The 56,209-nt window shown below is 70.1% G+C and carries 53 protein-coding genes and 2 tRNA genes (2 of these 55 running past the window's edge); 26 read left to right on the top strand and 29 right to left on the bottom strand.

All coding sequences use genetic code 11. The features are described from left to right. On the bottom strand, window positions 1-370 hold the 5' end (the start) of the coding sequence (gene dacB / locus IPJ61_RS16605; protein ID WP_297110151.1) for a D-alanyl-D-alanine carboxypeptidase/D-alanyl-D-alanine endopeptidase. Its footprint begins 1,073 nt before the window's first position; the window shows 370 of its 1,443 coding nt (coding positions 1-370); the start codon lies at window positions 368-370; its stop codon lies off the left edge, out of view. 163 nt (window positions 371-533) lie between these two features. On the opposite strand from dacB, the gene IPJ61_RS16600 reads away from it, so the two are divergent. Next, the gene (locus tag IPJ61_RS16600) at window positions 534-1,073 is read left to right on the top strand and encodes an inorganic diphosphatase (protein WP_297110988.1); all 540 of its coding nucleotides are present in this window, start codon (window positions 534-536) and stop codon (window positions 1,071-1,073) included. A 22-nt stretch (window positions 1,074-1,095) separates the two neighbouring features. Then, the gene (locus tag IPJ61_RS16595; RefSeq protein ID WP_297110148.1) at window positions 1,096-2,100 is read left to right on the top strand and encodes a TRM11 family SAM-dependent methyltransferase; all 1,005 of its coding nucleotides are present in this window, start codon (window positions 1,096-1,098) and stop codon (window positions 2,098-2,100) included. A 134-nt stretch (window positions 2,101-2,234) separates the two neighbouring features. On the opposite strand, the gene xylA is transcribed toward IPJ61_RS16595, so the two are convergent. Beyond that, the gene (gene xylA / locus IPJ61_RS16590) at window positions 2,235-3,410 is read right to left on the bottom strand and encodes a xylose isomerase (RefSeq protein WP_297110145.1); all 1,176 of its coding nucleotides are present in this window, start codon (window positions 3,408-3,410) and stop codon (window positions 2,235-2,237) included. Window positions 3,411-3,828: 418 nt separating this feature from the next. On the opposite strand from xylA, the gene IPJ61_RS16585 reads away from it, so the two are divergent. After that, a complete protein-coding gene (locus IPJ61_RS16585; RefSeq protein WP_297110140.1) occupies window positions 3,829-5,016 on the top strand; it encodes an ROK family transcriptional regulator in 1,188 nt (395 codons plus the stop codon). A gap of 13 nt (window positions 5,017-5,029) precedes the next feature. On the opposite strand, the gene xylB is transcribed toward IPJ61_RS16585, so the two are convergent. From xylB to IPJ61_RS16570, 3 genes are all read right to left on the bottom strand, one after another. Further along, window positions 5,030-6,457, bottom strand: coding sequence for a xylulokinase (gene xylB, locus IPJ61_RS16580; RefSeq protein ID WP_297110137.1), 1,428 nt, complete (start codon window positions 6,455-6,457; stop codon window positions 5,030-5,032). A gap of 203 nt (window positions 6,458-6,660) precedes the next feature. Next, window positions 6,661-7,311, bottom strand: a complete 651-nt coding sequence (locus tag IPJ61_RS16575) for a response regulator transcription factor (protein WP_297110135.1) — start codon at window positions 7,309-7,311, stop codon at window positions 6,661-6,663. After that, a complete protein-coding gene (locus tag IPJ61_RS16570) occupies window positions 7,308-8,525 on the bottom strand; it encodes a sensor histidine kinase (protein WP_297110132.1) in 1,218 nt (405 codons plus the stop codon). Before IPJ61_RS16570 ends, IPJ61_RS16575 begins: the two co-directional genes overlap by 4 nt. Window positions 8,526-8,694: 169 nt before the next feature. Here IPJ61_RS16570 and IPJ61_RS16565 point away from each other — a divergent pair, with 169 nt between their 5' ends. From IPJ61_RS16565 to IPJ61_RS16530, 8 genes are all read left to right on the top strand, one after another. Continuing rightward, on the top strand, window positions 8,695-10,167 hold the full coding sequence (locus IPJ61_RS16565) for a nitrilase-related carbon-nitrogen hydrolase (RefSeq protein WP_297110130.1): 1,473 nt from the start codon (window positions 8,695-8,697) through the stop codon (window positions 10,165-10,167). 390 nt (window positions 10,168-10,557) lie between these two features. Beyond that, window positions 10,558-11,643 carry a 3-deoxy-7-phosphoheptulonate synthase gene (locus IPJ61_RS16560; protein ID WP_297110126.1) on the top strand — a complete coding sequence of 362 codons (1,086 nt, stop codon included), beginning with the start codon at window positions 10,558-10,560 and terminating at the stop codon, window positions 11,641-11,643. Between the two features lie 124 nt (window positions 11,644-11,767). Continuing rightward, a complete protein-coding gene (locus tag IPJ61_RS16555) occupies window positions 11,768-12,142 on the top strand; it encodes a hypothetical protein (RefSeq protein ID WP_297110123.1) in 375 nt (124 codons plus the stop codon). Between the two features lies 1 nt (window position 12,143). Then, complete coding sequence (locus IPJ61_RS16550) at window positions 12,144-13,037, top strand: phosphotransferase family protein (RefSeq protein WP_297110121.1); 894 nt, start codon at window positions 12,144-12,146, stop codon at window positions 13,035-13,037. A gap of 193 nt (window positions 13,038-13,230) precedes the next feature. After that, a complete protein-coding gene (gene srmL / locus IPJ61_RS16545; RefSeq protein ID WP_297110117.1) occupies window positions 13,231-14,445 on the top strand; it encodes a PheS-related mystery ligase SrmL in 1,215 nt (404 codons plus the stop codon). Between the two features lie 676 nt (window positions 14,446-15,121). Continuing rightward, window positions 15,122-15,904, top strand: a complete 783-nt coding sequence (locus tag IPJ61_RS16540) for an ABC transporter permease (protein WP_297110113.1) — start codon at window positions 15,122-15,124, stop codon at window positions 15,902-15,904. Further along, entirely contained in the window at window positions 15,897-16,742 is an 846-nt protein-coding gene (locus IPJ61_RS16535; protein ID WP_297110110.1) for an ABC transporter permease, read from the top strand. The genes IPJ61_RS16540 and IPJ61_RS16535 overlap by 8 nt, the downstream gene beginning before the upstream one ends. A gap of 4 nt (window positions 16,743-16,746) precedes the next feature. Continuing rightward, complete coding sequence (locus tag IPJ61_RS16530; protein WP_297110106.1) at window positions 16,747-17,730, top strand: ABC transporter ATP-binding protein; 984 nt, start codon at window positions 16,747-16,749, stop codon at window positions 17,728-17,730. A 266-nt stretch (window positions 17,731-17,996) separates the two neighbouring features. Here the strand turns inward: IPJ61_RS16530 and IPJ61_RS16525 are convergent, their stop codons facing one another. Then, window positions 17,997-18,296, bottom strand: a complete 300-nt coding sequence (locus IPJ61_RS16525; protein ID WP_297110102.1) for a class I SAM-dependent methyltransferase — start codon at window positions 18,294-18,296, stop codon at window positions 17,997-17,999. Here IPJ61_RS16525 and IPJ61_RS16520 point away from each other — a divergent pair. The 3 genes from IPJ61_RS16520 to IPJ61_RS16510 all read left to right on the top strand — a co-directional run bounded on the left by IPJ61_RS16520 (window position 18,295) and on the right by IPJ61_RS16510 (window position 20,645). Then, complete coding sequence (locus tag IPJ61_RS16520) at window positions 18,295-18,786, top strand: SixA phosphatase family protein (protein WP_297110099.1); 492 nt, start codon at window positions 18,295-18,297, stop codon at window positions 18,784-18,786. The genes IPJ61_RS16525 and IPJ61_RS16520 overlap by 2 nt on opposite strands. Window positions 18,787-18,981: 195 nt before the next feature. After that, entirely contained in the window at window positions 18,982-20,310 is a 1,329-nt protein-coding gene (locus IPJ61_RS16515; RefSeq protein ID WP_297110096.1) for an ammonium transporter, read from the top strand. Beyond that, a complete protein-coding gene (locus tag IPJ61_RS16510) occupies window positions 20,307-20,645 on the top strand; it encodes a P-II family nitrogen regulator (RefSeq protein WP_297110093.1) in 339 nt (112 codons plus the stop codon). The genes IPJ61_RS16515 and IPJ61_RS16510 overlap by 4 nt, the downstream gene beginning before the upstream one ends. 106 nt (window positions 20,646-20,751) lie before the next feature. Here IPJ61_RS16510 and IPJ61_RS16505 read toward each other — a convergent pair whose 3' ends face one another. The 20 genes from IPJ61_RS16505 to ssd form a co-directional block, all read right to left on the bottom strand. After that, window positions 20,752-21,834: a winged helix DNA-binding domain-containing protein gene (locus IPJ61_RS16505; RefSeq protein WP_297110090.1), complete on the bottom strand. Its 1,083-nt coding sequence runs from the start codon at window positions 21,832-21,834 to the stop codon at window positions 20,752-20,754. A gap of 269 nt (window positions 21,835-22,103) precedes the next feature. Further along, window positions 22,104-23,456, bottom strand: a complete 1,353-nt coding sequence (locus tag IPJ61_RS16500; RefSeq protein ID WP_297110087.1) for a flavin monoamine oxidase family protein — start codon at window positions 23,454-23,456, stop codon at window positions 22,104-22,106. Window positions 23,457-23,601: 145 nt separating this feature from the next. After that, a tRNA-Thr gene (locus tag IPJ61_RS16495) sits at window positions 23,602-23,674 on the bottom strand. 37 nt (window positions 23,675-23,711) lie between these two features. After that, window positions 23,712-25,367 (bottom strand): alpha/beta hydrolase, encoded by a 1,656-nt coding sequence (locus IPJ61_RS16490; protein WP_297110084.1) that lies wholly within the window; start codon window positions 25,365-25,367, stop codon window positions 23,712-23,714. Beyond that, window positions 25,367-26,212: a PSP1 domain-containing protein gene (locus IPJ61_RS16485; RefSeq protein WP_297110081.1), complete on the bottom strand. Its 846-nt coding sequence runs from the start codon at window positions 26,210-26,212 to the stop codon at window positions 25,367-25,369. Before IPJ61_RS16485 ends, IPJ61_RS16490 begins: the two co-directional genes overlap by 1 nt. Before the next feature lie 98 nt (window positions 26,213-26,310). Further along, on the bottom strand, window positions 26,311-27,507 hold the full coding sequence (locus tag IPJ61_RS16480) for a DoxX family protein (protein ID WP_297110078.1): 1,197 nt from the start codon (window positions 27,505-27,507) through the stop codon (window positions 26,311-26,313). A 105-nt stretch (window positions 27,508-27,612) separates the two neighbouring features. Continuing rightward, the gene (locus IPJ61_RS16475) at window positions 27,613-28,770 is read right to left on the bottom strand and encodes a DNA polymerase III subunit delta' (RefSeq protein WP_297110075.1); all 1,158 of its coding nucleotides are present in this window, start codon (window positions 28,768-28,770) and stop codon (window positions 27,613-27,615) included. A 7-nt stretch (window positions 28,771-28,777) separates the two neighbouring features. Then, entirely contained in the window at window positions 28,778-29,407 is a 630-nt protein-coding gene (tmk, locus tag IPJ61_RS16470; RefSeq protein ID WP_297110072.1) for a dTMP kinase, read from the bottom strand. Beyond that, window positions 29,404-30,780, bottom strand: coding sequence for a hypothetical protein (locus IPJ61_RS16465; RefSeq protein ID WP_297110069.1), 1,377 nt, complete (start codon window positions 30,778-30,780; stop codon window positions 29,404-29,406). Before IPJ61_RS16465 ends, tmk begins: the two co-directional genes overlap by 4 nt. A gap of 19 nt (window positions 30,781-30,799) precedes the next feature. Further along, entirely contained in the window at window positions 30,800-33,469 is a 2,670-nt protein-coding gene (gene topA, locus IPJ61_RS16460) for a type I DNA topoisomerase (RefSeq protein ID WP_459251306.1), read from the bottom strand. 245 nt (window positions 33,470-33,714) lie between these two features. After that, complete coding sequence (locus tag IPJ61_RS16455; RefSeq protein ID WP_297110066.1) at window positions 33,715-35,196, bottom strand: DUF7059 domain-containing protein; 1,482 nt, start codon at window positions 35,194-35,196, stop codon at window positions 33,715-33,717. Then, entirely contained in the window at window positions 35,193-36,242 is a 1,050-nt protein-coding gene (gene mgrA, locus IPJ61_RS16450) for an L-glyceraldehyde 3-phosphate reductase (RefSeq protein WP_297110063.1), read from the bottom strand. Before mgrA ends, IPJ61_RS16455 begins: the two co-directional genes overlap by 4 nt. Window positions 36,243-36,306: 64 nt before the next feature. Further along, on the bottom strand, window positions 36,307-36,696 hold the full coding sequence (locus IPJ61_RS16445) for an Rv3654c family TadE-like protein (RefSeq protein WP_297110060.1): 390 nt from the start codon (window positions 36,694-36,696) through the stop codon (window positions 36,307-36,309). A gap of 20 nt (window positions 36,697-36,716) precedes the next feature. Then, window positions 36,717-37,094: a TadE family type IV pilus minor pilin gene (locus IPJ61_RS16440; RefSeq protein WP_297110057.1), complete on the bottom strand. Its 378-nt coding sequence runs from the start codon at window positions 37,092-37,094 to the stop codon at window positions 36,717-36,719. Window positions 37,095-37,096: 2 nt separating this feature from the next. After that, complete coding sequence (locus IPJ61_RS16435) at window positions 37,097-37,309, bottom strand: DUF4244 domain-containing protein (protein ID WP_297110054.1); 213 nt, start codon at window positions 37,307-37,309, stop codon at window positions 37,097-37,099. A 194-nt stretch (window positions 37,310-37,503) separates the two neighbouring features. Then, a complete protein-coding gene (locus tag IPJ61_RS16430) occupies window positions 37,504-39,759 on the bottom strand; it encodes a DEAD/DEAH box helicase (protein ID WP_297110050.1) in 2,256 nt (751 codons plus the stop codon). An 81-nt stretch (window positions 39,760-39,840) separates the two neighbouring features. Then, complete coding sequence (locus IPJ61_RS16425) at window positions 39,841-40,452, bottom strand: type II secretion system F family protein (RefSeq protein WP_297110048.1); 612 nt, start codon at window positions 40,450-40,452, stop codon at window positions 39,841-39,843. Further along, window positions 40,449-41,243 carry a type II secretion system F family protein gene (locus IPJ61_RS16420; RefSeq protein WP_297110045.1) on the bottom strand — a complete coding sequence of 265 codons (795 nt, stop codon included), beginning with the start codon at window positions 41,241-41,243 and terminating at the stop codon, window positions 40,449-40,451. The genes IPJ61_RS16425 and IPJ61_RS16420 overlap by 4 nt, the downstream gene beginning before the upstream one ends. Then, a complete protein-coding gene (locus IPJ61_RS16415; RefSeq protein WP_297110042.1) occupies window positions 41,240-42,382 on the bottom strand; it encodes a TadA family conjugal transfer-associated ATPase in 1,143 nt (380 codons plus the stop codon). Before IPJ61_RS16415 ends, IPJ61_RS16420 begins: the two co-directional genes overlap by 4 nt. Continuing rightward, complete coding sequence (gene ssd / locus IPJ61_RS16410) at window positions 42,375-43,385, bottom strand: septum site-determining protein Ssd (RefSeq protein ID WP_297110040.1); 1,011 nt, start codon at window positions 43,383-43,385, stop codon at window positions 42,375-42,377. The genes IPJ61_RS16415 and ssd overlap by 8 nt, the downstream gene beginning before the upstream one ends. A gap of 119 nt (window positions 43,386-43,504) precedes the next feature. On the opposite strand from ssd, the gene IPJ61_RS16405 reads away from it, so the two are divergent. From IPJ61_RS16405 to IPJ61_RS16375, 7 genes are all read left to right on the top strand, one after another. Beyond that, on the top strand, window positions 43,505-44,248 hold the full coding sequence (locus IPJ61_RS16405; protein WP_297110037.1) for a class I SAM-dependent methyltransferase: 744 nt from the start codon (window positions 43,505-43,507) through the stop codon (window positions 44,246-44,248). A gap of 72 nt (window positions 44,249-44,320) precedes the next feature. Then, entirely contained in the window at window positions 44,321-44,803 is a 483-nt protein-coding gene (locus IPJ61_RS16400) for a phage holin family protein (RefSeq protein ID WP_297110035.1), read from the top strand. A 278-nt stretch (window positions 44,804-45,081) separates the two neighbouring features. Beyond that, window positions 45,082-45,243 (top strand): DUF4177 domain-containing protein, encoded by a 162-nt coding sequence (locus IPJ61_RS16395; protein WP_297110032.1) that lies wholly within the window; start codon window positions 45,082-45,084, stop codon window positions 45,241-45,243. After that, entirely contained in the window at window positions 45,243-45,698 is a 456-nt protein-coding gene (locus tag IPJ61_RS16390) for a RidA family protein (RefSeq protein WP_297110029.1), read from the top strand. The genes IPJ61_RS16395 and IPJ61_RS16390 overlap by 1 nt, the downstream gene beginning before the upstream one ends. Then, window positions 45,698-46,375, top strand: coding sequence for an endonuclease III (nth, locus tag IPJ61_RS16385; RefSeq protein WP_297110027.1), 678 nt, complete (start codon window positions 45,698-45,700; stop codon window positions 46,373-46,375). Before IPJ61_RS16390 ends, nth begins: the two co-directional genes overlap by 1 nt. An 11-nt stretch (window positions 46,376-46,386) precedes the next feature. Beyond that, window positions 46,387-46,974: a TlpA family protein disulfide reductase gene (locus tag IPJ61_RS16380; protein WP_297110024.1), complete on the top strand. Its 588-nt coding sequence runs from the start codon at window positions 46,387-46,389 to the stop codon at window positions 46,972-46,974. Between the two features lie 101 nt (window positions 46,975-47,075). Then, window positions 47,076-47,600, top strand: a complete 525-nt coding sequence (locus IPJ61_RS16375) for an NUDIX hydrolase (RefSeq protein ID WP_459251310.1) — start codon at window positions 47,076-47,078, stop codon at window positions 47,598-47,600. Between the two features lie 9 nt (window positions 47,601-47,609). On the opposite strand, the gene IPJ61_RS16370 is transcribed toward IPJ61_RS16375, so the two are convergent. Beyond that, complete coding sequence (locus tag IPJ61_RS16370; RefSeq protein WP_297110018.1) at window positions 47,610-47,906, bottom strand: WhiB family transcriptional regulator; 297 nt, start codon at window positions 47,904-47,906, stop codon at window positions 47,610-47,612. A 197-nt stretch (window positions 47,907-48,103) separates the two neighbouring features. Here IPJ61_RS16370 and IPJ61_RS16365 point away from each other — a divergent pair, with 197 nt between their 5' ends. The 3 genes from IPJ61_RS16365 (at window position 48,104) to IPJ61_RS16355 (ending at window position 51,575) form a co-directional block, all read left to right on the top strand. Further along, entirely contained in the window at window positions 48,104-50,515 is a 2,412-nt protein-coding gene (locus IPJ61_RS16365; RefSeq protein WP_297110015.1) for a transglycosylase domain-containing protein, read from the top strand. Continuing rightward, the gene (locus IPJ61_RS16360; RefSeq protein ID WP_297110012.1) at window positions 50,515-51,429 is read left to right on the top strand and encodes a metallophosphoesterase; all 915 of its coding nucleotides are present in this window, start codon (window positions 50,515-50,517) and stop codon (window positions 51,427-51,429) included. Before IPJ61_RS16365 ends, IPJ61_RS16360 begins: the two co-directional genes overlap by 1 nt. A gap of 69 nt (window positions 51,430-51,498) precedes the next feature. Then, a tRNA-Pro gene (locus IPJ61_RS16355) sits at window positions 51,499-51,575 on the top strand. Between the two features lie 65 nt (window positions 51,576-51,640). Here the strand turns inward: IPJ61_RS16355 and lhgO are convergent. Beyond that, entirely contained in the window at window positions 51,641-52,831 is a 1,191-nt protein-coding gene (gene lhgO, locus IPJ61_RS16350) for an L-2-hydroxyglutarate oxidase (protein ID WP_297110009.1), read from the bottom strand. A 10-nt stretch (window positions 52,832-52,841) separates the two neighbouring features. Then, window positions 52,842-53,414: a hypothetical protein gene (locus IPJ61_RS16345; protein WP_297110006.1), complete on the bottom strand. Its 573-nt coding sequence runs from the start codon at window positions 53,412-53,414 to the stop codon at window positions 52,842-52,844. A gap of 125 nt (window positions 53,415-53,539) precedes the next feature. Here IPJ61_RS16345 and IPJ61_RS16340 point away from each other — a divergent pair, with 125 nt between their 5' ends. Further along, a complete protein-coding gene (locus tag IPJ61_RS16340) occupies window positions 53,540-55,417 on the top strand; it encodes a phosphoenolpyruvate carboxykinase (GTP) (protein WP_297110003.1) in 1,878 nt (625 codons plus the stop codon). Between the two features lie 32 nt (window positions 55,418-55,449). Next, window positions 55,450-56,209 carry the 5' portion of a Gfo/Idh/MocA family protein gene (locus IPJ61_RS16335; protein WP_297109999.1) on the top strand. Its footprint extends 287 nt past the window's final position, so only the first 760 of its 1,047 coding nucleotides appear in the window; the start codon lies at window positions 55,450-55,452; its stop codon lies beyond the right edge, outside the window.

Raw genomic sequence — 56,209 nt, 5'->3', positions numbered from 1 at the left:
TGCCGGTCGCCGGATCGACGACCTCGTACGCGACCGTCACCGGGGCTCCGTCGAGGCCCTTCAGCTTCTTCCTGTCCAGCGCCTGCAGCTTTCGGCCCAGCGCCTTCGGATCGGGTTTTGGGCCTTCGGCGACCGCGGCGCCGCCGACGAGCCCCGTCCCTGGCGCGGGAGGCTCGGTTTGGTCGTCGGGGTCTGTCTGCTTCGGTGGCTCGAGGGCCCCCGCCGGGAGGCTGGTGGGCGCGCCTTCGCGGGACAGTCCGAGCGCCGCGAACGCCTGGGCGTGGAACACGACCCCCGAGAACCCGGCGGCCAGCAGCGCGCCCACGAGCAGGCCGACGACGGCCCACTCCCACACGCGACGACTCCGCATCAGGGCATGTCCCCGGAGGCGTCCGAGCATTGCGAGGGACTGTGAGACATGCCCTTTTGCTCCTTCTCGGGGTATCCTGCTGGCGATAGCGGCCCTGCGGCATGCGCGGGCGGCAACCTTCATCATAGGAGTGTCAAGAGTGAGCGAAGACGCGCCGGTCGGCCTGACCCCGATCGACCCCGGTCGCCGGATCCTGTTCGACGTGACCGTGGAGATCCCCAAGGGCACCAAGAACAAGTACGAGATGGATCACAACACGGGACGCATCCGCCTCGATCGCACTCTGTTCACGTCGACGCAGTACCCCTACGACTACGGCTTCGTCGAGGGAACACTCGGCCAGGACGGCGATCCGCTGGACGCGATGATCATCGGCAACGACCCGACGTTCCCGGGCTGCCTCGTCGAGTGCTACGCCGTCGCCATGTTCCGCATGACCGACGAGATGGGTGGCGACGACAAGGTCCTCTGCGTCGCCACGGCCGACACGCGCCGCGAGCACATCACCGACCTCAGTTCCGTGCCCGAGTACATGCTGCTCGAGATCGAGCACTTCTTCTCGGTCTACAAGGACCTCGAGCCGGGCAAGTCTGTCGAGGGCGCCACCTGGACCGGCCGCGAGGACGCCGAGACGGAAGTGGCGGCGTCGTTCGAGCGCGCGAAGGGCACGCCTTACGAGCACCACCACGTCAATCTCGCCTGATTCGAAGCGGAGTCCACGGCCGATGAGCCGCTACCTGATGCTGCGCACGCCGTCGGCCAACCGCGTCTACGCCGGGGAGGCCGGGCCGCTGACCGCCGCCGAACTCGAGTTGACCGCGCGTTTCGCGCGGGAGGTCGAGGAGGCCGACGTCGCGGGGGTCGGCTATCTGTCGTTCGAGGCGGATGAGCTGAACGAGGGCCACCTGGAGGCGATCGCGCGGCAGTCGGCGTGCTTCGCGCTGTTCCAGTCCGACGGCGACCTCCTCCGCCCCGTCGAGCTCCCCCGCACGTTCGTCCTCGACGACGATCTGGTCACCATCCCGAAGTACCAGGGCAAGACCAATGAGCAGTTCACGCAGCTTCTTGTGGGCGTGACGTTGTCGGCGGTGACCCGCGAGCCCACCGGCCCTCGCCAGGTCCTCGACCCGTTGGCGGGCCGCGGCACCACGCTGTCGACGGTGCTGCGCCTCGGCCACGACGCGTACGGCGTGGAGGGCGACGAGAAGGCGTTCGAGCAGATGGCCGCGTTCTACAAGACCTATCTCCGCAGGGCGCGGATCAAGCACAAGGCCGACACGACGGCGGTTCGGCGCAACGCCAAGACCATCGGCCAGCGCTTCGACGCGACCCTCACCCTCGACGACCAGCGCCTCCAGGTGACCGCCTTCACCGGCGACACCCGCGACTCCGCCGCCCTGTTCGGAAAGAAGAAGTTCGACGCGATCGTGACGGACGCCCCGTACGGCGTGACACACGGCTCGCACACGGATGTCCGCGGCGTCAGCGGCCGCCGCGACCGCTCCGCCGCCGGCCTGCTCCGCGAGGCCGTCCCCGTGTGGGCGGATCAGCTGATGCGCGGCGGCGCGCTCGGCCTCTCATGGAACACGCTGGGCCTCGCCCGCGAGGACCTGGCCCGGTTCCTGACCGACGCCGGCCTCGTCGTCCAGGAAGGCGGCGCCTGGGAGCGGTTCGCGCATCGCGTCGACTCCTCGATCCGCCGGGACCTGATCGTCGCCGTCCGACCATAGCGCGGCTGCCTGCGTCGCTTTCGAGAACAACTCACCCGCAGTGCGGCTGCCTGCGTCGGCATAGCGACGCACGGAGCCGCGCTGCGCCAATTCTGACGGGAGCAGCCGCAGTGATCTGACCGCAGCGCGGCGCTCTACCCGATGAGGTGACGCAGGGCGGCCTGATACAGCTCGACGAAGCGGTACTCGCGCGCGCCGGCGGCGTCGGCGTCGAAGTCGTCGTCCGCGGCGCGGAAGTCGGCGAGCGACTCCCCCGGCGCGATCGTCGGAACGGCCAGCTGATCGACCAGGTTCTCCTCCAGCAGCGCCTGGACATCCGTGTCGGCCCGGAAGGCGCGGGCCTTGTCGGCCAGCATCAGGTAGGTCTCCATGTTCGCCTTTGCGGAGTCCCAGATGCCCTGCATGCCCTCGGTACGCGATGGCTTGTAGTCGAAGTGGACAGGGCCGTCGTAGCGCGTCGCCTCGGGCGAGAACGGGAAGCCGTTGACCAGCAGATCGACGGTGAAGAACGCGCTCAACAGGTCGCCGTGTCCGAAGGCCAGGTCCTGGTCGTACTTCAGGCCCTTCTGGCCGTTGAGGTCGATGTGGAACAGCTTGCCGCTGAACAGCGCCTGGGCCAGCCCGTGGGTGTAGTTCAGGTTGGCCATCTGCTCGTGGCCGACCTCGGGGTTGAGGCCGACGATATCGCCGTGGTCGAGGTCGGCGATGAGGCCAAGCGCGTGACCGATGGTGGGCAGGAAGATGTCGCCGCGGGGCTCGTTCGGCTTCGGTTCAAGGCCGATCCTGAGGCCGTACCCCTGGTCCTTGATGTAGCCGGCGACGGTGTCGAGGCCCTCCTTGTAGCGCGCCAGCGCAGCCCACAGATCCTTCGAGGAGTCGTACTCGGCGCCCTCGCGGCCGCCCCACATGACGAAGGTCGTGGCGCCGCACTCGGCGGCGGTGTCGACGGCGTCGAGCACCTTGCGCAGCCCAAAGCGGCGGACGGAGCGATCGTTGGCGGTCAACCCACCGTCCTTGAAGACCGGGTGCGAGAACGTGTTGGTGGTGACCATCTCGATGGTCAGCCCCGCCTTGGCCGCGGCGTCGCGCAGTTGGCCGATGCGTGCCGCGCGCACCTCCTTCGGCGCGTCGAAGGCGTAGACGTCGTTGTCGTGGAACGTGATGCCCCACGCCCCGAGCTCGGCGAGCTTTTCGGCGTACTCCCACGGATCCAGAGCCGGACGCGACGGGCCGCCGAAGGGATCGGTTCCCGTCCACCCGACGGTCCACAGGCCGAAGGAGAACTTGTCTTCGGGGGTCGGCTTACGCATCTGTGATGCTCCTCTGCACTCGTACGACGAACGACACCGTCCATTTTTTGTTGTCTGAAACAACTTAAAACACCGTTGGCGAGATGTCAACTAGGGTCTGTTGCGGAAACGGTGGCCGTAGCGAGCAGCATCCTGGTGCGTCGTATGCACGGCCCAGGAGGAAGACGCTAGCCGGCCCTCCCGTCGACGAGTGCAACGAAGCAGACGGCGTGCCAGGGCGCTGCGCAGTAGGCCATCTTCCGCTTTCGCGACAGGCCCTAGTGGTCTGTCGCCCCTGAGGCCTGGGATAGGGAGCGGCGGTGTGCGGAGTACCAGGCGAGGCGGAGGAGTGAGGCGATGCGGTGTCTGGCCGCGAAGGCATACCGGGACGAGGACGTGACAGATCTCGGGCATGATGGCTGCCAGCGGAAGGAGACCCATGACATCACCGGTCGGCATGACCCAGTCCTCCGTACGATCCTCGAACCTCGCCCTCGTGCTCGGCTGCATCCTGCATCGGGACGGACAGCTCTCCCGGGCCGATATCGCCGCCCAACTCGGCATGACGCGCTCGACGGTCTCCCGCCTCGTCGACGACCTCATCACGGGCGAGGTGGTCGCGGAGCTCGAGGCGATCAGCGGAGCCCGCGGCCGACCGGCCGTTCCGCTCCAGATCCGGCCGGGAAGCACCCTTGGCCTCGGCCTGGAGATCAACGTCGAGCGCCTCATCGCGACGGTCGTCGACCTCGCCGGCACGCCGCTGTCCGTCGTCCGCGAGGACCTCGACGTCACACTGCTCGCACCCTCCGAGGCGATGGCACGGCTCTCCCGCCTGGCCGGTGCGGCTCTCTCCGAGGCGCCGTCGACGGGGCGCCTCGCCGGTGCCGCGCTGGCCTTTCCGGGCCTGGTAGACCGCGACGGACGCACGATCCTCCGCGCGCCCAACCTGGATCACTGGGAGGGAGCCGCACCCGCTGAGCTCTGGCACCTGGACGGCCGGTACGCCGACATCGCGCTGCGGACCGCCAATGACATCGACTGCTCCGCCATCACCGTGCTGCGCGAACAGCCCGGCTCGTCCTTCATCTACATCACGGGCGAGGTCGGCATCGGCGCCGCGATCTCTCTCGACGGACGACTGCTGACCGGGCGCCACGGGTGGGCAAGCGAACTCGGCCACGTCTGCGTCGACCCGCGGGGCGAGCGGTGCGGGTGCGGCGCCGTCGGATGCCTCGAGACCGTCGCCGGGTCGCGCGCGATCCTGCGGCGCGCCGGGCACCCGGACTTCGACTCTCTGCTGGCCTCGCTGACCGAGGGCGACCCGCGGTCGAGGGCCGTCGTCGAGCGCGTCGCGGAGGCGCTGGGCATCGCCTTGGGCAGCGCGCTGAACCTCCTCGACGTCACGACGGTGAACCTCGGCGGTCACCTCGGGCTCCTCGAGCCACAGCTTCGGGACCCGCTGCAGCGCACGCTGGGCGAGCGGGTGCTGTGGGCCGGCTACTCGGAGATCGAGATCGCCGTCATCGACGAGGCCCCGTTGCGGGCCGCGGTGGGCGCCGGCATGGCAGCGCTCGGCGGCGTGACGCAGGATCCGGCCGCGTGGATCGAACCGAACCTGCCCCACTGACCGTGCGGCCCGCCTACCGCCACGGACGCACCGCACGGTAGGCCTGGAGCACTTCAGGGGTGGCCGGCGCGGGCGGCAGGCTCGAGAGCCCCACGGGCCAGGCGGGCGGCGTCGACGCCGCTGACGCGGCCCAGGCCGCCTGGCGCGCCGCGCCGAGCGCGACATACTCCCCCGGCTCCGGCAGGAGCACCGGCACGGGAAACAGCCGACGGGCGGCGTCCTGCACCGCGGGCGAGGCCGCCGCGCCGCCGGTCAGCAGCACCCGCGACACGGCGGCCGTCGCGCGCGTCAGGCACTCGAGCGCATCGACCAGGGAGCAGATCACACCCTCAACGGCCACTCGCGCGAGGTTCTCGCGAGTGAGCGAGGCGAGCGTCATGCCGTGCAACTCCCCCGTGGCATCCGGAAGGTTCGGCGTCCGCTCGCCCTCGAGGAAGGGCACGTGAACGAGCCTGCCGGCGCCCGGCGTGGCGGCCAGGGCGAGCGCGGCGAACGCGTCGTGCCCTACTCCGAGCAGCCGGGCGATGGCGTCGAACACCCGCGCGCCGTTGAGCGTGCAGACAAGGGGGAGGAACCTCCCGGTGGCGTCCGCGAACCCCGACACGAGGCCCGACGGGTCCTTGGCCGGGGCGTCGGACACCGCGCACGCCACGCCCGACGTTCCGATCGAGACCACGGCGTCGCCGGGTTCGAGGCCCATGCCCAGCGCCGACCCCGCGTTGTCGCCCATGCCGGCTCCGACGGCGACCTCGCGCCCGCCGAGCACGCCGACGCCCACCTTCTCTCCGGCCGCGGCGATGCGGGGCAGCACGATCTCAGCCGCGGCCGCCTCGCTGATGCGCAGCGCCGCGGCGAGGATGTCGCGTCGGTACTCGTTCGCGGAAGGATCGAAGTAGCCCGTGCCGGAGGCGTCGGACCGATCCGTCACCAGGTCCTGGATGCGGCCGGTGCCGAGGATCTTCCAGGTCAGCCAGTCGTGCGGAAGCGCGATGGCTGCGATGCGCGCGGCCTGCTCGGGCTCGTGGTCGGCCAGCCAGCGCAGCTTGGTGACGGTGTACGAGGCCACGGGGACGGAGCCGACGGCCTCGGCCCACCGCCCCGCGCCGGCGGCGCGGTCACCGTCGCCGAACTCCGCGACGAGTTCCTCAGCGGCTCCTGCGGAGCGCGTGTCGTTCCAGAGCAGCGCATCCCGTATGACCTCGCCCCGGGCGTCGAGACACACCATTCCGTGCTGCTGGCCCGCCACCGAGACCGCGACCACCGCGCTGAGATCGACCTGCGCGGCGGCTTCCAGGAGCGCAAGCCACCACGCCTCCGGGGCCACCTCCGTTCCCGGGGGATGCGTCGCCCTGCCGGACTCCACGATCCGCCCGGACTCGGCGTCCACCACCACGACCTTGCACGACTGCGTCGATGAGTCGATACCCGCCACCAGCGTCATTGCCACTCCTCACGATTTTGTTGCACCACAAGAGTAAATGATGACGGGGTGATGCAGCCCGGAAATGCCACGCCGATACGATCGCACGGCTCTGGTTTCCCCGGGGCCCATGGAGTTTTGACACAAGAGTGCCGCTCCTGTGCCCAATTGGGCACAGGAGGACCGGTCGTGAGTCAAAACTCCAGGCAGCCGAAGATCACCGCTCAGCGCAGGAGGCCAAGCTGGTGGGCGCGGGCGATCGCCGCGGCGCGCGTGCCCACCTCGAGCTTGAGGTAGATCGACGCCAGGTGCGCCTTGATCGTGCGCTCCCCCACGTAGAGGGCGCCGGCCATGTCGCGGGTGCGCAAGCCGTCGGCAGCCAGCCGCAGCACCTCCCTCTCCCGCGCGGTCAGGCCGACGCGAGCTGCGGCCTCTGCGTCAGAGGCCTCGGCGATGTCGAGGTCGCGCGGCGCGAGCACGCGGGCGAGCAGGTCGGCGTGGAGCAGCGCGTCACCCGCCGCCGCGGCGCGGATGGTGCTCTCCAACTGCTGGTGGTTGGTGTCCTTGAGCAGGTAGCCACGGGCGCCTGCGCGTAGGCCACGCAGCAGGAGTTCGTCCTCGTTGAAGGTGGTGAGGATCACGACGGCGGTGTCCGGGTGGTGGGCGCGCAGCCGCTCCGTCGCCTCGATCCCGTCCACGCGTGGCATGCGGATGTCCATCAGCACGACGTCGGGGTCCAGGTCCGCGACGGCGGCGAGCGCCTCCGCGCCGTCGGCCGCCTCGCCCACGACCTCGATGCCGTCGCTGGTCTCGAGCAACAGCCGGAGCCCTTGGCGGACGACCTCGTGGTCGTCGACGAGCAGCACGCGGATCATCGCCGAACCTCCAGACCGACGACGGTCCGCCCTGGGCGCGAGTCGACGAGCAGCGCGCCCCCGATCAGCACGGCGCGCTCGCGCATGCCGACCAGCCCATAGTGGCCGGGGCCGACGGCGTCCTGGTCGAACCCGCAGCCGTCGTCGACGACCTGCAGGCTGAGGCCTGCGGCGCCGTCGGAGAACTGCACGAGCACGTGTTCCGCGTCCGCGTGCCGGGCGACGTTGGCGAGGGTCTCGTCGAGCACCCGCAGCAGGTGCTCGTGCGTCTCGGACGCGAGCGTGGTCTCGCCGCCGATCTCGACCGCGCTGCCGATCTCGACCGTGCTGCGGATCCCCGTCTCGCGGGTGAAGCGGGCGGCCCGCGCTCCGATCTCGGAGGCGAGGTCGTCGGGGTTGCGTCGCAGGTCGTCGATCGCCCGTCGAGAGGAGGCCAGCGTGGAGCGCGCGCCGGCGAGCGATTGGTCGACGATCGCCAGCGCGCGGGCCTCGTTGCCGCGCGCGAGATGGCCCCGCGCGGCCTCCAGCTGCAGCGCGATGCCGGTCAGCCCCTGGGCGAGCGTGTCGTGCAGCTCGCGGGCCATGCGCTGCCGCTCGGCGCGCCGGGTCAAGTCGGCGACCTGCGCGCTGGACGCGCGCAGTTGGGCGGCGAGCATCTCGGCGCGGACACGCTCGGCCTCCGCCCGGTTGTTGAGGATCACAAGCACGATCACCGTCGCGGCCTGGATCCCGAACTGGTTCAGCGGGAGCGCCCAGTCTGCGGGCGGGGTGAACAGCAGGATGCACGCGGCCGCGGCGGCCAGATAGGCGCCCGCGAGGACGAATCCCCTCCGCGTGTTGCCCCAGACACCGAGCGCCTCGCCCGCAAGGCACAGCAGCGCGGCCTCGGCCAGCCACACGTCGACGCCCGCGACCGCCCGCGTGCCGATCAGCACCGCGACGAGCAGCACCTGGACGGCGACGTAGGCCGGCCACCAGCTCCGGCGTCCCCCCGATAGGCCGTTGGCCCAGAACGCGGCGACGAGGAGCCCGACCACGACGGTGACGGCGGCGGAGACGCTCGCGTGCCCCTCCGCCGACAGCCGCCTGACGGTCTGCCAGGTCAGCAGGACAAGTACCCCGGTGACGAAGAGGTAGATGGCGTGCGCCCCCAATTCGGCCCGCGGCAGGTGGCGCCATCCGCGCTCCAGCGTCGCATCCGCTTCGCCCGCCATCTTTCCTCCTCTGCCCGGCATCGTGTGCCGACGCTCCCGATCGTATTGCCCGCAGTCGGGCGGCGACATCGGCCGAACGGGCCGCCTTTCGGGCGCCCCGTCGGCCGATGCCGGACACCCTGCCCGCTCCGTAGCGTCGAGGCATCGTCCAAATCCGAGGAGGAAGACCATGACGCTCGTCACCCGCATCGCGCTGCTGACCGGGATCACCGCTGCGACGGTGTTCACCGGTGGCCAGTGGAATCTGCCCGTCGCCGCGTGGGTCGGCGCGGTGCTCACCCTGCGCTACTACCGGGCGACGACCCGCCCGGTGCTCGACTTCTTCGTGGTCGCTGCCCTCGTCGGGGCGGCCGGCGCGGTCGCCTGGCACGGCGTTGTCCCCTCCGTGGTCACCGCACCGCTGCCCACCGCCGTCATCCCCGTGGCCGGCGCATTCGTCGGGATGCTGGTGTTCGTGCTCGACCGGTGGGTGCACCGTCGGGCCGGGGCGACGACGCTGGCGTCGCTGGTCTTCCCCGCGGCGTGGACCGCGGTGGACACCCTCACCACGGGAGGCGCGGAGGTCGGCACGTTCGGCTCGCTGGCCTACACCCAGATGGGCGCCCCGCTGATCCAGCTCGCCGCGTTCGGCGGTCTTCCCCTCGTGGTGTTCGCGCTCGGCTGGGCCGCGAGCCTCGCGGCGCTCGTGTGGGAGCGGTGGGGCGAGGTGCCGCGCTGGGCATGGGGAGCCTCCGCGCTCCTCGCCCTCGTCCTGCTCGGGGGAATCGTCCGCCCCCTGGCGGCACCCGCCGTCGAGCGCGTCGTCCACGTCGCGGGCGTGTCGCTGCCCAACGGGGCCATCACCGAGGCGCTCGCCCTCGACTCCGACTCGGGGGCCTTCGCCGATGTCGTCGCCGGCACGCACGCCCGGCTCGCGGCCGAGGCCGAACGCCTGGCGGTCGCCGATGCCGAGTTGATCGTCTTCCCGGAGGCGGCAGGGTTCGGCGCCGAGGCCGACATCGCGCGACTCCGCGCTGCGTTGGCCGACGTCGCCCGCCGGCACGGCGTCTGGATCGTGCTGCCCCTGCTCAGCGTCGACGCGCAACCCGTGAGGAACTACGTCGAGGTGCTGGACCCTCGCGGCGAGGTGGTGCTATCCCACGTCAAGTACGGCGGCAACGCGTTCGAGGGATCGCTGCGCGGCGACGGCAACCTGCAGGTCGTCGACACACCGTTCGGGCGACTGAGCGCGGTGATCTGCTGGGATGCCGACTTCCCCGGCGTCATCGGTCAGGCAAGCGACTTGGGCGTCGACCTGATGGTGATCCCTGCCAACGACTGGTATGAGGTGCGGCGGATCCACGCGGGGATGAGCGTCGTCCGCGGCATCGAGAACGGCATGGCGGTGTTCCGCCAGACCGGCTCGGGGATCAGTATCGCAGCCGACGCCTACGGCCGCGAGCTCAGCTGGGTGGACTCGTTCGCCGCCTCCGATCGGGCCCCCGGCGAGCAGCGCGCGGAGATGCCCGTCGGGGCAGTCTCGACGCTCTATCCGACGATCGGTGGCGCCTTCGGTCTTGTCGCCGGCGCCGCGACGGTGGTCCTGCTGCTCTGGCTCCTGACCGACCTCATCGGCCGCCGTCGCGCTGCCCGTCGAAGCTAGGCCCTGTCACGAAAGTGGAAATGGCCTACTGCGCGACGCCCTGGCACGCCACCTACTTCGTTGCACTCGTCGCCGTTAGGCACCGCTAGCACCAACCTCCTGCGCCTTGTATCTGACGCACCAGGACGCCGCTCGCTCCGGCCGCCACTTCCGTAACAGACCCTAGTGCCGGAGTCCGCCGAGCGGACTTGACCCCGCGGACGCGCGCAAATAGTGTCTCCGGCATGGACAAGCGCTGGTACGCGTATCGGAGTGGCTCTGGAGGAGCCGACCGCCGATAGCGCCCGCGCCTCCAGAGCCACAGGCAGATCCTCGCCCGAGGGTCTGCCTTCGTCGTTGCTACGACGGTGGCCTGGACAAATGGGTTCCCGTCGGGAAACAGGAATCCGCATGAACGCCACTCACGACCTCCATATCGCCTCCCTGACCCCGTTGCCGTCGCCGGTGCGGCTGCGCGACGACCTGCCCATGACCGAGGCGCAGGAGAACGCCGTGACGGCCGCCCGCGCCGATGTCGAAGCGGTGCTGCGCGGTGACGATGACCGGCTGCTCGTCGTCGTCGGTCCGTGTTCGGTACACGATCCGCTTGCCGCCGTCGATTACGCGCGCCGACTCGCGCAGGTCGCCGAGAAGCACCGCGACGACCTGTTGGTCGTGATGCGGGTGTACTTCGAGAAGCCGCGTTCCACGGGCGGGTGGAAGGGGCTCATCAACGACCCGGCTCTGGACGGCACCCACGATGTCGCTCGGGGCGTACACACGGCACGGCGGCTGTTGCTGGACGTCATCGACATCGGCCTGCCCGTGGGGTGTGAGTTCCTCGAGCCGATCAGCCCGCAGTACATCGCCGACACCGTCGCGTGGGGTGCGATCGGGGCGCGCACGACAGAGAGCCAGATCCACCGGCAACTCGCGTCGGGCCTCTCGATGCCGGTCGGGTTCAAGAACGCGACCGACGGTGACATCGAGGTTGCGATCGACGGCTGCACCGTCGCCTCCCAGCCGCATGTGTTCTTCGGTACCGACGAGGACGGCGCCGCCGCAGTCGTCTCCACCACCGGCAACGGCGCAGTACACATCGTGCTGCGCGGGGGACGGGGAGGCCCGAACTACGGCCCCGTCGACATCGAGCGGGCGGCAGGGCTGCTGGAGCGGGCCGGCCGGCCAAGGCGACTCGTCGTCGACGCCAGCCACGCCAATAGCGGCAAGGACCATCTGCGCCAAGCGGAGGTGGTCCGTGAGCTGGCCTCTCAGATCGCCGGAACCGGCGATATCGCCGGGATCATGATCGAGAGCTTCCTCGTCGGCGGCAGTCAGACGCTGTCGGCCGCGACCCGCAATGCCCTGGTCTACGGCCAGTCGGTCACCGATGCGTGCATCGATTGGGAGACAACCGCAGCGTTGCTCGGCGACCTGGCCGCTGCCGCGCGGATCCGGCGGGAAGGGGGCTTCAGTGCAGTTGAGCCCGCCGCGTGACGTCGGTCGCCGCCGCGCCGCCCGTCGAGGCCAGCCCGCCTATTCAAGGCGTTGAGCATGGATAGCCGCCGTATGCTGGCGGGAACACCTACCACGCACCCTGGCACGACGGAGGAGAAAGCACGTGAAGCTGCTTGCCACCCTGCTCGCGATGTCTGGTGTTGCGTGGGTCGCGGTCCTCGCGATCGCCTCTGCTTCTCCTCTTGTTCTTCTGGTCGCTGTCTACGTTGCCATCGCATATGTGCTCGTGCGGCGAACCGCGAGCGTCGAAGGGTTGTTCCCTCGTCTTGGCCTCCTGGGAGTGATCGGTGTGGTCGCCGCAGGGTCGCTGCTGGCGCTTCCTCTGATGAGGTCGGAGGGATCTGTCTCGCTGGGCGAAGCTCTCGGGGCCGTCGTCGCGGTGCTGATCTGGGGTTCGGCGGCGGTCGCGCTGTGGCTTGTTCCCGCTCTGATCGCCTGTTCGTTCATTCGCGACGGACGCCCTGTCGGGAGCCGCTGAGATGGGGCCCGCGCCGATGGCGCTGGAGTGGGCGGAGCAGCACTCGTCGTCCGAGATCGTTGATGTATCCGCTGTTGGCGGCGGGATCACCAATACCAAGTGGAGGTTGCGGCTAAACGACGGCGAGCAACTGGCCCTGCGATGGGCCGATCCAGAGCGTTGGGGCGAGGTGGGTCGTGAGCATGTTCGACGTGAGGCGTCGGCCTGCCGGTTGCTCGCGGACTCCGTCGCGCAGGTACCGCGTCTCGTCGCCGCCAATCTGACGGGGGAGTCGGCCGGTGGTCCGGCTTGCCTGATGGAGTGGCGGGCGGGTGCCACTCGGCTGGATCCGCTGAGCCCGGCTGCCGTGTCCGACCTGGCTCGCGCCGCTGTGGCCATCCACGCTCACAGGCTGCCTGCTGGCGAGCAGCCACCCCGGTTCACCTACCGAGGGCCGTCGCAGCTAGAGGTTCCGGCCTGGTCGCGTCGTCCCGAACTGTGGCGGCGTGCGATCGAGATCCGCCTCGCGGGGGAGCCGGCGACGTCGCACGGTCTGATCCATCGCGACTTCCACTTGGGCAACCTGCTGTGGCAGGGCGACGAGATCGCGGCGGTGGTGGACTGGGCCGAGACGTCCTGGGGTCCGAGCGACCTCGACGTCGCCCACATGTGCTCCGACTTCGCGATGCTGCACAGCCTCGACGACGCGCAGGCATTCAGGCAGGCATATCTCGACGCGGGCGGCGTCCTCGACCCCGATCCCGACGCCGCCTGCTACTGGGTGGTGAGCGACATCCTCGGGTTCCTTCCCGACCCTGGCCACATCATCCCCGGGCTGGCCCACCTCCGCCCCGACATCACTCCCGAACGGGTGCGCGCAGGCCTCGAAGACCTCCTCGCTCTCACCCTCGCCTGAGTTGGGAGTGGTTGAGCCAGGCTCGCGGGCTGTCACCCTTTGCGGCATGCGGTGGCAGCAGCGATCTAGTGACCCCCGGCCGGTTGACGGCCACGGGGTCTTCGACGTGCGCCCATAGCCCGCAGAGTCTCCGTAGGCACGGCCGGGGGAATTTCACCTTCCTCGCCAGCCCACCACTTCTTGGAGACTCATTATGGCTCACGCCGACTACCTCACCGCAGACCAGCTTTCTCACGCGCTCTCCCTGCGTGACCTCACCAATCCTGCTCAGGGCCGCCACGCGGTCCAGCTTCTACTCGACGCCGTCGTCTCGACGCTACAGAGCACTTGGGGCGGCACTGTTCGATATGTGCGCAACGCGCCCGTCGTCGCGGTGCGCGACAACTACGACCGCCTCGGATACGACCCCGGCGACGTGACCCGCGACCGCCGCTACACCCGCTACCTCAGCCCGAGCACGATGCTACGCAGTCACATGAGCGCGGAAACCCCGACGGCACTCAAGCACTACGCCGGTTGCGCGGACGTGGATGAACTGATCGTCGCGCCCGGCCTCGTCTACCGGCGCGATGTCGTCGATCGCAGTCACGTGGGGGAGCCCCACCAGGTCGACCTCTGGCGACTTCGCAGCCACCCGGACACAACGGACGACGACATGCTCGCAATGATCGCGCTGCTCGTCGACGCCGTCCTTCCGGGTGCCGAATGGAAGGTCACCGACGTCGAGCACCCCTACACCGTCGGAGGGCGCCAGATCGATGTGCGCCACGACGGCCAGTGGCTGGAACTCGCCGAATGCGGACGGATCCACCCGGAAGTGCTGCGCGGTTCGGGGCTCGATCCGCAGCGCTGGTCGGGACTGGCGCTGGGCATGGGCCTGGAGCGCGCGCTCATGCTGCGCAAGGCGATCCCCGACATCCGCTACCTGCGTGCACGGGATCCCCGGATCGCCGGACAGATGCTGACTCTGGACCCTTGGCAGCACGTCTCCCCGCTGCCGTCGGCGCGGCGCGACATCTCCGTCGTGGTCACCGAGGAGGAGGATGACGAGACGCTCGGCGACCGCATCCGCACTGCACTCGGAGCTGATGCCGACGTCGTCGATTCGGTGGAGCCGCGGAGTCGCACGTCGCACGACGCGCTGCCCGAGACCGCGCAATCGCGCCTGGGTACTCGACCAGGCCAGGTGAACCTGGTGCTGCGAATCGCGCTGCGTCCGATCGACCGGACGCTCACCTCGGCAGAGGCCAACGCCGGACTCAGGGTCGGTCACTTCCACTGCCGTTTCAGGCCGCGCGTAGCCTTCTTCAACGAGCCATTCGACCAGCTCGGACACGTCGGCATCGCCCTCTTCCACAGGCACCGGTTCAGAGCGCTGCAGTCGTTCGAAGGGTGCACCGGCCTCTAGATGGGCAAGAAGCTCATTGGCGGCAGTCGCAAGCAACGAGCGTCGCGCATCCAAGAACTCTTCGTAACGATCAAGACTCCACAAAGCACGGTCGTCGGGAACCCATTGACTGGCGAGGGCTCCCTGGTGCGTTGTCTCAACCCTTGGTAAACAGGCCGACGGATCCTCGTCTCGAATCAAGGCTCCGTTGGTCTGCTTTGTCAAGGAGCAGAAGTTGGCGACAGCATTCACTTGACCCCGTGAGTATCCCCGCTCACTGCCACGGATCACGCCGTAGAGCGATGTCGCACGCTGCTGTCCGTCGAGCAGTAGCCGGACTGTCCCCGTCGGTCATTACGCCACCGCGAGCTGCTGCGCCGTCGGCTGAGGTGTTCCAGGTCATAAACCCACCTACCGGGTATCCACGGTAGAGGGATGTGAACAGCCCGCGTACTTGATCGCGGTTCTAGACGTACCCTCGTTGAAACTCAGGAACGGCGATATCGCCGCTGTCAATCATGTCAAGGATCTGTTGAACCTTCACGATGCACCTTTGCTGTGGGGACGACTGTGTCCAACCCACATCAGCGGGGCCTATGGAACCGCAACGATGCGGTTCACGAACGCCCGGTGATGGAACTGATCTGACCGCAGCTCGTTGTGGGGTAGGGGGGGTGGCGCGAGTAAGCTCTCGCCAGTGCGTGCGTACTGGGAACTGGCCAAGGGCGGCTATCGCCGGTACACGAGATACCGGACGGCGATCCTTGCCGCGCTGATCGCCAACGGCGCGTTCGGGTTCATCCGTGCCTCGTTGCTCATGACCGCCATCACGACGGCGGGCACGGCCGTCGGCGGCTACGACCTGCAGCAGGCCTCGACCTACGTCTGGCTCGGGCAGGGCCTCCTGGGCGCGATCCCGCTGTGGGGCGTGACCGAGATCGCGGCGCGGGTGAAGTCGGGCGAGATCGCGATGGACTTCCTGCGGCCCGTGGCGGCGCTCGGCCAGTGGTGGGCCGCCGACCTCGGCCGGGCCGCTTCCCAGGTACTGCCCCGGATGGTGCCGATGCTCGCCGTCGGCGCGCTGACCACCGGGCTCGCCCTCCCGCGGCAGCCGCTGCCCTACCTGCTCTTCCTGGTCTCGCTCGTGCTGGCAGTGAGCCTCGCGTTCCTCGCCTGGACGCTGGTGAACCTGCTCGCGATGTGGGTGGTGGAGATCCGCGGCTACCACGCTGTCTTCGTGATCGTCATGAACCTGCTGACCGGTCTACTCGTTCCCGTGTCCTGGTTCCCTGACTGGCTGCGGATCCTGGCCGACGCCACCCCTTTCCCCTCGATGTTCCAGACCCCCATCGACATCGTCATGGGCCTCGCCGGTCCGGAAGCCATCGGCGTCCAGGCGGTCTGGCTGGTCGTGCTCGTCGGTACAGCCCAGCTGATGTTGCACCGCGGCACGCGGAAGCTGGTGATCCACGGTGGCTGAGACCCGCGCCCGCACTCGCCGCGCGGAGACGGCGCCTGTCACCTGGTGGTTCATGGTCCGGACGATGGTCGGCGCCCGGATCAGGGCGCAGGCCGGCTTCCGGTCGAGCTTCGCGGCCGACCTCGCAAGCCAACTGCTGCTGGCCGCCACCGAGTTCGTCGAGATCTACGTGCTCCTGCACAACGCGCCCGTCTTCGGCGGCATGAACCTGGCCCAGGCCACCGTCGTCTACGGGCTGGCCTGCGTCGCCTTCGGCGTCGCCGACATGCTGTTCGGCCAGCTCGACAACATGCACGGCTTCATCCGGGAGGGGCGGCTCGAGACGCTGTTGGTGCGCCCGACGTCGCTGCTGCTGCAGTTGGTCACCGCCGACGTGCAGTTGCGCCGGCTCGGGCGCGCCGCCTTCGGGCTGGCCGCGTACCTGTTCGCACTCTCCATCTGCGGCGTCGCGTGGACCCCGGAGAAGGTGGCGCTCGCCACGCTGGCGCCGATCGGCGGGATCCTCATCTTCGGCGCGCTGTTCCTCGCCTCCGGGTCGCTGCACTTCTGGGTCCTCGACGGCCAGCAGGCGGGCAACGCGTTCGTCTACGGCGGCCGCTACGTCAGCTCGGTACCGGCCGGGGGGCTCATGACGCCCGTGCGGGTCTTCTTCACGTTCGTAGTCCCCGCCACCCTCGTGGCCTACGTGCCGTCGGCGGTGCTCGTCAGCGCGCCGCTGCCGGACTTCCTGGTCGCCGAGATGGCCTGGCTCGGCATCCCCGTCGGGGTCGCCTTGTGGGGGATCGTGCTGCTCATCTGGCGCGCCGGGATTCGTCGCTACACCGGAGCGGGAGGATAGCCGCATGTCCATCATCGACGCCGAGGGGCTGACGAGAGAGTTCGTCGTCTACGAGGGCGCCGGCCTCCGCCGGAAGCGCCGCGTCGTGCACGCCGTCGAGGGCCTGACGCTGCGGGTCGAGGCCGGCGAGGCCGTCGGCTACATCGGGGCGAACGGCTCGGGGAAGTCGACGACCATCAAGATGGTCTCCGGCATCCTCACGCCGACCTCTGGGAGCATCCACACCTGCGGGCTGCGGCCAGTTCCCGAGCGCCGGACGCTGGCGCGGCGGATCGGAGTCGTGTTCGGACAGCGGTCCGCGCTGTGGTGGGACCTGCCGTTGGAGGAGTCCTTCCCGATCCTCGCCGCGATGCACCGGATGCCGCGCGCGGCCTGGCGCAGCAGGTTCGACGTCCTGGTCGACGAGTTGGAACTGTCGTCGTTCCTTGCCCGCCCCGTGCGCACCCTGTCCCTCGGCCAGCGCATGCGCGGCGAGGTAGCCGCCGCGCTGCTACACTCCCCCAGCCTCGCCGTCCTCGACGAGCCGACCATCGGCCTTGACATGATCAGCAAGGAGAACCTGCGCCGCTTCCTCGCCCGCGAACGCGCCGAGCGCGGCACCACGCTCCTGCTCACCACGCACGACATGGGCGACGTCCAGCGCCTGTGCGACCGCATGGTCGTGATCGACGGCGGCCGAGTCGCTTTCGATGGCACGGAGGCGGAGCTGGTCGCGGCGACGGACGCCGAGCGGATCCTCGTCGTCGACCTGGCCGAACCCGTTGCCGGTACCCTCCGGCTGCCGGACGGCGCGGCGGTGACCGCCACCGAAGCCGACGGCGTCAGGCTGAGCATCTCGTTCCGACCCCAACGGCTGTCGGCGGCGCAGGTGCTCGCCGCCGTCCAAGCCCAGGCCGAGGTGATCGAGCTGTCGCTGGCCGAGCCCGCGATCGAGGACCTCGTCCGTCGCATCTACGCCTCGGGAGCGGCGTCCTCAGGCACTGACTGAGCCTGACAACCGGGAACGTCAGACCGGCGCAGCGGGTGTAGAACGGATTGATAGTGCTCGGTAACCCGACCACCGAGTTCGTCAGCCGCTGCCTCAGCGGCAGCCGCCTCGGTCGTCGTCCAGTTGCTGAAAGTCTTGAACAGGAGCCCGACCTGCTGGCACTCAGGTCTATCGACCGGCGCAAGTGTTCAGTCCGCACTGGGTCGAACCATCCTCCATCCGCCAACTCCGTCATGGTGGGGCGCTGATCGCGGCTGCGTCCGGTGTCAGCGTGGTTGCGCTTCGCCACAATGTCTTCGACCCTGCGACGGAACGGGGTATCCACTGTCGTCGCCGAATACGTTGCGCCATACTGCGAACCAGCCACCTCGACGTAGCGCGCGATGCAGCTTCGGCAACCCGATGGACAGGTCGACCCAATGCATCGCCGTGGCGGCGACCACCGAGTCAAAATCGGCATCGGCAAGCTGCACATCCTCGAGGCGTGCCTGCACCACTTGCATCGGGCGGGTTGCCTGCTCGATGAGCGAGGCGAGTTGTGGACTCCGTGAGTACGATCGGGGCATGAGACGACTCGTGCTGATGCGCCACGCGAAGACGGAGGCCACGAATCCCCTGGGCGACAAGGCCCGCAGGCTCACCTCCCGCGGTGTGCAGGACTCCCAGGCGGCCGGCATCGAGCTGGTGGCCCTCGGCGTCGACCACGCCCTCGTATCGACGGCCACCAGGACCCGGGAGACATTCGCCGCCACCGGGGTGGACGTGCCCGCGGAGTTCCAGGACGCGCTGTACTTCCACGGCACGGAGACGATGCTCGCGCGCATCGGCGAGACCTCGGATGACGTGCACTGCCTGCTTGTGATCGGCCACGCGCCCACCATTCCCTCGCTCACCGCGGAACTCGCCTACGCCTCCGACCGGCGCGCGGCCGACGAGGCGCAGTGCTGGTACCCGACGGCGGCGTACTCGACGTTCGAGTTCGAGGGCTCCTGGGCGGACCTCGCCGACGGCGACTTCGGAGCGGTGCGGCTGACCGCCATCCGCCGGCCGCACTGAGCTCGTCGGCGGCCAGCGACCCGTCGCATCTAGAGGTACGGATCAGGACGCGGGGTCAGGCGGGACGAGTGACAGGTCCTGTTAACGCGACGGTAATCCGGGGCCGACGAGCCGTTACACCCGGCCCGGACATGCTTACCTGAGCGTTACCGAACCACATCCTCACTGCAATCTGGCGGGCGCAGGATTTCACCCATGAACCTGCTAGACATCGACACCGGTAACACTGCCTGGGTCCTGACAAGCGCAGCACTCGTGCTCCTCATGACCCCTGGCCTTGCCTTCTTCTATGGAGGCATGGTCCGCGCCAAGAGCGTCCTCAACATGCTGATGATGTCCGTCGCCACGATGGGAATCGTCGGGGTGCTGTGGATCATCGTCGGCTACTCCATGGCCTTCGGCGACTCGATGGGCCGCCTCATCGGCAACCCGTTCGAGTTCGCCTTCCTCAAGGGCCTCATGTCTCCCGACGCCGTGACCGGCGGCGTGCCCGACATCGTCTTCGCGGGCTTCCAGTCGGCGTTCGCGATTATCGCCGTCGCGCTGGTCTCCGGCGCCGTCGCTGACCGCATGAAGTTCTCCGCCTGGGCCGCATTCGCCGCGCTGTGGGCACTGCTCGTGTACTTCCCCGCCGCGCACGCCGTGTTCTCCTTCGACACCGAGTCCGGCCACCAGGGCGGCTTCGTCGCCAACGTGATCGGCGCCATCGACTTCGCGGGCGGCACCGCCATCCACATCAACGCGGGCATCGGCGCGCTGGCGCTCTGCCTCGTGCTCGGCAAGCGGGTCGGCTTCGGCCGGATCCCGATGCGGCCCCACAACCTTCCGCTCGTGATGCTCGGCGCCGGCCTGCTGTGGTTCGGCTGGTTCGGCTTCAACGCCGGCTCGGCCCTTGGCGCCAACACCACCGCGGGCGTCGCATGGATCAACACGCTGGGCGCGACCGCCGCCGCGATGCTCGCCTGGTTGCTCGTCGAGCGGCTGCGCGATGGCCACGCCACCTCGCTGGGTGCCGCGTCGGGCATCGTCGCGGGCCTCGTCGCCATCACGCCCGCCGCGCACTCGGTCAGCCCTGCGGGCGGCCTGGTGATCGGCGCGATCGCCGGTGCGCTCTGCGCCATGGCCGTGGGGCTCAAGTTCCGCCTCGGCTACGACGACTCGCTCGACGTCGTGGGCGTCCACCTCGTCGGCGGCCTCGTCGGCACCCTGCTCATCGGCCTGTTCGCTGATCCCGAGAGCCCCGCGGGCGCGGGCGGCCTCTTCTTCGGCGGCGGCGTCGAGCTCCTCGGCAAGCAGGCCGCGGGCGCCGCGGTGGTCCTCGTGTACTCCTTCGTCGTGACCTTCCTCATCGCGAAGGTCCTCGACAAGGTGATGGGCCTGCGGGTCGCTCCCGAGGTCGAGACCGCGGGCATCGACACCACGGAGCACGCGGAGACCGGCTACGACCTCAGCCACGTCGCCTACTCCAGCTACGGCGTCAAGCAGACCCTCATCATCCCCACCCGAGAGGAGACCAACGCATGAGACTCGTCACTGCCATCGTTCAGCCCAACATGCTCACCCAGGTACAGATCGCCCTCGCCCAGCACGGCGTCGCCGGCATGACCGTCACCGAGGTCTCCGGTTACGCCCGTCAGCGCGGCCACCGCGAGGTCTACCGCGGAGCCCAGTACACGATCGACTTCATCTCGAAGGCCAAGATCGAGGTACTGGTTGACGACGAGGAGGCGTCCGACGTGATCGACGTCATCACGGCAGCCGCCCGCACCGGCGCCGTCGGCGATGGCAAGGTGTGGTCGACCCCGGTTGACGAGGTCGTCCGCATCCGGACCGGCGAGCGCGGCGCCCTCGCCGTCTGACTGCCACCGACAACTGAACACAAATCTGCGTAGGTTTCCTCAGCTGTGCAATACGTACAGCTCAGGCAACCTACGCAGATTTGCGTTCGGAAGTGGCGCCGGTCGGTCACTCGCCGACAAAGGGGAACGCGTCGAACAGCCGGGAAAGGGTGCGGCGGCGGGCGTCGCTGAGCGGGGCGAACTCGTCAACCATCAGCGTCCGCCGCCCGGGGCGGCCACCCCGCGCCCAGGTGCCGACGACGCGACCCCCGGCGACGATCGTGCGCCGGAACACCCCGTTGTTGCCGGGCACGATGCGCTGGTGTTCGGCCTCCGTCATAGCGAACGTGCGGTCCTGGTAGCCGAGGACGAACTCGTCGAACCCCGGCAGCAGCAGTGGTGCCGACGACGCCCGACCCAGCGCAGCCACCTCGTCCAGCAGCCCGGGACGCCAGTACGCGGGCTCCGCAGCGCCGTCGGCCTCGAGGTCATCGACGATCAGCGGGAGGGCTCGCCGGATCTCGCCGAGCGAGAGCTTCGTCCACCAGGCGAAGTCGCGAAGGGTCGCTGGCCCATGGCTGGTCAGGTACCTGCGCAGAAGCTCGGCGACAGCGGGGACCCGGTCGCCGTCGAACCGCTCGGCCACCGTCCGCCCGCTCGGGAGCCACTCCTCGGCCAGCGCGACATCCTGCTCCGTTCCGTTCCACGGCCCGTAACAGAGACGGGTCTCGGAGATCAGCGCGGCGAGCACGTGGTAGCCGCGGCCGCCCTGCGGATCGAACACGCCGTCGGCCCACAGCTGGAAGAGCACGGGCCGCGGGATCGGCCCATCGGCGAGGGCCCGTTCTGCGACGGCGAACGCCTCGTCCACGTGGGTGTGATCCAGCCCCAGCTGGTGCCGCCGGTTCCGGGCCGCGCGCACCGCCGGCGCCGCACACAGCTCGGTCACCCAGATGACGTCCTCGGCGGGCATCAGGAAGACGGTCCCCCGCATCGGGTAGCCGCGCACGAGTCTGCCCGCGCTGAGGTCGTCGAGGGCTCCCTGAGCCGTCCCGCCCCTCACCCGCAGCGCCGCTGACGAGATCGCCCCGGGAAGGTCCTGCCCCTGCATCGCGACGAAAGCACCGACGGCGTCCGCCGCGGTCTCGAAGGGCCTGGTCACCAGCCCTTGGGCGACGAGTCGGGCACGGGCACGCGTCGCGTCAGGCATGGAGACAGCGTAACTGTCGGGCCCTTGGGACGCATTCCACAGAATCTCAACTCTTCGGCGCCGAAGTTGCCTCATGAAACCCTCGAATGTTGACGCACCGAGCAGAGCTGGCTTCAGGCAGTCCTGGGACAGGTTCCGGTCGGCGCGTCGAAGAAAGCCCGCACCGCGGCCAACAGGCACCCGAGAACCGGAACATGCACCGCAGGCGCCGACCGGGACCTGTCCCAGGACTGCCCAAGCGGACCGTGCTTGGGTCCTCGAACGTGTGCTCAGGCGAGGTTGAGGGCGACCGCGGCGGCGACCTCGCGGCCGCTGCGGACCGCGCCCTCCATGTAGCCGTTGAACCGCGTCGCGTACTCGGCGCCGGCCCAGTGCAGGACGCCCTCCGGCTCCGCGAGGATCGGACCACTGGTGGTCCATACCCCCGGAGCGAAGTGCGCGCCGTGACAGCCTCCCGTGAATTTCTCGGTCGACCAGTCGCGCTCGATGTACGCGATGGGGTGCTTTGCCTCCTCGCCGAACGTCCGCGCCACCGAGTCGACGAACGCGCGCTCCCGCAGTGTGATCGATCGGCGCGACAGCGACTCCGCGTCTGCGCCCTCGAAGTAGCCCATCAGGTGGCCGCGGTTCTCCTCGTCCACCGTGGCGTCGAACGTCACCCGGACGGCGCCCTCGTCGGCGCTCGACTGGCCGGAGAAGCCCTTGTCTCGCCAGAACGGTCGCTCGTAGATGAGGAAGGCCTTGATCACATTGCCCGCGGCCACCCGGTCGGCCGCCTCCGCACGCCACTCCGGCAACGGCGGCTCGTGCTCCAACGCGACCGCCAGCCGGGGCGGCAGCGTCGAAATGACCTGCTTGGCCTGGACGATCTCGCCGTCCGCGAGGGTCAGCGTCGCGGAGCGGTCGTCGTGGGTAACCTTTACGACCTCGGCGCCGGTGCGGACCACGTCGCCCAGGCGGGCGGCAAGAGCGTCAGCGACCGCCGAAACGCCGCCGTCGACGCGCTTCTGGTTGAGGCCACCGTTGCTCGCGAGCATCGACTCGAGATCCGGCCCGGAACTCACCTGCAGCAGACCCTCGATCAAGGTCGCGCCCTTTGGCATGACGCCGAACGCTGCGGCGTACACCTCCCCGAAGCGGCGCTGCGCGCCCTGCGTGCGCAGGTTGGTTGTCACCCAGCGGCGGAGATCCTGGTTGAGCCAGGTGTCGTTGGACTTGCGCCACGCAGGATCGTCGCGGAGGCGCTCCGCGAGCCGGCGCAGGCGCAGCAGGCCCTGGCCGAGGTCCGAAACCTCGAACGGCGTGAGCGCGGGCGCCTCGTCGTCGGACGACGGCACCTCGATCGACTGGCCGCGGAGACGAACCACGAGATTGCCCGTCGTGGGAATGCCGATCGTCGCGAACCCGAGCTCCTCGGTGAGCTCGATCAGCGCGTCGAAGCCTGGACCGACCCATTGGCCTCCCAGCTCGACGTAGCCTCCACCCGGCAGGACGCGGTTCTCGACGCGGCCGCCGACCCTGTCGCGCGCCTCGAGGACGACGACGTTCTGGCCCCGCTCCGTGAGGTACCGGGCAGCCACCAGGCCAGCAAGCCCGGCGCCGATGATGGCGCAGTCGAACACGCTTCCTCCTCATAAACCGAAGACACCCCGAGCTCCCCGGGGGCGAAAGCAAGCCTACAAGGCCTAGGCAGGGCCGGCAGCGACGCCCCTAGGTAACGGGCAGGGACAGCAAACGGGACGACCTGGAGAGTCGTCCCGCTGTCCGAGCCGCCCACGGGATTCGAACCCGTGACCTACGCTTTACGAGAGCGTCGCTCTACCGACTGAGCTAGGGCGGCAGCAGGACGGAACTATACCGACTCGGCTCACCCGACGCTACTTGCAGCGGGTGCCGTCCTTGGGGGCGTTGCCGTCAAGGAGGAAGCCGTCAACCGCCTTGGCGATGCAGCTGTTGTCGCCGGTCACGGCGCCGTGGCCCGCTCCCTCAAGGGTCAGCAGCGTGCCCGACTCCAACCGCTTCGCCATCGATACGGCCTGCTGGTACGGCGTCGCAGAGTCCCCGGTGGTGCCGACGACAAGGATCGGTGGGGCGCCCGCCGCTGTGATCTTCAGCCGCGGGGCGGACCCGGCCGTCCACTTCTGGCAGGTATAGCTGGTGCCCATGTTCGGCGCCATGACCGGCGCCTTCGGGAAGGTGTCCCGCCAGTCGTCGAGCACGACGTCGGCGCCCTCGTCCGCCTCGTCGGCGCACGCCATGGCAGGGAACGCGAACGCGATGGTCTCGTAGTGGGTGTCCTCGCGGCCGTTCATGAAGTCCGCGGCGCGCAGCAGGCTGGCGCCGTCGCCCGTGTACGCCTGGCCGATCATCGTGGCGAGCGGCCGGTAGGCGCTGTCGTCCTCGTACAGGAAGAGCGCGACGCCCGTGGCTGCCAGCGACTGCGTCAGCGTCCGCTGCCCGACGCGGATCGGCTTGCTGTCGAGGCCGTGAAGGAAGTCGTCGAGGTCGTTCAGGACCTGCTCGGTCGAGTCGCCGAGCGCGCAGAGATCCGAACCCCCGCACCACTTCGCGAAGTTCGTGAGCGCCAACTCGAAGCCTGCCGCTTGCGGGGTCGGGTCCTCGTCGGTGATCTCGACGGCGGCGTCCAGCACGAGCCGGCCGGTAGAGCTCGGGAACAGCTCCGCGTACATCGCCCCGACGAACGTGCCGTAGGAGACGCCCACGTAGTTCAGCTTCTCGGCCCCCAGCAGGTGCCGGATGAGGTCGAGGTCACGCACGACGTCGATGGTGGTGATGTGGTCGAGCAGCTTGCCTGACCCGTCGCGGCACTGTTGCGCGAAGTCGATCCCGCCGGCCCGCAGCGCCTTGTCCTCGGCGGCGTCGTCAGGGCTGGAGTCGAGCTCCATGATCTTGTCGGTCTGCTCGAGGGTGCCGCAGACGACGTGTGTGGACTCCCCCGTGCCGCGCGGATCCCAGCCGACGGTGTCGTAATTGGGCCAGCGGCCGGCGAGGCCCTCGGCCATGTCCTGGCCGCCGAAACCCGGGCCACCGGGGTTGACGAACAGCGGGCCGCGGCTGGAGTCGCCGTTCGGGACGCGCCGCACCGCGACCTCGATGGCGGCGCCCTTCGGATCATCCCAGTCGAGCGGGACGGTGACCTTCGTGCACTGCGAGACCTCGGAGTCCTCGCACTTCTTCCAGGTGAGCTTCTGCTCCGCGTAGGCACGCTGGTCGCCGAGCGAGTCGAGGAAGTCGACGCGCGGCGTGCCCTTGGCGGTGTAGTCCAGCTGCCGGTCCGCGTCGGCGTTGTCGACGGCGGGAAGAAGGGCGTGCTCCGAGATGGGCTTCTCGGGCGTACCGGGAAGGCGGGCACCCTCGGGAAGCGGAACGGCCGTGGGGGCGCCCGACGGCTTCGGCGTCGCCTCAGGGTCGCGGTTCTGGCCGCCGATCATCCCACCGAAGAAGAGTGACGCCACCAACACCGCGGCGACGACCCCGAGGAAGACCTGCGCGACCTTCACCCACCTGCTCATCAATACCCTTCCGACGCAACGCGAGCCTCACGCGCGCGTGCCGTCGAACATACCGAATGCAGCGGACACTTCACGACTTCGCCGGAGCCCATCCGGACGGTTACCGCGTCTGAAGGCACCGAATGGCCGGTCACGACGCCGTCTTCGTCGCCCACGGTGACCCGCTCCCCGACACCCGGCGCCCGCCGCTGGAAGTCGACGTAGAGCGGGTGCTCGTAGGTGAGGCAGCACATGAGCTTCCCGCAGGCGCCCGCGATCTGCAGCGGGTTGGCGGGGAGCCCCTGCACGCGGGCGAGCCGCAACGACACCGGCTCGAACTCGTTCAGGAACGTGGCACAGCACAGCTCGCGGCCGCAGGAGCCGACGCCGCCGATGAGCCGGGCTGCGTCGCGCGACCCCACTTGGCGCAGGTCGATCCGGGCGTGCAGCCCGCGGGCCAGGTCGCGGAGCAGCGCGCGGAAGTCCACGCGGTGCGGCGCGGTGTAGTAGACGGCGACGAGGCGATCGACGTCCGGGAGGCTGTCCAGGTAGTCGATACCGACCACCTTCATCGGCAACCCGTGCTCGGCGATCATCCCGCGGACGACGTCGGCCGCCTCCGCCCGGAAGGCGCGGTTGGCTTCGTCGCGGCGCAGGTCCGCGTCGGTAGCGAGGCCTTGGCAGACGGGGACACCGTCGGCGAGCGGCTCCGGCACATCCTCGGCGGCCCACACGACCTGCGCTACCTCGACGCCACCCTCGGTCGGATAGCGCACCCATTGACCGACGCGGTACCGACCGTCGCCGGGGTCGAGATAGTGCAGCTGACCGTGCTTCTCGAACGCGACGGCCATCACCCGTGACATGGGATCAGCCTAGCTTGGCGCTCCCACGCCTCCGGGCCCACGGTCTATTGGTTTCGACTCGCCGGTTCAGCTAGCGCTCACGCGGCGGCTCAACCAGACTACGACCGCTTTGCTTCCTTGGCGCGCCAGCGGGCGATCGAGAACGCGGCGTCGACGCCGGCCCGGCCACCGCCGATGCAGAAGAACAGGATACCGACGGCTGCCAGGAGCAGGTCGCGGTCGCCGATGAACCCATCGACACCCGGGCGGAACACGCTGAACGCGCCCCAGCGCAGGAAGGCGAGCGAGCCGGCGGCGAGCACCGTCATGAGGAGGCCGACGACGCGCACGGCGAGGCCGATCACCAACAGGACGGCGAGCGCGGCGAGGCCGAAGCCGGCAATCCAGGACAGGAGTCGCGGCTCAGGCAGCAGCGTGCGGCCGAGCAGCTCGGCGCTGGCGTCGATGTTGGAGAGGATCTGGTAGCCGATGATCCCGAGGATGCCCGCGGTGATGAGGCGCAGGACGAGCAGTCCGAAGCTCGCGAACCGGCCGACGCCCGGGCGCGGGAGCGGCGTCGCGGCGCGCACCGCGTTGGCGTCGGAGGTGGCGACGAGGCCGAGGCGCTGGTCGCGGGCCTCCTTCTCGGCGCGCAACTGGTCGGCGATGCGCTGCTCCTCAGCAGCCTCCTCGGCGAGATCGATTCGCTGCGTCTGATCGATCGACGGCGCGCCCTCCCCTTCCCCGCGGTACAGCCCGGCGAGGGCGGGACCTGCCGCCGCCTCGGGCGCTGGCGCCAGCGCCGCGGCGGGGAGCAGGGCCGTCGCCTCCTCCTCTGCGGGGGGCTCTTCCTCGACAACCGACACGACCCGCGCGGTCTGCTCGACCTCGCCGTCATCCGAGAGGGGCGGCGCATCGACCGGGCGGCCGAACGGGACATGGCCCGGAGCGGGCGCCTCGTCGATCTCGACGGTCTCCTCCACGACAGGGACGTCCTCCACGGCGGGGCCATCCTCGACGACCGCGGTCTCCTCCGCGACGACCTCCTCAGTCCACTCCTCCGCGGCCGGCTCGCTCTGCTCCTCGGCGACGAACACCTGCTCGTCCGCCTCAGGCTCATCCGCGATCTCAGGCTCGGCGGCGGGCTCGACATAGGGCTCCGGCTCCGCGACGACCGGCGGTGGCACGGGGACCGACTGCTCGGCCGCGTAGTCATCCCACTCGACAGGCGACACGGGAACGCCGTAGTCGGTCTGCTCGTCGGCCCACTCGTCCTCGCGGGGAGTGTCGGCCTGGACCCAGTCGTTGTTCGACATTTCGATTTCACCTTGTTCGTCGGCAGTCTTGCCCTTCATCTTGTCATCCAGGTCAGCGGCGCCCTGGGGGGACACGCCCGCGCGGCGACGACCGAAGATGCAGGGCTATCCGCGGCGAGCGAACTGGAGGTCGATGAGGAGGGCCTCCAGGGCGAGGAGGGGTGCCACGTTGCCCTCGAGCGCCGTCCGGGCGCGCAGGATGGCGTCGAGAGCGTGCACCGTCTGCTCCGGGGTGGAGCGGCTCGCGAGGGGTTCGATCTCGTCCGCGAAGTCCGCGTTCACAAGGTCGACGCCGGGCGCCGTCTGCACGGCGAGGACGTCACGGTAGAAGCCGGTCAGCTCGGTGAGGACGCGGTCGAGGGCGTCGCGCTGGATTCGCTTGACACGCAGCTTCTGCTGGTCCTCCAGCTCGCGGACCGCGGCCTGCGCCGAGCGGACCTTTACGCCCCTTGTGCCCATGCCGAGCGACTCTTGCAGCGCTGTCATCTCCCGCGCGTCCACATCGGCCGTGGCCTGGGTGGCCTCCGCGCCCGCCGCGGACACGAGGTGCCCTGCGGCCTCCAGGCACGCGCTGACGCTGTCCAGCCTGCCGGGCAAGGTGAGGATCTCGCGCCGGCGGGTGCGCGCGTCCTCGCTCCTGGCGAGTACACGAGCCCGTCCGACGTGCCCCTGCGCGGCACGCGCCGCGAGCGTCGCGAGCCCGGGCGAGACGCCGTCGCGTGCCACGAGCAGCTCCGCGACGGCGTCGTCGCTAGGCGTGATCAGCTTGATCACGCGGCTGCGCGACCGGATGGTGACGATGACATCGTCAGGACTGGGCGCGCAGAGCAGCCACACGGTCTGCGGCTCCGGCTCCTCGAGACCCTTGAGCAGCGCATCGGCGCCGCGCTCGGTGATCCGATCGGCGTCCTCGACGACGACGATCTGGTAGCGCCCCTTGATCGGCGAGAGGTTGGCCCTGCCCACGAGGGCGCGCACCTCGTCGACGCCGATCGACAGCTTCTCGGTGCGCAGGAGCGTGACGTCGGGGTGCGCGCCGGACAGCGTCGTGCGGCACTCCTCGCACGCGCCGCAGCCGCCTCCCGCGCACTGGAGCGCGGCGGCGAAGGCCTTTGCGGCGTTGGACCTGCCCGACCCCGGCGGGCCGACGAACAGCCACGCGTGCGTCATGGCGTGGCGGCGGCCGTCGACGGCGCGGCGCAGCGTCTCCACCGCTCGCTGCTGACCGATCAGCTCAGACCACACGTCACTCACGGGGATCATCCTGCCATCAGCGGCTGACACGCTTCGCGGCCAGCAGCTCGGCGACCCGGGTGGAGACGGCGGCAGCAATCTCCTCCCGGGGCAGCCGCGCGTTGAGCACGAGGAAATGTTCCGGATCGGCGGCGGCGCGATCCAGGAAGTGCTGGCGGGCGCGCGCGTGCACATCCGTACCTGCGCTCTCCAGGCGGTCCTTCTCCGCGATGCGCGACACGCCGTCGTCGGGGTGGACGTCGAGGACGACGGTGAGGTCGGGGCGGAGGCCGTCGACGGCCCACCAGGCGATGCGGGCGATCTCGTCGGTCCCCAGCCCTCGGCCGGCGCCCTGGTAGGCGACCATCGACTCGACGTAACGGTCGCTGACGACGACCTCCCCGCGGGCGAGCGCGGGACCGATCAGTTCGTGGACGTGTTGCGCCTTGTCGGCGGCGTACATGAGGGCTTCGGCGCGCGGAGACACGTCGCCGAAGACCGGGTCGAGCACGAGGCGGCGTAGGTGCGCGCCGACCTCGGTGCCGCCGGGCTGGCGCGTGGCGATGTGGGCGAGCCCACGATCCGCGAGCCAGTGGCACAGCAGCTCCGACTGGGTCGTCTTGCCCGCGGAGTCGCCCCCTTCGAACACAACGAAAAGGCCGGTCACTTCTTCCTCGCCTTCTTCAGCTGTCTCCTCGCCCGCCTCACCACGCGCGGCCAGCGCTCGATGAAGTCCGCTCGACGCACCGCCACGCGGCTGCGCCGGCGCTCAGCGTCGACGCCTTGCTGGTAGGCCTGCTCGGGCGAGAGCCCCGCCAACTCCGGGATCGTGGCCGAGGCGCCGAACTCGCAGCCGTGGAGCGCGGCGACGATGCCGTCGAGCCGTCTGACCATCGCGCCGAGCACCCGGGGCGAAAGCGGCACGGCGACCGTGGCGGCGACGCTCAGCTGCTCAGCGGCCAGGCGCGCGGCGGCCCACTGCTCGTCGGGAGCCTGCTCGGTCAGGGCGCGGCAGCGCTCCGCGAGGATCTGTCCCGCGTGCTGTGCCCGGTCGATGAGGATGGCGGCGGGACGGCGGGACAGGTCGCCGAGCCGCGGTGCTCGGGCCCCGCCGACCAGCGCGTTCAGTACCTCGGGCAGCGCGGGCTCGAGCTCTGCCTGCGACGCCCAGGGCAGGTCGCGAAGCAGTCGCTCGGTCGCCTCTCGCCATCCCGGTTCGAGCACGGGGGCGAGGCCGCGCAGGTCCTTGCCGAACGCCCACAGCAGCGCGTTGGTTGCCGCGACATCGTCGCTCTCGACTCTCCGGCGCTCCAGCTCTGCGGTGGCGATCGCGAGCAGATGCCCGGCGAAGACCGTGGAGACGAAGTCTTCGAGGCTGGCGTCGGGTGTCACCTGTTGAGGAACCGGGAAGTTCGTGAGCCCGGTCGCCGGCGCGCCGAGGCGCTCCTGCAGCGTCGGGAACGTGTCCACGACCGTGCCGTTGACGGCCAGTCCCGCGGCGATGAGGAACTCGCGCTGCGCCTTCGTCACCCCACGCTTCTCCGGCGTGACCGTGATCTCGCGGTAGCGGGCGGTGGCGACACCCCCGTGCCGGACGGTGACGCGCTCGTCGCGCACGACGGCGACCGTCTCGCCCGCGGCGTCGCGCAGCGCCCATTCGTCGCGGTGACAGCGCAGCGCGGCGATGGGGCCGAGCACGGCGCCGCGGATCAGCGGCCGAAGCCGGCGGGCCATCTCCTCGGGCAGGTCGCCGCTGCTGCCGAGCGGGCGGGTGCATTCTACGGGAAGGTGCGGCGCCCAGCGAGCCGCGGAGAGGTACCACTCGCCGATGCCGCCGACGACGCGGTGCGCCACCACGACGCCGTCACGCAGCAGCCTGCCGTCGGCGGCGTCGACGACGGTGACGTCCATGGCGAAGCTGGCCGCCGGCCGCCGCAGCAACCGCGGCAGGCCGAGTTCCGCGGACGTCAGCACCGGCGGGTCCGAGGTGAAGGGCACCTCGATCCGCAGGACCGCCCGCCGCTTGGCCTTCTTGCCCATTGCTTCCGCCTCGGGCCTGTCAGGCCTTCGGGGTGGCCTTCGTCGTGGCCCGCTTGGTGGTAGTCGTGCGCTTGGCCGGGGCACGCTTCGTCGTCCGCTTCGGGGCCGGTCCCTTTGCGCGCTTCTCGGCAAGGAGCTCGAACGCGCGCTCAGGGGCGACGGCGTCCGGGTCGTCGTCGCGGCGAAGGGTGGCGTTGGTCTCGCCGTCGGTCACGTACGGCCCGAAGCGGCCCGACTTGAGGACGACAGGCTTGCCGGAGACCGGGTCCGCGCCGAACTCCTTCAACGGGGCGGCCGCGGCAGCCCTCCCCCTCGTCTTGGGCTGCGCATAGATGGCGAGCGCCTCGTCGAGCGTGATGTCGAAGATCTGATCCTCGGAAGTCAGCGAGCGCGAGTCGGTGCCGCGCTTGAGGTACGGGCCATAGCGGCCGTTCTGCGCCGTGATCTCGTTTCCTTCGGCGTCCGCGCCGACGACCCGCGGCAGGCTCATCAGCTTGAGCGCGGTGTCCAGGTCGACAGAGTCCAGCGACATCGACTTGAACAGCGAGCCGGTGCGCGGCTTCGCCGACTTCGGCGCATCCTCGGGCAGCACCTCCGTCACGTAGGGGCCGTAACGGCCGTTCTTGGCGACGATCAGGTTCCCGCTGGCTTCGTCCACACCCAGCTCCCGCTCGTCGTCGAGAGGCTTGGACAACAGCTCCTCGGCCGCCTCGACGGTGAGCGCGTCCGGCGCCATGTCCTCGGGGACGTTGGCACGCCGGCCGTCCGAGGACTCGACGTAGGTGCCGTAACGCCCCACCCGCACGTCGATGCCGGAGTCGCGCAGCGGGAAGGTGGACAGCGCGCGGGCGTCGATCTCTCCGAGCTCCGTGACGAGCGTTTCCAAGCCCTGCTGTGCGTCGCCGTCGGGGCCGAAGTAGAAGTCGGACAGCACCCTCAGGCGCCGCGCCTCGCCGGCTGCGATCTCGTCGAGCTGCTCCTCGAGCTGCGCGGTGAACGCGTAGTCGACGAGCTCGGAGAAGTGCTCCTCCAGCAGGCGCGTCACGGCGAAGGCCAGCCAGGTCGGGACGAGCGCAGAGCCCTTCTTGAACACGTAGTCGCGGGCGGTGATGGTGCGAATGATCGACGCGTAGGTCGACGGGCGGCCGATCTCCAGCTCCTCTAGTTTCGCCACGAGCGACGGCTCGGTGTACCGGGCCGGCGGGCGGGTCTCGTGCCCGGCGGGGGCAACCTTCGCGACCTCGAGCGCCTGCCCCTTCTCCAGGATGGGGAGGCGGGCCTGGGCGTCGTCGGTGGCCGAGTCGTCGTCGGTTCCCTGCACGTAGGCCTTGAGGAATCCAGGGAACGTGATGGTGCGGCCGGACGCGACGAGGCGCGCGGAGCCGACCTCGCGGCCGAGCACCGTGGTCTCGGACAGCTTCGCGTCGACCGCGACCGATACGGACTCTCCGCGGGCGTCGGCCATCTGCGACGCGAGCGTGCGACGCCAGATCAGCTGGTAGAGGCGGAAGGCGTCGCCGACGAGACCCGTCTTGTCGGGATGCTGGAAGGTGTCGCCCGCGGGGCGGATGGCCTCGTGGGCCTCCTGCGCGTTCTTGACCTTCGACGCGTAGACGCGAGGCTTCTCGGGGAGGAAACGGTCGCCGAACAGCTCGGAGACCGCCCGGCGCGCGGCGGTGATGGCCTGGCCGGACAGCGTCACCGAGTCGGTACGCATGTAGGTGATGAACCCCTTCTCGTACAGCTCCTGCGCCACCGACATCGCGCGCTGCGCGGAGAAGCCCAGCTTGCGGCCGGCCTCCTGCTGCATCGTCGTGGTCCGAAACGGCTCGTAAGGACGGCGCGTGTAGGGCTTCGCCTCGACGGAGGCGACGGTGAGGGTGGCGGCGGCCAGGGCGTCGGCCAGCGCCGTCGCCGCGGCCTCGTCGAGCACGAGAGCCTCGCCGCCGGTGAGGGCGCCGGAGGCGTCGAAGTCGCGGCCCTGAGCGACGCGCGCGCCGCCGACATCGGCGAGTCGGGCCGGGAAGTTGCGGGGGTCGGCGTCCGCGCCGGCGTCGAGCGTGACGTCGAGATCCCAGTAGGAGGCGGGGACGAACGCGATGCGCTCGCGCTCCCGGTCGACGACGAGGCGGGTCGCCACCGACTGCACCCGGCCGGCCGACAGGCGTGGCATGACCTTCTTCCACAGCACCGGCGAGACCTCGTAGCCATAGAGGCGGTCGAGGATGCGACGGGTCTCCTGCGCGTCGACCAGGTCGACGTCGATGTCGCGGGGATTGGCGACGGCGTCGAGGATGGCGGACTTCGTGATCTCGTGGAACACCATCCGCTTGACCGGAACCTTGGGCTTCAACTCTTCCTTCAAGTGCCACGCGATGGCCTCACCCTCGCGGTCACCATCGGTGGCGAGCAGGAGCTCGTCGGCGTCCTTGAGCTTGGCCTTCAGGTCCTTGATGGTGTTGCGCTTGTCCGGTGAGACGACGTAGATGGCCTGGAAGTCATCGTCGACGTTGACCCCCGTGCGCGCCCACTTCTCGCCCTTGTACTTCGCGGGCACTTCCGCGGCGGAGGTAGGCAGATCACGGACATGGCCGCGCGAGGACTCGACGACGTAGTCGCGGCCGAGGTAGCCGGCGATCTTGGTCGCCTTGGTGGGCGACTCCACAATCACGAGACGCTTCGAAGCCATCAGGAAGGTCCTCCGGGGGGTTGAGACTGAGTCGAACAATAGCCTTACGTGTCAATCCGGACCTAGGGAAGCACTGATCAATGCTTCCTCCGGCGAGGACGTGCTGGGCGGGATGTCCCGCCGCTCCGAGATCGCAGTGCCGTACTGGACGTCCGGCACAAGATGGAGGAGCGGCGGGGCGCCCGATCCAGTGCGCCGCAGCTCGCAAGAATGATTGAATCAGTGGTTCCCAAAGTTCGGGCGCATCAGGCTCCGGCCTGGTCCGGCACGAGGAGTTGGTCGAGGAGTGCCTGGCGGATCTCGGGCAGCACCGCGGCAGCCAGTTCCGCCGGGTTGACCTCCAGCACCTGCGCGACGGCGCCGAGCACCTGGCCGACGGTGAGGTCTCCATCGAGCGCGCCGAGGGTCGCGGCCAGCGCGGTGTCGGCCTTGATGGCACGCAGCAGACCCGTACGCTGCCGGAACACGACGTGCTCCGGGTCCTCCGCACCGGGCGCGCCGATGGTCTCCTGTTCGACGTCGACGAGCCGCGGGCACGCGGCCAACAGCTCGTCGGTGGGGAGCTGGAAGGCGTCGACGGCGGCGGCGTGGCGGGCGAAGACGGCTCCGACAGGCTGGGCGACAGGATGGGGCCAGCTCTCAAACCTCCGGTGCGGCACGTCGCGGCCGGCGCGCGTGATCAGGATCCACCCCATGCCGACCGAGCGGATGCCGAGGCGGTCGAAGTAGGCGAGCCACTCGTCGTAGGCGGCGCGCCAGCCGGGCGTGCCCGCAAGGCCTGCGTCGGTCAGCCACATCTCGATGTAGGAGAAGACATCAAGGCGCTCGCGCTCGATCACCCACGCGTCGCAGCCGTCCGGGACCCAGGAGCGGAGCCGGTCCTCCCAGGGCTGGTCGAGGACCGCCCAGTTCGTCAAGAGTTGGAGGCTACCGCCGGGCGTGAGGTGGTCGGCGGCGCCGCGCACGAGGGTCTCGACGAGCGCGTCGGCCTCGAAGTTTGCCTCGCGGTAGGCCAGCGTGTCGGCCTCGGCGCGGGGAGGGCTCATCACGAAGGGAGGGTTGGAGACGATGAGGTCGAACCGCTCCCCGTCGACCGGCTCGTAGAGTGAGCCGTACCTGAGCTCCACGTCCGCGCCGTTCAATGTGGCGGTGAGCGCGGCCAACTCCAGCGCGCGGGCGTTGACATCCGTGCCGACGATCCGACGGACGTGCCGGGCGAGGTGAAGCGACTGGACACCGCAGCCGGTACCCAGGTCGAGCGCGCTTCCTACGGGGGTGCGCATGGTGATCTGGGCGAGCGTCGTCGACGCCGGGGAGGCGCCCAGCACGTAGTCGGGGGCGGTCGGCGTTACGACATGGTCGAGGCCGGGGGTCGGGTCGGCGACCAGCCACCCGCCCGCGCCGTCGTCCGGCGACCCATAGGGACGGACGTCAACGCGCGCCCTGACCTCGCCGTCGGCGACGGAGAGATAGCCTGCGGCGGCCAGGCCTTCCACGTCAAGGACCCCGGCGAGGTCTGCGGCCGGGACGGGGAGCTGGAGCAGGAACAGCCGGATCAGGGAGGCGAGCGGGTCGCGCGCGGCGCCGAGGGCCACGTCCGCGGGCACGGTGCAGTTGCGACCGAGGCCGTCCTGCCCGAGATCGCCGATGCGGGCAAGCACGTCGTCGACGGTGTACGCGGCGGCGGCCAGGTCGGCGCGGAGGCGCGCGGCGTCGACTCCCGTCACTTGACCGAGTCCGTGGCGCCCTGCCAGAGGTTGATGCCCTGCACGCCACCGTGTTGGTCGATGGCGGCCAGTTCCTCTGCGGAGAACGCGAGGGTGCCGAGCGCCCCCAGGTTGTCGTCGAGCTGTGCCGTCGAGGAGGCACCGATCAGCACGGTGGTGACCGACGCTGCGCCCTGGTCGCGCAGCACCCAGGCCAGCGCCATCTGAGCGAGCGTCTGGCCGCGGCTCTCCGCGATCGCGTTGAGCGCCCGCAGATGACCGATGTTCTCGTCCGAAAGGAGGTCCGTGCTGAGCGACTTCCCCTGCGTTGCGCGCGACCCCTCCGGAATGCCGTTCAGGTAGCGGCCGGTGAGCATTCCCTGGGCCAGCGGCGAGAACGCGATGACACCCATGCCCGCCTGGGCGCAGGCCTCGAGCAGGTTCGGCTCGCCCCCTTCGACCCATCGGTTGAGGATCGAGTAGGACGGCTGGTGGATGATCAGCGGGGTGCCGAGCTCCCGGGCGATCTCCTGCGCGCGCAGCGTGAGGCCCGCCGAGTAGGACGAGATGCCGGCGTAGAGCGCCTTGCCCGACCGAACGGCCTGGTCGAGCGCCGCCATGGTCTCCTCGAGCGGCGTCTCGGGGTCCGGGCGGTGATGGTAGAAGATGTCGACGTAGTCGAGTCGCATCCGGGCGAGCGAGTCGTCGAGCGAGCTGAGCAGGTACTTGCGCGAGCCGCCGAAGCCGTACGGCCCGGGCCACATGTCCCAGCCCGCCTTGCTGGAGATGATCAACTCGTTGCGGTAGGGCCGGAAGTCCTCGGTCATGATGCGTCCGAAGTTGGTCTCGGCTGCGCCGTACGGAGGGCCGTAATTGTTGGCGAGATCGAAGTGCGTGATGCCCCGGTCGAAGGCGTGCCGGAGGATGTCGCGCTGGTTCTGGAGCGGCGCGTCGTCGCCGAAGTTGTGCCAGAGCCCCAGCGACAGCGCCGGGAGTTTCAGCCCCGAGGCACCGAGGCGGCGGAACGGCATCTGGGCATAGCGATCACTGCTGGCTACATAGGTCATGGCTCCACCCTATTACTCACGGACTCACCTTCTCGTCGCTCACGAACGTGTTCCTCCCGCCCGATCAGGTGCCCGCGGTGGCGCGGCGCGTCACGGTCGCCGGTCCCCAGGGCGGGACGGGGATCAGGTGCTCGACCACCGCGATCTCCACGACGACAGACCGACCAGCCCATTTCACTGCGCAGTTGGCCACCCACGCGTCGTTCCTCTCAGCCGCATGCGCCGCGGCGTCGCAGGCGGAACCGCCCTCGACGGCGGCGGTCGCCCCGGCAAGGGCTGCCAGGTCCGCAGCCTGCTGGGCATGCCGGGCTTGACCCACCCAGACGACGACGGTCGACGCGGTAAGGCTCACCACCAGCACCGCGAGGCACATCCCCAGCGTCAGGAGCCCACCGGCCACGCCGCGCTCGTCGCGGCACCGCGCGGCGCCGCGACGAGCGGTGGGGCGCCTCACCGCGGAGCCATCGCGGACCCTCACTGCCCGACCCCCGGCTCGTACGCGGCCCAGGCCTCGGCGCTGAGTTCCACGGCGGGAAGCGTCAACAACCGGAAGGGCGCCCGCACCACCGTGCGGACCCCGGGACCGTCGCGCGACACCCGGACCACCGCGCCCACGGGTGCGTGGTCGCGGGCCTCCGCGGCGGCAGCGTCGTCGCCACGCGCCGTCTGGCGCGCCACCTGGGACGCCGTCTCGGCACACGCGGCCTGCGCGACGCCCAGCAGCGTGAGGCTGACGAGGAACGCCGCCACGAAGGTGGCGGCGAGGACGCCGATCGCCAGCTCCACCGTCACCATGCCCTTCTCCCCTGTGCGGCGCGCCGGGCGGCCCCGGCGGCCGCCCGGCCACCGCATCACTAGATCCCGCGGGAGATGTTGCGGAAGGTATCGACGACGAACTTGAACAGCGTCTCGAAGAACGCGTTGTCGTTGAAGATGCGCAGCAGGACGAGCGCGGCGGCCGCCGCCGCGAGCAGACCGACTGCGTACTCGACGGTGGTCAGGCCGCGTTCGGCGAGGCGGCGGACGCGGGCGCTCCGACGCTCGGGCTGGGGAACGAGAGTGGTCATGGCGGTTCCTTTCGATGAGCGGCTGCGGATCAGCCGGTCATCTCCGTCATGTCAAAAACGCACCCCGAATCACCACCTTCGCGCCCACCTGTGGATGAGTCGAACGGACAACACCCGCTCCTGTGGACCCCGGGAAATCCATCCCTAGCGAAGCTAGGCCAGAGCCCGCTGCCGCGCAGGTCGGTGGGCCCTCATCAGCCCGCGCCGTTCAGCAAGAAGTCGAGCAGCGCGGCGGCGTCGGCCTTGTTCAGCACCTGGTTGGCGTTGCCGCACTTCGGGGAGACGACGCAAGCGGGGCAGCCGTCGGCGCAGCGGCAGCGCGTGAGACGCTCCAGCGTGCCCCGCAGCCAGTCCTCGACGACGGCGTAGCCGCGGCGGGCGAACCCCGCGCCGCCGGCCATGCCGTCGTGCACGAAGATCGTCGGCGCTCCGGTGTCGGGATGCAGAGCGGTGCTGAGGCCGCCGATATCCCACCGATCACAGGGCGCGAACGCGGGAAGCAGCCCGATGGCGGTGTGCTCCATCGCGTGGGCCGCGGCGCCGACCTGGAGTTCGGGCCACCCGAGCTGTGCCACCAGCTTCGGCGGCACCGTCCACCACACGGCCTCGGTGACCATCTGGTGTCTGGGCAGATCCACCTCGGTGGAGTCCCACACCTCGTGGGTGACCTCGTCGCGACGGAGGTAGCCCAGGACCTGGGAGTGGAGGCGGACGTCGCCCCAGCAGACCTCGGTGGCGCCCAGTGGCCGGCGCTCGACTTCCCGCAGGATCTCGACCTCAAACGACGCCTGCGGCTGCGTGTAGTAGGGGGGACGGGCGGCCGTCACGAAGGCCTGGCGCTCATCACGGTCGACGCCCTCGACGAGATAGGAGTCCCCCTGGTGGAGGTAGACGGCTCCGGGGTGGACGGTGCGGTCGACCGCGGCGGCGTCGACCATGCCGACGACGCGGCCCGTGTCGCGCTCGATGACGTCGACGGGGCGCTCACCGATGGAGCGCAGGTCGATGAAGTCCACGGCGCGGTCCGGGCGGGTCCAGAAGTAGCGGCCCGCCCGATCGCGGAGCACGCCTTGCGCGGCCAGCGCCGCCGTCAGATCTGAGAAGGAAGGGCCGAACCAGGACTCGTCCTCGGCCGTGAGCGGGTGTTCCTGCGCGGCCGCTGCCAGGTGCGGCCCGAGGATGCGCGGGTTGTCGGGGTGCACGACGGCGTGTTCGACGGGCGCGTCGAACACCAGCTCCGGGTGATCCAGCAGGTACTCGTCGAGCGGGTTCTCGCGCCCCAGCAGCACGACGAGCGCGTCCTGGCCGCGTCGGCCGGCGCGCCCGGCCTGCTGCCAGAAGGATGACAGCTTGCCGGGGAAACCCGAGACCAGCACCGCGTCCATGCTGGCGATGTCGACGCCGAGCTCTAACGCGTTGGTGCTCGCCAGCGCGCGCAGCGTCCCATCCTGGAGACCGGCCTCGAGTCCCCTGCGGTCGACAGCGAGGTAGCCGCCGCGGTAGGACGCGATCCGCGCGGGTTCGCGCGCCAACTCCTGTGCGGCGATCGACACCAGTTCCGCGGCCTGCCGCGACTGCACGAACGCGATGGCCTGGTTGCCGTCGTCGGCCAGCCCGGCGAGCAGCGCGGCCGTGTCCGTGCGCAGCGACGCCTCTGGCCGCCAGAGCGCGACGGTGCGGCGCCCCGCAGGCGAGGCGTCCTCGCCGACGACGGCGACCTCCCGCTCACCGATCAGCGCGCCGCCGAACATGGCCGCGTTCGGGGCGGTAGCCGAGGACAGCGCGACGACCGGGGCGGCACCGTAGAGCGCCGCCAGTCGGCGGAGCCTACGGATCACCTGGGCCACATGTGCCCCGAAGACGCCCTGATAGCGGTGGGCCTCGTCGACAACGATGTAGCGCAGGGCTCCCAGGAACCGCCCCCACCGCTGGTGGTTCGGGAGCACGGAGTAGTGCAGCATGTCCGGGTTGGTCAGGAGATAGGACGCGTGCTCGCGCGCGAAACGGCGTTCCCCCTCGTCCGAGTCGCCATCGAGGGCGCCGATCCGCCAGCCCTTCGGGCCCAGCCCGCGCGCGGCGCGGGCCTGGTCATGTGCGAGGGCCTTGGTGGGTGCGAGGTACAACGCGGTGTGGCGCGGCGCCGTGAGTCGTGGGCGGTCGCCGGCCACGGGGACGCCCAGGCGGCCATCTGCCGCGGCGAGGATGGGGAGCAGGTAACCGAGCGTCTTGCCCGATCCCGTCGGCGTGCAGATCATGGCGTGGTTGCCCCGGTAGAGCGCCTCGGCGAACGCCGCCTGATGCCGCCACGGCCGCGGATAGCCGGCTGCCTCCAGCCTTGCCGCACCCGCCTCGCCGAGCCAGACGGGCCAGTCCACCGCGTCTCCGGGGCGCGGCGCACGCTCGGCGACAGCTGTCACCGCGTCGCGCTGCAGCACCCATTCGAAGCTCACCGGAGCAACTCTGCCAGCCGCCACCGACACTTCCGGAACCCGCGCCGCGCCCACCCACCGGTCGCGGGAAAAGGCCCCTGCTCATCCGAGGAAGTCCCCGATCAGCGACGCCACGATCGGCACCACCCCGACGAGCACGAAGGCGGGCAGGAAGCAGGCCATCAGCGGCACGACCGACCGCACGCCGACGGTCCTTGCCGCGGTCATCGCAGCCTCGCGGGCCTGCGCCCGCGCATCCTCGGCCTGCGTGCGCAGCCCGTCTGCCAGCGCGAGCCCGGACCGCTCGGCGCGGGCAAGTTCCCCCGCGACCCGGCCCCAAACCTTGTGGGCACGCAGTTCGCCCCAGGCAAGCCCTCCCACCCGGCCGAGCCTCATGTCGGCCGCGATGCCGACCAGCAGCGCCCTGGTGGCGGGAGGTGAGGCCTCCGCCACCGTCGCGACCGCCGTGACCATGGGAAGACCGGCCTCAAGACAGGCGGCGAGGAGGTCAAGCGCCTCCGGCAGCTGCTGGACCAGCGGGACGTCGGTGCCGCGCCGCCATCGCCATCGTTCCCTGACCGCCGAAAGCGCCCGCTCCACGAGGCCTTCCCTGACCGGCGTCTCCGCGATGCGGCCTAGCGACGAGGCCGCGCCACCGATGAGCAGCCACGCCGCAGCTGCTGCCAGCACCGCGGCCGGCCAGGCCGCGCTCACGACCGACCCCGTTGCGGGCGCGCGAGCCTGTCTATCCACAGCACGCCGACCGCCGTCAGCACCGCGCCCACCAGGACGAGGACCCCGCCCAGCGGTTGTCCCAGTAGGAAGTCGACGGGGTTCACGCCCGCCGCGAAGCCGAGACCGACGGCTGCGAACGGCAGCGCGGCCATGATCCGGCCGCTCATCCGCGCGGCCGCCAGCTCCGCGTCCACCATGGCACCCACCTGCCGTTCTCGCCGCAGCGCATCGGCCACCAGAGACAGCACCGGAGCGATCGGGGCGCCGCTCCGCTGGCAGACCTGCCAGGCGGCACCGATCCTGGCAAGGCCGCCGCATCCCGGGCGCGACGCCGCCAGGGCGAGTTCCGCGGGGACGTCGCCGCCGAGCCGTGCGGCGCTGGCGGCGGTGGCGAGCACCGCGCAGTCCTCCGCGGCGGTGGAGAGCGCCTCGGAGGGGATCTGCCCGGCCCGCAGCAGCGAGGCGAGCAGTCCGGCGGCCTCGGCGCACTCCCCTGCGAGCCGACGCTCACGTGCTGCCGCGCGATGCGTGAGCGCAAGCCTGACAACGGTTCCGCCGGCCACGGCGAAGGTCACCGCCCATCCCAGGGCGCGCGGCCCGAACCAGACACCGACCAGGGCCAGCGCGGCCACGGCCGCGAGCACGACCGGCCATCCCCGGCGACGGCGGGCCGCTACCTGCCGCGGCGGACGCAGCCGCTCAAGAGACCGGGCCGGGGCAGGACCGAGCAGCAGCACCGCAGCCAGACCGGCGATCGTCGCCGCCGTCACGACGACACCAGCTCATCCAGCCGGTCCGCGGCCTGCTCGCGCCGCACGCCGTCGACCCCGAAGGACAGCGCGGGCACCACCTCGACCAGACCGTCTGGGCCGCGCCGAAAGACCCCGACCCCTGCGACCCGCCGCGTCCCGTCGTGCCGCCTGCGCACGTGGATCACCGCCTTGAGCGCCGCCGCGACCTGCGCGTGGCAGGCATCGCGGCCCAACCCGCCCAGCGCGGCTAGGGCCTCCAACCTGGCAGGAATGTCCGAGATCGAGTTGGCATGCACCGTGCCGCATCCCCCCTCATGTCCCGTGTTGAGCGCCGTCAGCAGGTCCGTCAGCTCTCCGCCGCGCACCTCGCCGAGCACCACGCGGTCGGGCCGCATCCGCAGCGCCTGCCGCACCAGCGTCGTCAGCGTGATCGCGCCGGCACCCTCACCGTTGGGCGGGCGCCCCTCCAGCCGGACGCAGTGGGGATGCGCGGGCTGGAGCTCCCGCGCATCCTCCACCAGCACGATCCGTTCCTCGGCAGGCACGAGCGCCAGCAGCGCAGAGAGCAGCGTGCTCTTTCCCGTGCCTGTGCCACCGGAGACGAGAAAAGGCACGCGATGCGCAACCACCGCCCGCAGCACCCCGGCCCCGGCGGGTGGGAGCGCCCCCGCCGCCACCAGGCCGTCCAGCGCGAACGTCCGGCGCGCAGGCACGCGCAGCGAGAGACACGTCCCCGGCTCCGCGACAGGCGCGAGGACGGCATGGAGCCGCGTGCCATCCGGCAGCCTGCCGTCGACGAACGGCGCGGAGTCGTCCAGCCGCCGTCCCGCCGCGGCAGCGAGACGGATGGCGAGTCTTCGCACCTGTTCGTCGTCCACGAACACCACCTCTGCGCGCTCCAGTCCTGACCCACGGTCGACGAAGACCTCACGCGGGCCGTTCACCAGCACATCGGAGACCCCCGGCTCTGCGAGCAGCGCATCCAGCGGACCCGCGCCGACGCTGTGGCGCCGGAGTTCCGACATGGTCTCCCGGACCAGGGCGTCGGTGACGACCTCCCCGAGGTCGCGCAGCGTCGCGGCCACGTCGACCGCCGTGTGCGGACGCCCCAGCGCCGCCAGGCGCGACCTCAGCGTCTCCAAATGCGCCTCACGCATCGCTCACCCTCCGCAGGGCTCCAGCGGCCTGGCGCGCGAACCGGCGCGCAGGTCCCGGGAGCGGGGGCATCCCCATTTCGGCCAGCCGCGGCAACGCCTTGTCGTCACCGATCTCGCCCCAGCAGGTCAGCCCGAGCGTGCGACCCACCACCTCCGCGGGCACGGTCCGGCCCCGGCCACGGCGCACCAACAGCCCGTCCGGGCTGATCCCACCGTGCTCGGACATCATCCGCGCCGAGGCGACCGAGCGCACGTCCGCACCCACCACCAGCACCGTCCTGTCCACGGCGCAGGGCGGGACCCGGCGCCCGCCGTCGATCAGCACCAGATCCGCCTCACGGACCAGAGAGGCGACGACGGCGGCCAGCGCCGCCTCGTCCGGCGCGCCGGGCGAGGCCCTGTCCTGCGCGAGGACGGCGACGCCGTCGGCCCGAGGGAGTGCGTCCCACACATCCTTTGCCTCGCCTCGCACCCGCGCAAGCCCGGACCAGCGGACGCCGGGTTGCGCCTCGGCACCCAACACGAGATCGATCCCGCCGCTGTGTTCCGCGAGGTCCACGACGGCCGCGCGCGCACCCCGCCGCGCCGCCGAGAGCGCAAGCCCGGCCGTCAGTGTGCTCACCCCCAAACCTCCGGTCGCGCCGAGGACGGCTACCGCCTGCCCGCGTCTCGTCCCACTGTCGCCCGCCCGGCGCAGCGCGTCCGCGAGGCGTGCGCCGTCGTCGGGAAGCAGCAACACGGGGAGACCCAACTGCCCGGAGCAGCGGGCCAGCTCCTGCGCGGACGTGCCGACGACGAACGCCTCCCCCGGCGCGACGCCGCTCCACCGCGCACCGACCTCCGTGCTCACCAACCGCAATGCCGCCCCCGCCCACTCCTGGCCGGCGGCCGCGCCGTCGGACACAACCCGAAGGGGGACCCCCAACGCGGCGGCGCTCACCTCTACCGCCTCGACGACGGCCTCATCCCTTGCGCACAACAGCGCGTGCGGCGTGTTCTCCATACTCCCGTTATGTCCATCTCGGAACCCGATTTCCCACGCGATGGGCAACCTGTGGATAAGTCACGGGGGCGCGAGCGGGCTAATCTATGGCCCAGCCCGCTCACCCGAGGAAGGACCCCATGGCCCGCCTGGATCTGCCCACCGAGGCACTCGACTGGCTCGCCGTCTGGCACGGCGTGCGCGGCCTCGTGCTGGCAAGCGACCTGGGCGTCCCCCGTCGACTCACCGCCGCCGGGCACACGCTCTTCGCGCTGACCGACGACCACACGCTCGCCGGACGGCTGGGTGCCGTCCCCCGCGTGATCCCGATCCTCGCGCGGCCGGAGGCCATCCCCGCGGATCCCTGCCAGTTCGAGGTGGTCTTCGCCCACCAGAACCTGCACCGCTTCGATCTCACCCAGGCCCTGCCGCAACTGGCACGCGTGATCCGGCCTGGTGGCTGTCTCAGCGCGTCGTACCTCGTGCGCGACGACACCGTTCCCTGGGTGCGCCGCCTCGCCGCCCTCCTGCGTCGCTACGACCCGATGGCCATGCGCGGCGACTACGGCCACGCCTGCCTCGGCACCCTCGCGGCCTCCAAGTACTTCTCCGACGTCGAGGAACGCGCGTTCCGGGTTTGGCAGCGCATCGGCCGCGACGACCTCATGGCGCTCGTGACCAACCAGCCGCTCGCCGCGAACCTCACCGACGCCCAGCTCAACCAACTCCTCGGCCAGGTGGGCGAGCTGTACGACGGCGCAGTCCGTCCCGGCGAGTCGCTCCGGCTCCCCTTCCATCTGATCGGCGTGCGCGCCTGGGTCACGCACGAGGAGCTCACCGCCCCCGTCCGCCTCCCCGACGACGGGCTCAGCATCCCTCTCTAGGAGGCCGCTCCTCGCCGCACTTCCCCGACACCGCCGGACCCCGACTAGGCTAGACCCGCGAAAGGAGCAGCCATGCCCACAGAGCCCCGTCACCCGCTAGTCGAGATCAAGGATGCCGTCTCGGACTTCGTGTCCGTGCAATCAGAACTCGCCGCGGCGGAACTCAAGCCCGCAGCCAAGGCCGGGGCCGTCGGCGCCGGGTTCTTCGCCGGCGCGGCGCTTTTCGCGTTCCACGCCGTCTGGATGCTCGTCATCCTCATCGCGCTCGCGGTTGGGCTGTTGCTGCATGCCCTGACGCCGCTGGGCCCTTGGGCGTCTTTCACGCTCGGATTCCTCGCCAGCGTGCTCACGTCGCTCCTCATCGCCGGCGTGCTCTTCACGCTGGGCCGCGGCAAGTTCTCGCACGTCAAGAAGCCAGAGGCCACCATCGCAGAGGCGAAGGCGACCCTCGACGCCGTCGTGGACGCCATCGCCTCACGGCCGGCCACCACCACCGTGGCGGTCACCGTGGAGCCCACGCCGTCGGACCTCGAGAAGACCTTCGGCCGGCCCTAGGCCTCGAACCACCGATCTGCCCCTACGCCGCGGCCGCTGGTGGATCGAGGCTAAGCCTCCATCCACCGATCTGCGCCTACTACGCGACCCCATCCGGGAACACTGGCTTCGCCCTGACCGCTCAACAGACGTCTTCGGTATGCCTTCGCGTCCAGCGCTTGCCCCTGCACCCGTCTGGTGCCGCTCGCTACGGCGCCCACCGGTGGATCGAGGCTAAGTCCCCGCCCTTTCCCGGACGGGAAGGCGACTCGCCCGCGCAGACCTGGCAGGCTTGGGCCATGACCAAGTGGGAATACTTCGTAGCGCCGATCCTCTCGCACATCGCGCAACAACTGCTCAACAACTTCGGCTCCGAGGGCTGGGAACTGATCCAGCTCGCGCCAGGCCCCAACCCGGACACGCTCGTCGGCTACTTCAAGCGCCCCGTCAAGGACGCCTGATGTCCGTCTCCGCCCGCCTCGCGGAGTTGGGAATCGCTCTCCCATCCGTAGCCAAGCCGGTGGCCGCGTACGTCCCAGCGGCGCGCGTCGGCAACCAGGTATGGACCTCCGGTCAGCTGCCCAGCATCGACGGCGCGCTCACCGCCACCGGCAAGCTCGGCGCCGAGGTGACAGCCGAGGAGGGCGCCGCCGCTGCCCGGGTCGCGGTCCTCAACGCGCTGGCGGCAGCGGCAGCCGTCGCAGGCGGCGTCGACAACATCCGCCGCGTGGTGAAGGTCGTCGTCTTCGTGGCGAGCACACCAGAGTTCACCGCGCAGCCCGCCGTTGCGAACGGCGCCTCGACGCTGCTCGGCGAGGTGTTCGGCGAGGCCGGCGCGCACGTGCGCAGCGCCGTCGGCGTCTCCGTGCTCCCCCTCGACGCGGCGGTGGAGGTCGAGCTGATCGTCGAGGCGTAGTGCGCCCCGCGCCTACGGCCGAGGTCAACCGGATCCTGGCCGCGACGTATCCCGACGCGAAGGCGGAACTGGACTTCCGCGACGCCTTCGAGTTGCTCGTGGCGACCGTGCTCTCCGCACAGTCGACGGACCGCCGCGTCAACGCCGTCACCGCCGTGCTCTTCGCGCGCTATCCGACGCCCGTTGCGCTCGCCCAGGCCGACCTCGCCGAGGTCGAGGAGATCATCAAGCCGGTCGGCTTCTTCCGGACGAAGGCCGCGGCCATCGTCGGGCTCTCTCGGCGTATCGTCGACGAGTTCGACGGCCGGGTCCCGGCCACGCTCGACGAGCTCGTCACGCTCCCGGGTGTCGGCCGCAAGACGGCCAACGTGGTGCTCGGCAACGCGTTCGGCGTGCCCGGCATCACCCCGGACACGCACCTCATCCGGCTGTCCAACAGGTTCGGGTGGGTGCACAGCACCAAGCCGGACGACGTCGAACGCGCAGTCGGCGCGCTGTTCCCGCCCAGCGAGTGGGTCATGGTGGGCCACCGCGTGATCTGGCACGGCCGACGGTGCTGCCACGCCCGGCGCCCCGCCTGCGGCGCCTGCCCCGTGGCGGGGATCTGCCCCAGCCACGACATCGGCGAGGAAGACCCCGTCAAGGCGGCGGCGCTGATCCGCGAGCCGCGGGGGTAGGCTCGGGCGCCATGTACAGGTGGATCGGCGCGCTGGCGGCGCTCGCGCTCGTCGCGTGCGGCGGGCCCGCTGCCCCTGGCACACCGTCGGCCCCGTCGACGCCCGCGGATCTGGCGGCGCTCGCCGAGCAGTTCCGCCTCCCCGACTGCCCCGAGACCGACGCGAACGCCCCCGCCGTCGACGGCGGCCTCCCGCAGACCGCGCTGTCGTGCCTCGGCAGCGGCCGGACCGTGAACCTTGCGGGGCTCCCCCGCGAGCCGATGATCATCAACTTCTGGGCGCAGTGGTGCGAGCCGTGCCGCGCGGAGGCCGGGTTTCTGCGCGAGGGCCTCGCCGAGCTCGACGTCGTGCGCTTCGTCGGCGTCAACTACAACGACCCCCAGCCGGACTGGGCCATCGAGTTCGCCGGCCTCGCCGGGTGGTTCTACCCGCACGTCGTCGATCAGGACAAGACGTTGCGCGCGGACCTGCCCATCACCGGCATCCCCACGACGATCTTCGTCGACGAGAACGGCGTCATCAGGGGCACCCACCCGGGGCCTTTCGAGTCGACCGCGCAGCTGAAGGACCTGGCCGCCGCGTACTTGGGGGCCGAGTGACCGGCCCGTTCGACCAGCTCGCCGCGGCCCTCGCCGCCCACCCCGCTCCGCGGACCATCGGACTGGACAGGACCCCGCGCGGCGAACGCTCCGCCGCCGTGCTGATGCTCTTCACCGAGGCCGAGGACCCGGCTGTGACCTTCGTGACGCGGGCCGAGACGCTCCGACGCCACGCCGGCCAGGTCGCGCTGCCCGGCGGCGCCGTCGACCCTACGGACGGGTCAGCGTTCGCGACGGCGTTGCGCGAGGCCAAGGAGGAGATCGGACTCGAGCCGTCGAGGGTCAGCCTCATCGGCGAGCTTCCCGCGCTCTGGGTGCCTGCTTCCCGGTACGACGTCACCACCGTGGTCGCCACATGGCCCGGCGACCACGAGCTCTGGGCCGCCGATCCGGCGGAGACCGGGGCGGTACACAACTTCTCCGTCTCGGACCTCGCGTCGCCGTCGACGCGGGTGACGGCCCAGCATCCCCGCGGCTACCGCGGGCCTGCCTTTGTGCTCGACGACACGTTCATCTGGGGCCTCACCGCGCACCTCGTCGACTGGGTGCTCGACCTGGCAGGTTGGGCGCGCCCGTGGGACCACGGCCGCGTCGTCGACATCCCGGAGCGCTTCCTCCGGGACTGATTTCGTGTGTCAGGGAAGGACCGAGACCTGGGTATCGGATCCGGAGTAGTTGACGAGAACGTCATGCCATGAGCCGATGTCCGGACGCGACCGCAGCAGCGCGCGGCGCTCCCGCTCCGTCATGCCGCCCCAGACGCCCCACTCGATCCGGTTGTCGAGGGCCTCGGCCAGGCATTCGGAGCGGACGGGGCACCCCCCGCACACGGACCGGGCGCGTTTCTGGTCCTTGCCTTCGGGAAAGAGCGCGTCCTCCATGTCGCGGCACTTGGCCCGTAGGGTCCACTCGCTCACCTCAGCCAGAGACATCAACTGCCCTCCCTTGCGCAGAACCTTGTCGGTGACCCCAGACCGTAGCGCATGACTGCGGGTTCGCAACAGTCAGGTCCGCCGGGGAACACCAACTGTTCATCCTTCGGCCGCGAATCCACCCCATATAGGGGAAAGCGACGGAGCGGGAAAGCACGGTGCGGGGTCTCTTGGGGTCGTCACGTATCATGACGCCCATGAAGTCAGCCTCCCTTGGCCAGAAGGCGTACTCACTCCTCATGTTCTTTGCGGTGAGCGTGCTCGCCGGTCTCCTGCTGTCCGGGCTCGCAGTGCCGTTGACCGCGCTCGCCGGCGGCGGCGTCAACCTCGCCGCAGACTCGCTCGACGACATCCCTGCAGATTTGGCGACCCCGCCGCAGTCGCAGCGTTCCCGAGTGCTGATGGCCAACGGCAAGGAGCTGACGACGTTCTACGCCGAGAACCGCGTCTACGTTCCGCTGTCGAAGATCGCTCCTGTCATGCAGGAGGCGCAGATCGCCATCGAGGACCACCGCTTCTACGAGCACGGTGCCATCGACTTCCAGGGCTTCGGCCGGGCCCTGATCAAGACGCTCACCGGCGACACCCAGGGCGCCTCGACGCTCACACAGCAGTACGTGAAGCTCGTCCGCGTCGAGACGGCCGCCGCGGCCAACGACCGCGAGGGCGTCCGCAAGGCCATCGAGGTGACGCCGGAGCGCAAGATCATCGAGATGCGCTACGCCATGGCGCTGGAGGACCGCCTCACGAAGGACCAGATCCTCGAGCGGTACCTCAACATCGCCTACTACGGCGACGGCGCGTACGGCGTCGAGGCCGCGGCTAGGCACTACTTCGGCACGACCGCCGCGAAGCTCACGCTGCCGCAGGCCGCCATGCTGGCCGGCATCGTGCAGAACCCGGTCTCCCTGAACCCGGTCAAGCACACCGAGCGGGCCATCGACCGCCGCGACGTCGTGCTCAACCAGATGGTCAAGTGGGGCATGATCACCGAGCAGGATGCGGTCGAGGCGAAGCAGGAGACCTTCGACCCCGCGAAGGTGCGGCGCGCGAAGAACGGCTGCATCGACTCGAAGTACCCGTTCCTGTGCGACTACGTGCGCCGCACGCTGCTCCAGCTGCCCAGCATGGGGGAGACGCAGGAGGAGCGCGAGAACATGCTCAAGCGCGGCGGCCTCACCATCCAGACGATGATCGATCCAGAGGCGCAGGACGCGGCCGAGAAGGCCGTCGGCAACATCGTCGCGCCGAAAGACCCCGTCATCGGCGCCTCCGTCCTGATTCAGCCGAAGACAGGCCTGATCGTCGCCATGGCGCAGTCGCGGCCGAAGATGGGCGACGGCAAGGGCGAGACCTGGTACAACTACAACGTCTCAAACAAGAAGCCGGACATGGGCGGCGCCGAAGGCTACCAGGCGGGCTCGACGTTCAAGACGTTCACGATGGCCGCGGCGCTCGACATGGGCATGACGCCAGGCAAGCAGTACAACGCCCCAGGCCGCATCGACCTGCAGGGCATGACGTTCAAGAACTGCAAGGGCCCGTTCGTGTTCCGGCAGGACCACGCCGTCGGCAACCTCGGTTACACCAACTACGGCATGATCGACATGATGAAGGCGGCCCAGAGCTCGGTCAACACCTACTTCATGCAGCTGGTGCGTGACGTCGGCATCTGCTCCTCGATCGACATGGCGAAGAAGGCCGGCGTCAAGGCGTCGATGGGCACCGACCTGCGGTCCGAGCAGAACTACCCCGTGTTCGTGCTAGGCACCGCCGATGTCACGCCGCTGTCGATGGCCGAGGCCTACGCGACCTTCGCGAACCGCGGCAAGCACTGCAACCCGATCATCCTGGAGTCGGTGAAGACGGCCGACGGCAAGAAGATCGAGGTCCCCGACGCGAACTGCAAGCAGGTGATCCGCAAGGAGGTGGCCGACGGCGTCAACTACATCCTTGAGTCCGTCGCGAAGCAGGGCACGGGTCGCCCCGCCGCGATCCTCGACGGGCGGGACGAGGCGGGCAAGACGGGCACGACGAACGAGAACAAGTCGGTCTGGTACGCGGGCTACACTCCGGAGATGGCCGGCATCGGCATGATCGCGCTCGATAAAGCCCACAAGGACGTCAAGAGCAAGAAGGTCAGGAGCCTCAAGAATCTGTCACTGGAGCGGACCTACCTCCGCGGCACCGGCGGCGGCGACGCCGGCAAGATCTGGAATGCGGCCATGAAGTCGGCCCTCCGCGATCTCCCGAAGACGAGCTTCAAGGCTCCGACCAAGGAGATCCTGCAGGGCGTGAAGGTCAAGATCCCGGATGTGCGCGGCATGGGCTACGACCAGGCGCGGCGGACGCTGGAGGCGGCTGGCTTCACGACGCAGCGGCTGGAGGTCTTCTCGTCGTGGCGTCCCGGCACGTTCCTCGGCACCGCGCCGACGGGTCAGGCCGTGAAGTTCTCGACCATCCAATTGAAGGTCTCGAAGGGTCCCGAGCCAGAGCCTGAACCTACCGTTCCCGATGACAAGGACAAGGACGGACGAAAGGACAAGAAGCCGGACGACAAGAAGCCGGACGACAACAAGAAGCCGGACAAGAAGGATCCCGACGACTGATGTCGAAGGCTCTTGTGAAGGCGGCCGCAGCAACGGTCGCCGTCGGTGGAGCGTGCTTCGCGTGGGGGCTTGCCGAGGCCGGCCTCTACACGGTCCGCCGATTCGATCTGGACATCCTTCCTCCCGGTGGCCGATCCCTCCGCATCTTGCACGTCTCGGACCTGCACCTGCGCGCCGCCCAGGAACGCAAGCTCGCCTTCGTCCGCTCGCTCGCGGTGTTGGAGCCTGACGTCGTCGTCAACACCGGCGACAACATCACCGAGCCGGGCGCTATCGCTCCCCTGCTCGCCGCAATGGACGGGCTGCGGTCGCTCCCCGGCGTGTTCGTGTTCGGCTCCAACGACTACTTCGCGCCGCGGTCGGGGAACCCACTCAAGTACCTGCTCCGTCGCCGGTCCTCCACCACCTACAACACCAACGGTCGGCAGGAACTGCCCTGGGAACAGCTCCGCGACGGCCTGGAGGGCTGCGGCTGGGACGATCTGACGCACCGTCGGGCGACGTTGGAGGTCAACGGGTACCGGCTGGCCTTCCGTGGCACCGACGACGCGCACCTGAGCCGCGACGACTACTCTCTCGTCGCGGGACCGGCCGATGCGACAGCGGACCTGAACATCGGCGTGACGCATGCGCCGTACCTCCGGGTGATCGACGCCATGGCGGCCGACGGCATGGACCTGATCCTGGCCGGTCACACGCACGGCGGCCAGGTCTGTGTTCCGTTCTACGGCGCGCTGGTGACCAATTGCGACCTGGATGCCGCGCGCGTCAAGGGCATGTCGTCGCACACCGCGGGCGGCCACACGGCGCACATGCACGTCTCAGCCGGCCTCGGCACCTCGCCGTACGCGCCCTACCGGTTCGCCTGCCGCCCGGAGGTCACGCTGCTGACCCTGCGCCCGCGCCCGTCATAGCCGCGTCCCCAGCCACACACCGCTGGTTCGCGCAAACGGCCGCCGTCGGCTAGTATTTCCGTCGGCCCTCGGGGTGTGGCGCAGCTTGGTAGCGCGCGTCGTTCGGGACGACGAGGCCGCAGGTTCAAATCCTGTCACCCCGACCATCAACTGCTGAAACCCCGCCTGCGGGCGGGGTTTCGCACGTTCACAGATGCACGCTTCGACCGTTTCAGGACACGATCAGGCCGACGATGTGCTCGGCGATCGCCATCGACGACGTCGCACCTGGCGACGGCGCGTTGCGGACATGCACCGTACGGAGGCCGCGCTCGATCCGGAAGTCGTCGACCAGGGCGCCGTCGGCGTCCATGGCCTGGGCGCGAATCCCCCTCGTCACGCGCGTGGCGTCGGCGCCCTCCAGTGCCGGGACGTAGCGCTGCGCCTCGCGGAGGAACAGCCTCTTCGACACCACGGTGCGCGCCTCCCGCGCAGCAGTGGGCAGGTTACGTCCGGCGAAGCGCCAGAAACCTGGGAAGGTCACCGTCGCGGCAAGGTCCCTGACGTCAAGGCCGAGTCCCCGGTACCCCTCCCTCGACAGCGAAAGGAACGCGTTCGGGCCGACCGTCAACTCGCCGTCGACCCGCTTGGTCAGGTGTACCCCCAGGAACGGATACCTCGGGTCGGGCACGGGATAGACGAGACCGCGGAGCACGTCGCGGTACGCGGGCTCCAGCAGGAAGTACTGCCCGAAGAAAGGGACGACGCTCGGCTGTCGCGCCCCGCCTGAGCGGCGGGCCAGCCGATCCGACTGCGCCCCCGCGCACACCACGGCACGGCCTGCCCGGTAATCGCCCCGCGCCGTCTCGACCACCACCCCGTCGGATGCGTCCCGCACCCGCCGCACCTCGCAGCCCAACACGACCTCGCCGCCCGCGGCGACCACGTCGTCGGCCAGCGCCCGCGTCACCGCTGCGTAGTCGACGATCGCCGTGCCTGGCGACCGGAGCGCGGCCACGCCGACGGCGTTCGGCTCCACTTCCCGGATCCCGTCGGGGCCGAGCATCTCCGCGCCCGGCACTCCGTTGGCCACCGCCCGCGCGAAGATGCTCGTCAGCCGCCGCTCCTCTTCGCCATCGAGCGCGACGACCAGCTTCCCGCACTCCTCGTAGGCGATCCCCCTCTCGCCGCAGAAGTCCCGGAGCAAACCGACGCCGCGGCGACACAGCCGCGCCTTCAGCCCGCCCGGTTCGTAGTACAGCCCGGCATGCACGACGCCGGAGTTGTGCCCGGTCTGATGGCCGGCCAGCCGATCCTCCTTCTCCAGCAACGTCACGGCCGCGCCGGGGAAGCGGCGCGTCAGCTCGCGCGCCACCGCGCACCCGACGATCCCTCCCCCGACCACGACGAACCCGCTGCCCACGGCGTCGGCCTCAGTAGTCCTCGGCGCCCTCGTCGCCGACACAGCGCAGCCCGGGAACACCGCGGGGGACGTCGTTCTGCCTCAGGTACTCGCACGGCATCGCGTCCTGGAACTGGACGATGTACTCCCACCGGCCCTCCGTGATGCCCCAGACGGTGTGCGCGCCACCGCAGCTCGTATCCTCGGTGCCGAACGCGAACCCATCCGGGTGCACGCCCCGCAGGTCCACCTCGGTCATCGTGCAGCCCGCCTCATCCTCATGCCCGATCCGTGCGGCGAGGAACGCGCGCAGGCTCTCCGGAACCGCCGTCAAGGCCCTGGCCTCGTCGGGGCTTGTCAGAGTAGCGTCGACCTTCTGCCAGGGACCGCCCTGCGGCGTCGGCTGCGACACCGGTGGCAGCGACGAGGGCATCGTCGACTCCTCAAGCGGCGGCGTCGGCGAGTTCGTCGGCGAGGGTTCCGGCGCGGGTGACAACGTCGCGGGAGGGCCGGAGCTGGGGGGAGATGGCGGCATCGGCTCCGTGCACGCCGTGGCCACCCCCAGGAGCACGGCGGCAGAGGCGAGGATCGTCACGCGGCGCACGTTGCGAGACTATCAGCGTGAGACAGCGGACCCCCGGCGCGGCTCGGGCGGTATCGCCGGTTATGGTGGGAATGGAGGCGATCAATGTGGACGCCTGTCAATGACGACACAAGGGGTTTCGAACCATGAGCACCGTAACCGAGACGAGAAGCCGCACCACCCTTCCCACAACCGGCACGGCGCCCACGCATCCGCGCCTCGTCGCGTGGCTCGACGAGGTCGTCGACCTCTGCCAGCCCGACGCCATCCACTACTGCGACGGCTCCGACGCTGAATGGGACACCCTCGTCGAGCTCCTCGTCGAGGCCGGCACCGTCGTGCGTCTGAACCCCGACCTCAAACCGAACTCGATCTACGCGCGCACGGATCCCGACGACGTCGCCCGCGTCGAGGACTCCACCTTCATCTGCTCCATCGACGAGCGCAACGCCGGACCCACCAACAACTGGATGGACCCGGTCCAGATGAAGCGCATCATGACCGACCTCTACGACGGCTGCATGCGCGGCCGCACCATGTACGTCATGCCGTTCTGCATGGGGCACCTCGACGCCGAGGACCCGAAGTTCGGCGTCGAGGTCTCCGACTCTGCCTACGTGGCGCTCTCGATGCGCATCATGACGCGGATGGGCGCAGAGACCCTGCGCACCATGGAAGAGAACGATGCCGACTTCGTGCCCTGCCTCCACTCGGTCGGCATGCCGCTCGAACCCGGTATGGACGACGTCGCCTGGCCCTGCAACGAGACGAAGTACATCGTGCATTTCCCCGAGGAGCGCATGGTCTGGTCCTACGGCTCGGGCTACGGCGGCAACTCCCTGCTCGGCAAGAAGTGCTACGCGCTACGGATCGCGTCGGTCATGGCGCGCGACGAGGGCTGGCTTGCCGAGCACATGCTGATCCTGAAACTCATCTCACCGGAGGGCCGCCAGTTCCACATCGCCGCGGCGTTCCCGTCAGCCTGCGGCAAGACGAACCTCGCCATGCTGCAGCCCACCGTGCCCGGCTGGCACGTCGAGACGCTGGGCGACGACATCGCCTGGCTGCGCTTCGGCTCCGACGGCAGGCTGTACGCGACGAACCCGGAGACCGGCTTCTTCGGGGTGGCGCCCGGAACGAGCATGGAGACCAACCCGAACGCCATGCTGACCATCGAGGGTGGCAACTCCATCTTCACCAACGTGGGCCTCACGCCGGACGGCGATGTCTGGTGGGAGGGCATGACCGCGGAGAAGCCCGGCACCCTCACCGACTGGAAGGGGCGCATCTGGCACGGCGCCACCGGCCCCGAGGGCGGCCGCCCCGACGAGAAGGCCGCGCACCCCAACAGCCGCTTCTGTACCCCGATCGACCAGTGCCCCATCCTCAGCGAGGACTACGAACGCCCTCGCGGCGTGCCGCTTGACGCCATCATCTTCGGCGGCCGTCGGGAGAACACCGTCCCGCTCGTCACCCAGTCGCGCGACTGGAGGCACGGCGTGTTCATGGGTGCGACGTGCTCGTCGGAGTCGACGGCGGCGGCAAAGGGCGCCATCGGCGTGCTGCGACGCGACCCGATGGCGATGCTGCCGTTCATCGGCTACCACGTGGCCGACTACGTGCAGCACTGGCTCGACATCGGCAAGGAGACCGACGCCGATCTGCTGCCGAAGATCTTCTACGTGAACTGGTTCCGCCGCGACGCCGACGGCCGCTTCATGTGGCCGGGCTTCGGCGAGAACTCCCGCGTGCTGAAGTGGGTGGCCGAGCGCATCCAGGGGACGGCTGACGCCGTCGAGACGCCCATCGGTCTGCTCCCCGCGGAGGGGTCGCTCGACGTCGACGGCCTGAACATCCCGGCCGATGACCTCGCCGAGGTCATCGGCTACTGGAGCCAGGAGTGGCGCGACGAGGTGCCGCGGATCGGGCGCTGGTTCGACACGTTCGGCTGGCGACTCCCCCGCGAGATGGTCGACGAGCTGGTCGGGCTGGAAGTGGCGCTCGGCAAGCAGCCGACGCGCTAGCCGTCGGCCCTAGAAGGCGGTTGAATGGGGGCATGAGCCTTACCCTGCCCACGCCCCGCACGCCCGACCCGATGTCCGCTCCCCCGCTGCGGTGGGGGGTGCTCGGGCCGGGCGGCATCGCCAACGCGCTCGTCACGGCGCTGCACACCCACACGCAGCAGCGGCTGGTGGCCGTCGGCTCGCGGAACCAGGAGCGCGCCGCGCAGTACGCTGCGCGTTTCGGCGCCGATCGCGCCTACGGCTCTTACGAGCAACTGGTCGCCGACCCCGAGGTCGACGTCGTATACGTCGCCACCCCGCACAGCGAGCACATGGCGAACGCCCTGCTCGCGATCGCCGCAGGCAAGCACGTCCTCGTCGAGAAGGCGTTCACGCGCAACGCCAGCGAGGCCCGCAAGGTGCTCGACGCCGCGCGCGCCGCCGGGGTATCCGTGCTGGAGGCCATGTGGACGCGCTTCTTGCCCCACATCGACGTCGTGCGCCAGCTCCTGGCCGACGGCGCCCTGGGCGATGTCGAGACCGTCTTCGCCGACCACGGACAGTGGTTCGCCGAGGACCCCGAGTTCCGCCTTTTCGACCCGGCGAAGGCCGGCGGCGCCATGCTCGATCTCGGCGTCTACCCCGTGTCGTTTACGAACTTCGTGCTCGGCGCACCCGGCAGAGCTCTTGCCCGGGGGACGAAGGCATTCACCGGCGTCGATCGGCAGATCACCGGCATCCTCGACGAGTACCCCGGGAACCCGTACGCACAGGCGATTATCTCGACCACGCTCGCAGCCAAGACGCCGACGG

Source organism: Tessaracoccus sp., from assembly GCF_016714275.1.
Classification (GTDB): domain Bacteria; phylum Actinomycetota; class Actinomycetes; order Propionibacteriales; family Propionibacteriaceae; genus Arachnia.
Note: the sequence above shows the minus strand (reverse complement) of the source record. Positions and strands in the feature narration are given on the sequence as shown.

Excerpts from the sequence above, each read along its gene's own strand:
- IPJ61_RS16595 (WP_297110148.1), top strand. The coding sequence starts at position 1,096 with ATGAGCCGCTACCTGATGCTGCGCACGCCGTCGGCCAACCGCGTCTAC.
- xylA (WP_297110145.1), bottom strand. The coding sequence starts at position 3,410 with ATGCGTAAGCCGACCCCCGAAGACAAGTTCTCCTTCGGCCTGTGGACC.
- IPJ61_RS16585 (WP_297110140.1), top strand. The coding sequence starts at position 3,829 with ATGACATCACCGGTCGGCATGACCCAGTCCTCCGTACGATCCTCGAAC.
- xylB (WP_297110137.1), bottom strand. The coding sequence starts at position 6,457 with ATGACGCTGGTGGCGGGTATCGACTCATCGACGCAGTCGTGCAAGGTC.
- IPJ61_RS16575 (WP_297110135.1), bottom strand. The coding sequence starts at position 7,311 with ATGATCCGCGTGCTGCTCGTCGACGACCACGAGGTCGTCCGCCAAGGG.
- IPJ61_RS16570 (WP_297110132.1), bottom strand. The coding sequence starts at position 8,525 with ATGGCGGGCGAAGCGGATGCGACGCTGGAGCGCGGATGGCGCCACCTG.
- IPJ61_RS16565 (WP_297110130.1), top strand. The coding sequence starts at position 8,695 with ATGACGCTCGTCACCCGCATCGCGCTGCTGACCGGGATCACCGCTGCG.
- IPJ61_RS16560 (WP_297110126.1), top strand. The coding sequence starts at position 10,558 with ATGAACGCCACTCACGACCTCCATATCGCCTCCCTGACCCCGTTGCCG.
- IPJ61_RS16550 (WP_297110121.1), top strand. The coding sequence starts at position 12,144 with ATGGGGCCCGCGCCGATGGCGCTGGAGTGGGCGGAGCAGCACTCGTCG.
- srmL (WP_297110117.1), top strand. The coding sequence starts at position 13,231 with ATGGCTCACGCCGACTACCTCACCGCAGACCAGCTTTCTCACGCGCTC.
- IPJ61_RS16530 (WP_297110106.1), top strand. The coding sequence starts at position 16,747 with ATGTCCATCATCGACGCCGAGGGGCTGACGAGAGAGTTCGTCGTCTAC.
- IPJ61_RS16520 (WP_297110099.1), top strand. The coding sequence starts at position 18,295 with ATGAGACGACTCGTGCTGATGCGCCACGCGAAGACGGAGGCCACGAAT.
- IPJ61_RS16525 (WP_297110102.1), bottom strand. The coding sequence starts at position 18,296 with ATGCCCCGATCGTACTCACGGAGTCCACAACTCGCCTCGCTCATCGAG.
- IPJ61_RS16515 (WP_297110096.1), top strand. The coding sequence starts at position 18,982 with ATGAACCTGCTAGACATCGACACCGGTAACACTGCCTGGGTCCTGACA.
- IPJ61_RS16510 (WP_297110093.1), top strand. The coding sequence starts at position 20,307 with ATGAGACTCGTCACTGCCATCGTTCAGCCCAACATGCTCACCCAGGTA.
- IPJ61_RS16505 (WP_297110090.1), bottom strand. The coding sequence starts at position 21,834 with ATGCCTGACGCGACGCGTGCCCGTGCCCGACTCGTCGCCCAAGGGCTG.
- IPJ61_RS16490 (WP_297110084.1), bottom strand. The coding sequence starts at position 25,367 with ATGAGCAGGTGGGTGAAGGTCGCGCAGGTCTTCCTCGGGGTCGTCGCC.
- IPJ61_RS16485 (WP_297110081.1), bottom strand. The coding sequence starts at position 26,212 with ATGTCACGGGTGATGGCCGTCGCGTTCGAGAAGCACGGTCAGCTGCAC.
- IPJ61_RS16480 (WP_297110078.1), bottom strand. The coding sequence starts at position 27,507 with ATGTCGAACAACGACTGGGTCCAGGCCGACACTCCCCGCGAGGACGAG.
- IPJ61_RS16475 (WP_297110075.1), bottom strand. The coding sequence starts at position 28,770 with ATGATCCCCGTGAGTGACGTGTGGTCTGAGCTGATCGGTCAGCAGCGA.
- IPJ61_RS16465 (WP_297110069.1), bottom strand. The coding sequence starts at position 30,780 with ATGGGCAAGAAGGCCAAGCGGCGGGCGGTCCTGCGGATCGAGGTGCCC.
- topA (WP_459251306.1), bottom strand. The coding sequence starts at position 33,469 with ATGGCTTCGAAGCGTCTCGTGATTGTGGAGTCGCCCACCAAGGCGACC.
- mgrA (WP_297110063.1), bottom strand. The coding sequence starts at position 36,242 with ATGACCTATGTAGCCAGCAGTGATCGCTATGCCCAGATGCCGTTCCGC.
- IPJ61_RS16440 (WP_297110057.1), bottom strand. The coding sequence starts at position 37,094 with ATGCGGTGGCCGGGCGGCCGCCGGGGCCGCCCGGCGCGCCGCACAGGG.
- IPJ61_RS16435 (WP_297110054.1), bottom strand. The coding sequence starts at position 37,309 with ATGACCACTCTCGTTCCCCAGCCCGAGCGTCGGAGCGCCCGCGTCCGC.
- IPJ61_RS16415 (WP_297110042.1), bottom strand. The coding sequence starts at position 42,382 with ATGCGTGAGGCGCATTTGGAGACGCTGAGGTCGCGCCTGGCGGCGCTG.
- ssd (WP_297110040.1), bottom strand. The coding sequence starts at position 43,385 with ATGGAGAACACGCCGCACGCGCTGTTGTGCGCAAGGGATGAGGCCGTC.
- IPJ61_RS16405 (WP_297110037.1), top strand. The coding sequence starts at position 43,505 with ATGGCCCGCCTGGATCTGCCCACCGAGGCACTCGACTGGCTCGCCGTC.
- IPJ61_RS16400 (WP_297110035.1), top strand. The coding sequence starts at position 44,321 with ATGCCCACAGAGCCCCGTCACCCGCTAGTCGAGATCAAGGATGCCGTC.
- IPJ61_RS16395 (WP_297110032.1), top strand. The coding sequence starts at position 45,082 with ATGACCAAGTGGGAATACTTCGTAGCGCCGATCCTCTCGCACATCGCG.
- IPJ61_RS16390 (WP_297110029.1), top strand. The coding sequence starts at position 45,243 with ATGTCCGTCTCCGCCCGCCTCGCGGAGTTGGGAATCGCTCTCCCATCC.
- IPJ61_RS16380 (WP_297110024.1), top strand. The coding sequence starts at position 46,387 with ATGTACAGGTGGATCGGCGCGCTGGCGGCGCTCGCGCTCGTCGCGTGC.
- IPJ61_RS16370 (WP_297110018.1), bottom strand. The coding sequence starts at position 47,906 with ATGTCTCTGGCTGAGGTGAGCGAGTGGACCCTACGGGCCAAGTGCCGC.
- IPJ61_RS16365 (WP_297110015.1), top strand. The coding sequence starts at position 48,104 with ATGAAGTCAGCCTCCCTTGGCCAGAAGGCGTACTCACTCCTCATGTTC.
- IPJ61_RS16360 (WP_297110012.1), top strand. The coding sequence starts at position 50,515 with ATGTCGAAGGCTCTTGTGAAGGCGGCCGCAGCAACGGTCGCCGTCGGT.
- IPJ61_RS16340 (WP_297110003.1), top strand. The coding sequence starts at position 53,540 with ATGAGCACCGTAACCGAGACGAGAAGCCGCACCACCCTTCCCACAACC.